The organism is Vibrio sp. Isolate32 (genome assembly GCF_022397955.1).
Classification (GTDB): domain Bacteria; phylum Pseudomonadota; class Gammaproteobacteria; order Enterobacterales; family Vibrionaceae; genus Vibrio.
In genome coordinates this window covers 1-57671 of the sequence record NZ_JAKEUQ010000004.1, presented here as the reverse complement: position 1 = coordinate 57671, position 57671 = coordinate 1, and the positions used below count along the sequence as shown (strand labels likewise).

Below are 57671 nucleotides of genomic sequence, written 5' to 3'. Positions count from 1 at the left end.
ATAAGGTGATGCTTTTGAAGAGACTTGCCCCATAGCAATGGCTAGGTGCTCACGCATGATTTTGCGTGTTTTGTTAAGGCGTCCATACCACCACTTTTCATCTAACATGCGTGAAATGTCATTCAATGCGGTTAGGTCAGTTTGTTTCTTTTTCTTGCGCGGTGGAGTCATACCAAAGTGACAGACAAATTCGGCTAATTCTTCATAGCCGATTACCTCTGGAATTTCGACTTCATCCAGATCACGATTAGCTATACGTGCAGCGATAAGAGGGAATTTAGCCTTAGTAATTTGGCTAATTTTGAATGCCATGTCTTTAACTTCTGACGGCTCAAGCTCTGCCAGTAGTCGACTTTTAACTGGTTTGCGGTTGCGCTCTGCCTTTTCGAAGTCAAAACGCATTTGCTCTTTTTGTGCAAAGTCGCTTTGCTCAGCGTCGCTAAACTCTTCACTAAGCAAAGAAACCTTTTGGGTTGTCGGTAACTTTTTATATTTGCGTAAAACCATCAACGCACGTTCAGCGGCTGGCCCCATACGTTCACGCAAAAATATGTTGGCATCTTTACGACCTTTCTTTTCGAACACTGAAACGTAACGAGTAACAAAGTACTTGGTTAGGTAGTCCGGTAGGTCTTTAATCTTATCTTTCGCCCACTCGAAATCGTTTGGGTTAGCTTCAAATAGCTTACGTTCCAGAACACTAAGATCATCAGGTTCAATAATTGTGTTGTATCGACGCGAAACAAAGCAACCCGCTTCAACCTCAGTTAAAGGGGCTTGCCATGGAAGATCGTATAGGTCGATTTCAGTTGGTTCTATTAGGATGCTCATGCAGCTACATCTTCACTGGTGAGCCACAGCCTTTGCACATAAAATCTTTCTTCTTGATTTCATGTGAGCACTCATTACACACAACTAGGCCAGCAGAAATGATATTGCTCAGACCGTTAGGCAAATTGAAACGGTCACCTTTATCCCAGATAAACCACATGTATTCGCATGAGTCAGAACCACCGCCCACAAAGCGAGGACGTGGAACGATAACAGGCGTTTTTTGAGGGAATCCAATTTCACGCCAAAAAGGTAAGCGTTTTGTTGAGCCTAAATAGTTAACACGTTGCAAGTATGCCATTGTTCCGTCTGGCGCTAATTCACTTAGGCTTTTTCGAATGAACTCTTCTGTTAGAGAAAATGGTGGATTAGTGATGATCACGTCTTGGGTACCGAAATCTGTTGTTAGGTAATCAATACCTTTTTCGATTTCAGCAAATGACTTTTGGCTTTGTGGCAAAGCTATCTTGTCGAAGATTGCGCCAGTGCCGAAGCAAGGTTCTAAAAACTTGTCGGTAGGACGAACGGTTAACTTTGATAGTAATGCGCCGACAACTTCTGGCGGCGTTGGGTACAGCTCACGAGGTTGCACTTTTCCAGTAGTTGAACTCATGCTTCCACCTCTGCCTCTTCTTCAGCTTGTTCACGGGCTTCGATGATCAGCTCTGTCAATTGGCCTTCGATAAATAGAAGTTGCTCAAGTGCATACTTATCTTTTAGGCGGACTTCCTCATCTAATAGCTTACGGTGGACGTTTGATTGGTAATCTGTATTTGCTGGATTCACGTAGACTTTGAACTTATCTACATGCCCTGAGAAATCCGTGAAGACATGAATCACATCCGTATTCGCCATTGCCAACGCATTGATAGCGTTAACGATGTCGAATACTTCTCTATCTGTATTCAATCCACTAAGTAACTTCTGCTTAATTGCCAGTGCTTCGGCAGGTAAATCGACATGACCAATTGAACTAACATTGCGGTTAATCACTTGGTCTATTAGGTTTCGTGCTTCGGTTAGTTTTTCAAATGTATTCATCTTCTATGCTCCTACGCTAAGACGAAAAAAGCCCCCGATTACAGGGGCAAATGGCTGGCTAGGCTATTAAATAACTTTGCTGATATCGGAATGTTTTAGACGGCGAACATCACCCACTTTGCGGTCGAATTTCATCACCATCTCTTTAAGTAGCTGCATTCCAGAACGGACTTTTTGCAACTCAAGGTCATTGAATGAATCAAACTCACGGCTGTAATCTTTTGGTGGCATACCACCTGCAATCAGAATTAAGCCACGGCTACGATCATTCATTTCGTTATACATATCGCGCAGCTTTCTACGCTTTGCACTTTTATCGAAAAGCGACTTACACGCGGCAATGCTATCTGCTGCGCTTGGCGCTCTTCCTTTATGTGGAGAGGGCTGCATTTCTTGTTGTCTAGCTAACTGACTCATGGTGTTCATATCCTCTTAATCGGGCTCAAGCTGGTTAGGCTAAGCCTGGAATAGGTGCACCATTAGCCAGAAAATCTGTGCCAAATTGCATTAGTGGCTGCAGGCCTGTGGTGCGGTGTTCAAGGTCATTAATAAGCAAAACCAGATTACCCAAAGCGGCTTGCGCCTTAGCTAAGGTTTTGCGTTTAGTAGATCGCGGTAAACGCTCTGCGGTGCACATGGCTAACGCATCGCTAGAAAGCTCACCAGAATGTGCGTTTAGCTGAAGAACTCTTTCAAGCAAGTTGAGTTCGTCTTCATCTTTTGGAAGTGGAATGGTTACAACACCATCATTAGTAAATAACGTGTTTACGATTGAGTAGTCACCAGAAACGCGGCTGATTAACGCCAGCTCAACAGGCTTAAGTACATGGGGTTGATTTGGGTTCAGCTTGTTGCGAAGCATCGTGCCGTTAAACTCAAGCTTTCGGGCAATCGCTTCAACATCATGATTGACAACAAAATCACAGCAAGCAGCATCAAAAGCTTGTTGTTTGCGTTCACGTAATAAACACATTGAGTTATTTGCGTCCATAACTAATACTCAAATGAAGAAAAACGGAACGAAAACGAATGAGCAACCAACAATATCGAGCCATAGTGGACATACGTTGGGGTACTTGTCTTCCCATGACTTATTCGTGCCTTGCTGGGTGAGTTTGGTTTTAGGTGAAGTTGCGAAGCTCATACCTTTTGCTCCGCCAACCTTTCCATGTATTTGACCATGTTCACCATAATCAGACCTTTAGAGCCGTCTTTCGGAACAATAGGAATATTGCCAAGGTCTTTTTGGCGATCAAATGAAGAGGAAGACATGCCAGTACGACGCAAAAATTCCTTTTTTGTGCATACAGGCGCATCAATTGCTATTTGAAGTGTTGCCATAAGTGGTATCCTATTCGTTTGAGATTTGTTGATGCTTAATGGTGGAACATGGCAGCATCAATTGAATATGAAATTATAATTGATCGAAAAAACAATCAAATCAAGCTTCAAATTCAATTTAATTGAAAACAGGATTGATAGCGATTGATTTCGAGATCCAGATCTATTTATGACAGGGCTAATGAAATGAGTCGAATTCCAGCTAAGATTCCCCCATTCGAGTACTCAAGTGGTCGAGAATTCACGGATAGACTAAAAATAGTGACAGGTTGTAATAGCTATAACCTGCTCGCCGACCACTACGGAATCCCAAAATCGACCATCCTAACTTGGCATCATCACGATCGAATTGCTCATGAGTTAATTGTTCGAGAACACCTAGCATCCGGTGCATCAGTTAAGTACCTTGCTCTTGGTGAAGGTGAACCGTTTTCTGGTAGCAGCAGTCCGAATGAGAATCTCGCAACATACAAGCTTGAGGCTGGCTTATTAGAGAAATCCGGCAGCATGTCTTTGGACTTGGCGACCCTTGACCGTTTTGGTCTAAAGCCATCAAACACCCAAGTCATTGAAGACGATGCAGGGATTTACTACATCAACAAGGAATCTGTTGACCCAATATCAGGCGATTACTTGATTGATGTAGATGGACGCTTGTCTATCAACTACCTGCAGCGTTTACCAGGTAAGAAATTAGCGATCGCGTTTGACACATCGACCATTGAAGTATCCGAAGAAGATATAAAAGTACTTGGCCGTGTAGCTATGGAAATGAAGAAGAGATAGCACATAACAGATCAAAAATAAGCACCATTCATCATAATTACCACTTAATTAACAAGGCTAAGAACTTGTTTACAAAACCTGTCGTGGCATCGTCATTAAACCAATAGACATTAGTTTACTGTCGATGTGTAGGATGTACGTGGTAAGAAAGAAGAGTTCGATATTCAGCGTCCTGGCATAGGTCACTAGAGTTTGCACCTTGAAAGGCACGGACGTTAAGGATATCGCATTATTAATTAGCTCTGGCTTTTGATGAATGACTACATTTATCTAGTTAAGAATAAAAAACAGACACAATTATGAGCCAAATATTTAAGCCTCAAAAGCACCTAATAAATATCTTAAAAAACACACAAAATCACCACCCTAATTTCACCCTGTTTCTAGGGGCTGGTGCTAGTGTAACTAGTAAAGTTAAACCTGCAGGAGAGCTAATTAAAGAGTGGCGGCAGGCCTATTCTGATATGTACGATTGCGAAAGTGAAAAGCTAGAAGATCAATACTGGTACGGTAAACACCAAGAATACTCTGTGCTCTTTGAAAAATTGTACGATCAGCCAAGCCAACGCAGAGAGTTTATTGAAACGTGTATAGATAACGCTAAACCTTCTTGGGGATATATTTACCTTGTAAACCTTTTAAAAAACAAGCATTTCAATACCATATTTACAACCAACTTTGACGACCTTGTCAATGAAGCCTGCTACACATTTTCAGACAGCCTTAGGCCAATCGTATGCGCTCATGACTCTAGTATAAATAGCGTGCGACTGACATCTGAACGCCCTAAAATCATCAAGCTACATGGTGATTTTCTCTTCGATAACATCAAAAATACTGTGCGAGAATTAGAATCTCTTGAATCTAACATGAGAGAGAAATTCAAGCAGTATGCAAGTGAATTTGGATTAATTGTTGTCGGCTATGCTGGCAATGACCGTTCTGTAATGGATACTCTCAACACACTACTTTTCACAGGGGAACACTTTCCACATGGCGTTTATTGGTGTGTTAGAGAAGATACAAAGTTTGAGGATTTATCCGAACCTCTGAAAGCCCTAAGCCGATTCCCTAATTTCCATCTAGTAAAAATTGATGGCTTTGATGAGTTTTTTGCTCAAATTCATCAAGCGTTAGATTGTGACTTACAGCAAGAAGTATCAGACCCTTATAACGCTTTAGTGAAGAAGCTAAATAAAACGTTTAATAATGACTCGTCTTACGATGCCATAAATGACGCTGACTTATCTCCCGGTCAAACAATAATCCAAAGAGACTACAGTCGTTTAGTTGAGCAATTATCTGAAATAGGTACTGCAACTAAACTCAGAAAGCAGTTATCTGATGCACTAAAAGCATTAGATGAAGATATCCTTGATAAAATTAATACTGCATTTGAAAGTATGGACGACCAAACTTTTAAAACTTCAATGCAAGACTTTTTAGATATTGTTAAAGCAAATGGTGGGCGACCATTAATGCCGGTGCCAAACTACTTGTTGGCTCGTAACTATTTCAAGGAAGAGAAATATAATGAAGCGATAACCTATGCTCTCGATGCTATCAAGGAAGACCAAAATGCTTACCCTACACCTTTAGCTATTGATTCGATGGTAAATCTAAATGATTTCACGCTATTTGATGTACTTATAGATACAATCAAAGGTTTAAAAATCAATGATCGTAGTTTCAGTTCTATTCTAGATAGCGTCGTTGAACTAACTTCTCAAAACATGTTGAATGAGGCTCGCATCACTTTAGATCTGATTCGGTCATTTAATACCAAGGCTGCTCATCGACGCTATATTGTCCTTAATTCAATGCTCATAGAGATTTTGGATAAAGGTGATAAGGTCCATTTCAGTGAAGCTGAAATAGATCGTCTAATTATTGAGTTCCAGTCCTCAGTAGAAAACTCTTCAGATCCATGGGGTTCTCTAGGGCTCGCTATCATTTGTAATCATTTAAATATTGTCGAGGATATTTCATTCATAATTGATAGCACAGATACGGAAGCATTATCACACTTGTTAGATTCAAATATGCCAATCAAGCGCTTGATTTCCGAAGAACTGAGTGCCACAATGAGATCATCTCTTGAAAAACGCAACATAGGAGTAAATAATGAACCCAATTAAACAAACTACTTCTAAGCCGAGAAGCGCAAAGCAAACCAGCCAACTACTTAAAGAGCTGAAAGCTCAACTTAAGAAGTAAGACAAGATTTCATACATTAAAAGCCGCTATTGCGGCTTTTTTTAATTCAATAGAATTATGTCAGTTAGAAAAGTAGAAGACGGCAACAAAAAACCATGGCTTTGTGAGTGTTACCCCCAAGGCCGAAGCGGTGCAAGAAAACGTAAACGCTTCGCGACCAAAGGCGAAGCGGTGGCTTATGAAAAGTTTCTAATGAAAGAGGTTGATGATAAGCCTTGGCTGGGTGACAGAAAGGACTTGCGCACACTTCATGATTTAGTTGAACTTTGGTACAAGCTTCACGGTCAACACCTTAAATCCTCCCAAAAAGTTTACCCTCGTCTTCTCACCATAGTCGAAGAACTCGGCAACCCGTTTGCAATCAAGTTTACGGCAAAAGACTTTGTTCACTGGCGTTCTAGCCGTAAAGCAAAAAACCGATTTGGTAGTGAGACAAACACTGGTAAGTTGATTTCCGCACCCACTAATAATCTCGATCTAAGATGTTTGAGGGCCGTATTTAATGAGCTGACTGCACTTGGTGAGTGGACGCAACCAAACCCACTTGCAACTGTAAAATCGATTCAAGTTGCTGAATCTGAAATGGGCTTTTTCTCAAATCACGATATTAGTACGTTATTCAACAGAATAAAAAAAAGTAAACGAGCCAAAGAGTACGAACTGATATGCAAAATTTGCTTATCGACTGGTGCCCGTATTTCCGAAGCTAACAACCTACGTTTGCCGCAGATTACAAAATACAAGATCACTTTTCTTGATACCAAGAGTAAGAGAAACCGTACTGTGCCGATCACCGAAAAGCTTTATAACGAGTTGATAGAGTTTAAACGAACAGGTGAAAAGGATAAGTTGTTTAAATGCTGTCTTTACGGCATTGGCTATATCGTTAACAAAACATTTCCAAACTTACCGAAAGGACAAAACACTCATGTGTTTCGCCATACCTTTGCCAGTCGGTTTATGGAAGAAGGGGGCAATATTTTAGTATTGCAAAAAATCCTTGGTCATAGTGACATCAAACTGACTATGCGGTACGCACATTTTTCACCAGATCACCTGATTCAAGCTGCCGAGTTAAACCCTATTTCAAGATTAGGTCTGTAGCCACTTTTTAACTAATAATGGCGACAAAGTGGCGACAATTTTTATTGATACTGAAGGCTAATGGGTGGTATTGATTAGACAGTCGAAAAGTAAGGTATTGAAATATATTGAAAAGCCTTTATTTTACTGACTTATAGAAACCACTATCAATTACACTAAGTAGTTTGTGATCTAAGCCCGATTAAGCTGTAGATTAAACGAGTTTCAAAAGCAGTACATAGACAGCACCACTCTTAACGGATGTGGTGCTTTTATTTGGGAATAATTAATTTGAGCAACTAAGAAGGAAAAAACCCCCCTTCTTACAGAAGACACATAGTGTTAGAACTTAATTACAGGTGGGGCTATCTCAACAGGCACGCCGTTTTGAGCAAAGATAACCGCTTTCGCCTTTGAATTAGGCAGTTTTGCGTCTTCAAGCCACCATTTTAATTCCATAGGAATCTGTAATGATTTCTTTGATCCATCGCTCCGAGTTAATGGTTCATGCGCTTCAACAAACACACTTCTATCGGGTTCTAATGACACCTTGATCGGCTCATTAATAATGGTGACCTGCTCGCCACGGCTTACCTGCTCAAAAAGCCACTCAATATCTTTAGGCTCCATTCGGATACAGCCTGAGCTAACACGCAGGCCAATTCCAAAGTCCTTATTGGTGCCATGTATAAGGTAATCCCCAGCTCCATACGCAAGTCGCAGCGCATACTCACCTAAAGGGTTTTCTGGTCCTGCAGAAACGACTTTCGGTAACTCAATGCCTTTCTCTAGATACTCTTTACGGATTGACTTAGGTGGGGTCCAGGTCGGGTTTGGTCTCTTTTGGCTTATCTTGGTAATCATCTCTGGGGTATCACGTCCAATCCTGCCAATACCGACAGGGAATACGTGCACCTGATTTTTCTCTGGCTCGAAGTAGTACAACCTAAGCTCAGCCAAGTTAATCACTATCCCTTTTCTTGGGGTATCAGGAAGAATGAGGCGGCTAGGAATACTTAGCACGTAACCTTTGGGTGGAAGAAAAGGATCAACACCTTTATTTGCCGCCATTAAAGAGAGAAAACCGATATCGTATTGCTTGGCAATGATGGCTAACGTTTCACCTACAGCAACTTCATGCTGCTGTATCCTACCAACAATACGGCTCTCTTTCGAAGGAAGCTCAAAAGTTGCCGCAGAGGCCCACGACGACGCAATTCCAGCAGCAATCAAAGTCCCTTTCACAACAAACCTAGTAGTTCGCTGTACGAGCAAAGCAATCTTACGTGTTTGTGTTTTCATGGAGTAAAAAAGCGTCGAGTTAGCGCAATACAACATACAATTCCTTGGTTTGCCGTCTTTATCAAAGTTTAGATTATCGCTGTTCAAACGTCTCTACAATGTATTGTTACCTCAAACGCCATATGCAATTGCTCTTTCGTTTGAGTGTTTCCTTTACCTGACCTTTAATTTATCCAAACAAAATCGATTGCCCTTACGCTTTCAACAGATTTGGTTATAAATATTAATGAAACGATAATAGCAGACCCATTTTGTGACTAACATCTCATGGAAGCTCGTTTTAACTCGCTAATATTGCCTCAACAAAACGAATTCAATTCAACAGAATCGGTAATTGATTAAATCCTGTTCCTATAATTACCCGTTTAAACTTTGGAGAATGACCATGGCTACACCTCATATTAACGCTCAAGCTGGTGATTTCGCAGAAACTGTACTGATGCCGGGTGACCCACTTCGCGCAAAATACATTGCTGAAACATTCCTTGATGACGTTAAGCAAGTTTGTGACGTTCGCAACATGTTTGGTTACACAGGCACTTACAAAGGTAAGAAAGTTTCTGTAATGGGCCACGGTATGGGTATCCCATCTGCTTGCATCTATACACACGAGCTAATCGCTGAATACGGTGTAAAGAACGTAATTCGCGTAGGTAGCTGTGGTGCAGTACGTGACGACGTTAAACTAATGGACGTTGTTATCGGTATGGGTGCTTCAACAGACTCTAAAGTAAACCGTATTCGTTTCAACAACCACGACTTCGCTGCAATCGCTGATTTCGGTCTTCTAGAAGAAGCAGTAAACCAAGCTCGTGCACAAGAAGTTCCAGTTAAAGTTGGTAATGTGTTCTCTGCAGATCTTTTCTACACTCCAGAAGCTGACATTTTCGAAAAAATGGAAAAGCTAGGCATCCTTGGTGTTGATATGGAAGCGGCAGGTATCTATGGTGTTGCTGCGGACCTTGGTGCTAAAGCACTGACTATCCTAACCGTATCTGACCACATCATCCGTGGTGAGAAACTAAGCTCTGAAGAGCGTCAAAAATCTTTCAACGACATGATGAAAGTTGCTCTAGAGACAGCAATCAACATCTAACGATTTGATAAAATATACATTGAAAAGCGTTACCCCGCAGCCAAGCTCACTTGGCTGCTCAAATAATCCCGAGGGGGAGATCGTGTCTAACGACAAGCTGCCAAAAGATGCGGATGGTTTGCAACTCAACTTTTGTAAAACATTGGCGTGTGACAACTTTGGCTTGAGCGATGCAAAACGGTATGTTTTGCAACACGCTAACCCTAAGCGTCCAGCGATGGTTTGTCGTGAATGTGGAGCTTTCCCCCCCTTACTTAATAACCGTGAAGTGTTAAGCGAACTTCATCGCCTAAGACAACTTCACAGCGATGGACTCCCAGCTTGTTGTAATGATGATTGCGATAACTTTGGCTTATCGGTTCATACTCACAAACATCTTTACCATGCCTTTGGCTACAGTGGCGACAGGCAGCGTTACAGGTGCAAAGATTGCAAATCAACCTTCGTTGATAAATGGTCTGGATCCAATAAAAAACTTCAATTTCAAGAGAACCTCATGGGCCTATTGTTCATGGGTTATTCCGTGCGTGAAATCTGTAGAAAATTAGAAATCAATCCAAAGACTTTCTATGATCATGTTGACCATATCGCTAGCCGTTGCCGTCGTAAATTAGCGATGCTCGATGCTCGATGGGTTAACCATGCGAAAGATTACGAATTCGCTTCTCACTACCAACGTCTACAACCACAAAGCAACAACGGTGTGGTGTGGATAGTGACGGGTGAGGCGCATTCTGGTTATATCCTTTGCCAGCACGTTAACTACTCTCAAAATGAAGAACCATCAGGGAGTGTTGACCATAATCCTTATGATGATGTTTCGCGTTTTGTATCCAAAGAGCACTCTTCAGAGGCTAATCTCGAACTACCTCAGCCCTCTGACAAGCTAAAAGAGCGCATTGATCAGCAGTATCAAGTGATTCTAGCAAGAGGTAACGTTGAGGACCCTATGGGCAACCTCACTGCATTTAGCTACCCTTCAAAAGGTGCACTAATTCGGCCGCCTTATACCTCGTATGCACACTTTCTAAATGTGCTTGGTATGTGTAATGAAAACAAGCATGTCGCCATCTATATGCCACAAGATCCATTACTAAGATCTGCCGCTTTAAGCGTATGTTTGCCGCGTATTCAGAGTCAAAATATCGACCTTATGTATGTAGAGGAAGACTCGGGCTGGCAAGACGATCAAAGTTTTGAAAAGATCGACATCGTTCACATGAGTTGGTGGCGTGATCGCTGGGCTATCGCGAATCAAGGTGATAATCAGAAAGGCATTTGCTACCTAACGGGTAACAATCCAGAACCAAAACAGTGGTTTAACACTGCCTCAATCCAACAAACTAAGTTCTATCAACAGCGCTTTCAACTGTTATTTGATAGCTTCATAAATGAACCTAGACGTAAGCTTCGTCCTGGGGGTATTCTTCCATTACTCGACATTTTTAGAGCTTGGCACAATCTGTGCTACCAAGATAAGCAAGGGCTCACAGCAGCGCAGCGCTTAGGTGTAGCAGAGCAGCCATTGACCCTAAAGCAACTACTTTTATAAAACGGATATCTAGATAATTATTCGGGAACTCATTGATTTTAAAGTGAGAACATGAGGTAATACTCATAATTGGAAAAAATTCGTGTTCCTTTGACGCTCTAGGAAAGATAATTGGTGCTTATCTCAAATTGCACTCTTATAATGATTGTGTTATCAATATGTTCAATAATTATGGATCTAAATCTTGGACAAAAATCAGTACCTTCTTGAAACAGAACTAGAACAACTCAAAACTCGCGCCGACTCTGAACCCTCTGTGATCCTAGAGGTTGCTCAACAATGCCTAGTCAGGTCAGAGCAAGTTTTATTTGAAGAGGGGGCTATACAGTCATTGATGTTAATTGCAAGATGCTGTTGGAACCTAATGGATTACTCGAAAGGTTTGAAATACATCAAAGAAGCCTACAAACGCCAAAGCCGATTAGATACCGACCTTTTTCTTCCCGAAATTCTCCACTTACATGCACTCCAGTTCTGGGGACAAGCCAAGTATTACTCAGCTCAACAGTTCTGGATCAACGCCTTAGAACAATCTGCACTGGTTGATGAAGTCGAGATTCAAATTGAATGTCTCATTGGTCTTGGCAACATTTGGCGAATGACTCATGAATATAAGCTTGCACGTTCTACCCACCAACTAGCCGTTAAAGTGGCTAATAACAGCCGCATCGGTTGGTTAGAAGGCAAGTCAAGAATACTGCTCGCCTGGGATTACTACCTGCTTAACAACTATGTCGAAATGTTGTCGGTGCTCGACGGTGCGGAAGAAGCGTTGAAAGAACATAAAGATAATACTTGGCATGCAGAAATATGGGACTTCCGAGGCCTTGCACTACTTGGCCTTGAGCGTTTAGATGATGCTGAGCGCGCCACAGCCAAAGCGCACAATCTAGCCGTAGAACACAACCTTGTCTGGATGAAAGCGCACTCTTACATCAGTCAAGCTCGATTAGAACTCCTGAGAAAAAGGCCGAAGCAAGCAGCCGAATTACTCAGGCTCGCTGAACACTCTGCCAATGAATTCGATAATGGTGAGTTACTTAACCAAATCTGTTACCAGCAATCTTTGGTTGCAGAAGAAAACCAAGACTTCAAAGCTGCGTTAGTCGCCTTTAAAAAGTACCGTGAATATTCTATCGGTATGCTTAAAGAGCAAACTAATCGTGTCGGTTTAGACAAAGCACGCAGTTCAAAACGCCAACTTGAGCAGAGAGCACGAAAGCTCATTAACCGTATTCGTGGTCAACACGAGTACGATCCTGAAAAGCCCCTCTCTTATGTCGTATCTGAGACCTTTTGGTGGGAGAAACTGGTACTCTTTAAGACAGAACTTAAGCGTTCAAACCACAGCATCATTATGTTCCATCATGTAGATACCGATTACTTAGATGTCTGTACCGAGATTGCTCATACCTTGTGTAACCAAAACGACTTCATAGCAAGGCTCAGTTCAGAGCGTGTTGCGCTTATGCTTTCTGAAAAAGGCGAAGTCGCAGAGCAAACCTTCCAAACTCTCAGCACCATGCTTGATATCTATCCGTGGCATAGAAGAGGATTAAAAGGTTCGAAACCCACTGTCAGCCTCAACGATATTTTGACGTTCCCGTTCACCCTTGAGCAACTAGACGAAGACCAAGCTGAGGTAACAGCGTGATGGAAACTCTACTAAGCAAGATCACAGACGCCGGTTTAGACCCTTCATCGGTATCAGGTGAAGAAGCAATCATATTCTGGAACCATATTCGTCAGCACGTTTCGACTACAAAAACAGAGCAAGCGCATTGCTATATTATCAGCTCTGAATACCGTGCCGAATTACAACAAAATCAAACCAGTATAGAAGAGCTAAGACTTGCTCTTGACCTACTTCATCTTCCTGTGGATATCGAAGACATTCTTACAGTAAAAACAAGCTTAAGTGACCGCTTAGTCGAAATCGGGGATTACACTTCTGCACTGAATGAATTTGTCAGCTCCTCAACCATCGCTGTTCAACACGGCTATATCGATGAATATGTATTGGCAATCTTAGGCATGGGGAACTTATGTGATGCCTATGGTGATCACAACAGAGCCATTCGCTACTATCAAAAAATTGGTAGTATTGACCATGCGATAAGCAGTCGCTCACTCCGCCTCAAGTTCAAACTCCATATGGTGGCAAGCTTGCTCCTGCTCAACCGCGTTACTGCGGCTAGCGATTTACTGAATGAGTGTGAAGAACTGAGTATTTTGGTCAGTGACAAGCTACTCACTGCTCAGATATTACTTTACCAATCGAAGATGCTGCGCGCTAAGAAAAGATACCATGAAGCGCTGCGCAGTCTGTCTAAAGTTCAATATCCAGCTAATAATGCTCAAGCAAGCTGGCTTGCGACCATGACTCGGCTAGAGTTAGCACATTGCCTAAGTGCAATAGGAAAGCAAGACTATGCAAGCATGATCTTATCGAGCACAGACAAGCGTGTGAAAGCAAACTCATCGCCAGTGCTTGCTATGCGATTCTGCGACTCTCTAAGTGATGTATGTATGAATCAAGGGCGTTTTCAAGAAGCCCTGCGCTATGAGAAAAAAGGTTACCGAATTGAAACCGACCTGATGAAGCAGATCCCGATCAGTGAGCTCGGGGCGAGTCAGTTACGCCGTCTGTCACGTTTTGAGTTGCAGCTCAAACTCATCCTCTCTGAACAAGAAAACAGAGAACTGAAAGAGACGACTGAACAACACAAGAATGCAGTTGCTCAACTACAGCAAGATGTTTTCACCGACCCGCTGACAGGGTTACACAACCGTCGCTGGTTAGATGTGAAATTAAAGGATATGTTGCTACATGAAACCTCTTTCGCACTGATGGTTATTGATATCGACCACTTTAAATCTATCAATGATGAGCTGAGCCACTTAGTGGGAGATAAAGCGATCGTCAACGTCTCTCAAGAACTTAGATCGTACTTCAAGTTTAGGGGCGTGTCGTGTGTCAGGTTTGGTGGAGAAGAGTTCTTGGTCATCCTAGAGAACAGCGATCTCGCTAAGGCAGAAATGCATTCTGAAAATTATCGAGAACGCATCTTCCAATTCGGATGGCATGAAATACTTGGAGAACGAGGTTTAACTGTGAGTATCGGTATCACTTTACATCGTGAGGGAGAGAACACTCAACGTACCTTCTACCGTGCAGACAAAGCCTTATACCGAGCCAAAGCCAATGGCCGCAACCAAGTGTGTACTGAATAGTAGAAATAGCAGCAGTGAAAATGGAAAGTCATTCGTATTCTGCCCTCCCCTTCTTAATAATCAGTCGCACTGAACAAAACGACTGATACTGACAAAATTGAACTATTGATAGAAGAAAAGAGAGATCCCTGCTAAAGCGACAAGTGTTCCAATCACACTTTGCTTAGATACCTTCTCCCCTTTAATAGCATAAATAACCAAAATAAAGACCGGGCTGGTCGCTATCAACGTTTGTGCAATCGCAGGGTTAGCATTTTTCAGTGCCACTTGTTGAAGCCATAGAGCGAGAAACGTCCCGACAAAGATTGCCCCTAATAACCACAGTTTATTGAGCTTGGTCATTTTCCATAAATCTCTTTTTATCGATGAATACGGCTTCTTTTCAACGAAAGGGATAATCAGCATTACGGCAAACACACCGACCGTCAGACGAATCAAAGCACCTAACAATGGTGGGATATCACCCGCCACTAACACGTAATGAGAAATAACCACACCAGATGCCTGACAGACACTCGCCACAAGCCCATAACCAATGCCACCCCACTGCGCTTTGTCATTCGATTCACCACTCGCCGATTTTGATGACTGGAAGATAACGAAGGTCACCGCTAGTGTTGTAATCACGACACCGAACCAACCTTGCACTGTCAATACAGCGCCAAGGAACATTAATGCCAGCACACCAGAAAGAGGCGGAGCTAAAGACTCCAGTAACAACGTCTTATTGGCACCGATTCTTTTCAAAGCCGCAAAATAGGCGCTATCTCCAATTGCAATGCCAATCACACCTGAAATTGCCAATATCAAAAAATGGTTGGAACTCAGTTCAAACTCCGGCATCGGGATAAGAGGCATGACGAGCAACATCATCCCAGACGCCACTATTCCCTTAACAATGTTCAATTGCATCGCAGAGAATCGATGTCCAAATTGCCCATAGATCCATGTCGCACACGCCCACACAAGCGCAGCGCCAATGGCCGCCAATTCACCTATATACATCCGTAGTTATCCCTTATGGTTATGCCTGTCATTTAGAGTCTTAACTGTCATCATTTCAGCTGAAGTATCAAAACAGAAAGCCGAAATAGCCTCTTCAAACGCGATGAGATTTCATAAGACTCATCAATGCTTTTATTCGCATTAGAAGCGACAACACATTATTTTCAACTCAGTAAATCATTTTTATAACAATTACTTGGATGATAGCGTAGTATATTTATAACTAATATCTAACATTACAAGGATCTGTTATGTTTTTAGACTACTTTGCACTCGGTCTACTGATTTTCGTAGCATTAGTCATCTTTTACGGCATCATCGTTATTCACGATATTCCCTATGAAATTGCGAAAGAACGTAACCACCCTCATCAGGATGCTATTCACGTGTCAGGCTGGGTGAGCCTATTCACCTTACACACTATTTGGCCCTTCCTTTGGATCTGGGCAACTTTGTGGCGTAAAGATCGTGGTTGGGGCTTCGCAAAATTAGAAGAAGAGCAACACGATATTCATCATCGCGTCGATATTATCATCGATCAAATGAGTACCCTTCAGGAAGAAATCGCGCAGCTCAAACAAGCGGGCACTGAACAAAGCAGCCCAAAGAAAGGTACAAAAAACGTTCAAAATCAGGAGGTTAAGTAATGGATTTACTGCTGATAATGACCTATGCGGCACTATGTATCACCATCTTCAAAGTATTTAATATCCCGCTAAATAAATGGACAGTACCTACTGCCGTTCTTGGTGGTGTCATCATCATAGGCACTTTAATCCTGCTGATGAACTACAACCACCCTTTCACTCAAATTGGCAATCAAGTTTACTCAACAACACCAATCGTTTCAGGCGTTCGAGGTAAAGTTATCGAGGTTCCAGTAGAGGCAAACAAACCTCTTAAGCAAGGAGATATTCTTTTCAAAATCGACCCTATTCCATTCGAAGCTGAAGTGGCAAGATTAGAAGCCAAAGTAAAAGAAGCGAGTCAAGGTGCTCTTGGGATGGAGTCACAAGTATCCGAAGCAGAAGCAGAAAAAATCAAAGCTATCGCAGAAAGAGATAAAGCACAGCGTGAGTTCTCTCGTTACAAGCGTGGCTATGACAGCGGAGCCTTTACTGAGCAACAATTAGATACTCGCAGACAAGCTTATAAGGCATCGGAAGCGGCAGTAAAAGTTGCAGATTCAAATCTACAACAAGCAAAAATCGCCTTAGAGTCTGAAATTGGAGGCGAGAACACCGCAGTTTTAAGCTTATTAGCTGAATTACGCAAAGCTCAGTTTGATTTAGAGCAAACAGTGGTTCGCGCTCCCACAGACGGATACGTTACTCAACTCGCACTGCGCCCTGGCGTTATGGCAGTACCACTACCTTTAGCTCCAGTCATGACTTTTGTTCACACAGAGGAACAATTCTATACCGCAGCGTTCAGACAGAACTCCTTACAACGCCTACAACCTGGTTACGAAGCTGAGTTTCTATTTAGAGCATTACCAGGAAAGGTGTTTAAAGGGCGCATCGAGGAAGTGATCCCAGCCATTGGTGAAAGCCAATTCCAAGCTCGAGGCACACTTCTAGGTACTGACGCACTGCGTACCAGCGGCCGTGTATTTGTTAAACTGACCATCACTGATGATCTGTCTGAGTACCATTTGCCTATGGGTACTGCCGTTGAAGTGGCCGTATATTCTGACAGCTTCACTCACGTATCTATTATGCGCAAAGTGCTTATTCGCATGAAGAGTTGGCAAAACTATCTATACCTAGACCATTAAATCGCCCTCAGTATACGACGCCTCCGCTTAACACATTGTTAAGACGAATGAAAAAACCAGACCCGTTCTGGTTTTTTTGTTGCTTGATTAACCGTAAAATTGCGCTTTTTACGCGATACTTATGTGTTCAGATGGAATTTTAGACATCTAGACACTTACCTTCCCTTATGGAAGGGTTCTACTGTATAATACGCGCCTCATTTTTTATATTTGCCCAAAAAACGCTCCCATTGAGACGCATGTTAATAATGGTGAATATTCGTTCTTTATTTTGCGTTATCTTTCAGTATTCGAGGTTATCTATGAACTTTTCAGCTAAAACAGTGGTTGTTATCGCCATTGGCGCGGCACTATACGGCATTGGTGGTTTACCTATGTTTGGTGTCCCAGTGTTTGCGAACACGACATTGAAACCAGCAATGGCAGTTCTAGCACTTTTTTCTGTTTTGTTCGGCCCTGTTGTTGGCTTCTTAGTTGGCTTTATCGGTCACTGGGTAACGGATTTGTTTGCAGGTTGGGGCGTATGGTTAACTTGGGTATTGGGCTCAGGTATTGTGGGTATGATCATCGGTTTGTTCCCGATGTTAACCAAAAACCGCCTTCAGCAAGGTGAGTTACCTATGAAAGACTTCGCGCTGTTTGTGGTACTTGCCCTTGCCGGTAATGTGGTCGGTTACGGCTGCTCTGCGTTCCTAGACACCATCCTATACGCAGAACCGTTTACTAAAGTCTTCACACAACTGTCTATCATCGCAGCGGGTAACACTGTTCTGATCGCTGTTGTAGGCTTCCTGATCCTCAAATCAGTCGCTAAGCGTAACAAACAAAGCCGCAACCTAACTGAGGCATAAGCGCTAATGACTATAGCATTTTCGAACTTCTCTTTTAGATATGAGTCGCTGGATAAACCGACGCTAAAAAATATCAATCTAAGGATAGAGAAAGGAGAGAAAATCGTCATTATTGGACCAAGTGGTAGTGGTAAATCTACCCTAGGTCAGTGCCTCAATGGTCTAATACCTCATGCAATCAAAGGTGAGGTAACGGGCTATTTAGAGATCAACGGCAAGAATATCTCTGAGTTTTCAATACACGACTATACCGAGCAAGTAGGCACAATATTGCAAGATACTGACAGCCAATTTGTCGGTTTGAGTATTGGCGAAGACATCGCATTCGCGCTGGAAAATCAGTTAGTGTCGAATATTGATATGTACCCTCTGGTTAAGTCGACAGCAAAAATGGTCGACTTAGCAGATATGCTTGATCGCTCGCCACATGATCTATCCGGCGGCCAGAAACAACGCGTGTCATTAGCGGGCATCTTAGTTGATGACGTTGACATCCTGTTGTTTGATGAACCTTTGGCTAGCCTTGACCCGAAGACGGGTAAAGCGACGATCGAAATCATCGACCAGCTTCATAAAGAAACCAACAAGACTATTGTGATCATCGAGCATCGTCTTGAGGATGTTCTACACCGTGATATCGACCGAGTGATCTTGATGGAGCGCGGTGAAATTGTTGCGGACATGACACCCGATGAAATCTTGGCTTCTGAACTACTTGAAACACACGGTATTCGTGAACCTCTTTACTTATCAGCGCTTAAGGCGGCGAAAGCCCCACTAACCAGTGAAGATAAGCTTTCAAACCTCAAAGCTCTAGACTACAAAAGGTTCCGCCCTGCCGTTCAAGCTTGGTTTGCTGAGCGCCCAGCCCCGGTAGCAGAGAAGCAGTACCCACCTTTACTTGAAGTTCATGGTCTAACTTATTCTTATGACGGCGAGAGAAACGCACTTGAAGATGTGAGCTTCCAGATTGGCAAAGGTGAGTTTGTTTCGATTCTGGGCAAAAACGGTTCGGGTAAATCTACCATCACCAAACTCATCATGGGAGTGATCGATGCCGATTCTGGCTCATCATATCTAAATGGTGAAGACTTATCTGAGCTTTCTATCTTCGAAAGAAGCCAGAAAGTCGGCGTAGTGATGCAGAACCCAAACCACATGATTTCACATCATATGATTTTTGACGAGATTGCTTTTGGCCTTCGTAACCGCAACATTGCGGAAGATCTTATCAAAGAAAAAGTAGAGAACGTTCTTGATCTATGTGGGCTGAGCAAGTTCCATCACTGGCCTATCGAAGCACTAAGCTACGGCCAGAAAAAACGTGTAACGATTGCTTCTATCTTAGTGCTGGAGCCCGAGCTTCTTATCTTGGATGAACCGACTGCAGGTCAAGACTACCGTAACTACACATCTATGCTGGCATTCATCCAAAAGCTTAACCGTGATCTAGGTATTACCGTTGTGATCATCTCACACGACATGCACCTCGTTCTAGAGTACACCACACGTTCTATCGTAATCGCAGACAGCAAGTTGATTGCCAATACCGCGATGACGGAAGTATTTAGTCAACCATCGCTTCTAGAGCGTGCAAATCTCTGTACCACCAGTATTTATGAACTCGCGACCATGATGAAAATCGACGACACTAATGCATTTATGCAGTACTTCATCGACTACGAGAGAAGCGCTCAATGAACGCATCAAAAGTAAAATTCGGCATCAATTACATTGATACTAAATCACCGCTGCATGCTCTCAATGGCATCACGAAGTTTGCACTCTTCTTAGCTTGGGTAACAGTCGTATTAACGACTTTCGACCTTAGGTTGATCACGTTACTTATCCTAACGGGGCTATACCTGCTCAAGCTCACCAATGTACCTGTGCACGTGTATAAGCCTTTGCTATTAGGTACGGCGAGTGTATTAAGCCTAAATGCTGTGTTCATGTATCTACTTGCTCCACAGCAAGGAACAGAACTCATCGGCAGCGAAACTTTATTGCTAACATTGCCGGAAAATTACTCATTAAGCCAAGAGACTCTGTTTTACTTAATTACTGTCACTCTCAAGTACATGAGCATGTTTCCGATAGCGTTAATCTTTGTATTCACAACGCATCCGACTGAGTTTGCAGCGAGCCTCAACCGTATCGGCGTTCCGTACAAGATCGCCTACGCGGTAAGCTTAACGCTGCGTTACTTGCCTGAAGTAAAAAAAGACTTCATCAATATCATGTACGCTCAGCAAGCTCGTGGAGTAGAACTATCGAAGAAAGCGCCGCTTATCACACGTATTAAAAATATTGCTAAAGTGTTAGGCCCACTAATTTTCACAAGCCTGGATAGAGCAGATGAAATATCCAATGCCATGGCGTTACGTGGCTTTGGCCGACACAAATCACGCACTTGGTACAGCTACGCACCATTAAAACGTCTCGACTTTATTTGGCTATTTATCATTGTTTTAATTGTGATATTGGCAATCTTAAAACGCATTCTTGAACCAGCTTTGTTTTGGTATCCATTTTAAGCAAAGAGTTAAAATGATACATCGCCCTGTGGGCAGTGTGTCATTTTACACGCTCATTCCTGACTAAAACTTAACCAAAAAAACACAACCATCGCGTTTTGGCGATGTTTTAACCGCTTCCTTGCTTATTTCGTTTGTATATAATTTGGAAGCTCATAACACAAACTTACAGTATGTTGCACTTAATAGGAATTTGTAATGGCGCGAATTACCCAAGTACAGAAACTAGAAAACCAAAAGCACTACGATGAGATCGTACTAAGCCTTTTTTTAGCTGAAGGACATGAAGCATTAACTTATGCAAGGATTGCTCAGGAAATTGGCATTAGTTTAACGACGCTTCAGGGTTACTACCCATCGACTCGTGCTATCCGCTCCGTCTTACACCAACACATGCTGTCGATTGTTATAGAGAGTCTAGACTTCTCCTCTGAGGAAGCCTTTGTTCAATCATGGCAAAACGCTTTAGATAATGAACAATTCCGATACGTGATAAAGTTGATGTTCTTTCACGCGTCTCAGGTTAAAAGCCCTGAAGCGTTCAATATCAGTTCAGATGGTGTATTCCGAGATAAAATGTTTGAGAGCTTTGGAACTGACTCAATTAGGATTATTGAAACCGTGGTAGGACGCTCCATGCTTTATCTTACGAACTTCAAGCAGCACTAAACGAGATGCTCTGAAATAGAAAAAGGGAACCATAAGGTTCCCTTTTTTGTACTATCTACGCTCGCATTGTGTCGGATTACATTACGGGTTCAGCTTGTAAAAAATAGTCGACAATGGCGGTAGACGCAGCTCAATCGAGGTATCCAGCCCCTCACTCTGAACCGTTTCGATTTCGACAACCTCTTTCAGTTCATAACCACTGCCGTTGTATTTGGCATCATCAGTATTGAGTAATAGGCCGTACTTACCTTGTGAAGGAACACCTAAACGGAAATTATCATGCGGTACTGGCGTAAAGTTCGATACCACCAGCACGCGTTCACCTGACTCACTGATACGCTCATGAGCCAAGATGCTCGCCTCTGCAGAATCTTGAAGACGCCATTCAAAGCCTCGTGGGTCGAAGTCCAAATCATGCATCGCAGCTTCATTGAGGTAAAGATGATTGAGATCTTTCGTTAGCTTTTGAACACCTTGGTGACGTTCGTAGTCTAATAAGAACCACTGCAGTTGGTCATCATGGTTCCACTCTGCTGTCTGACCAAACTCGGCCCCCATGAAGTTAAGCTTCTTACCCGGTTGGGCGTACATGTAACCCATGTATGCGCGTAGGTTAGCCGTTTGCTGCCACTCATCACCCGGCATCTTGTTATGGATAGAACCTTTACCATAAACCACCTCATCGTGAGACAGAGACAATACGTAGTTCTCACTGTGTGCGTAAACCAGCGGGAAAGTAATCGTATCGTGGTGATACTTACGGTTGATTGGATCTTCTTGGATGTAAGACAAGCTATCGTGCATCCAACCCATGTTCCACTTAAAGCCAAAGCCTAAGCCGCCCATAAACGTGGGGGCAGAAACACCTGGGAAAGCCGTCGATTCTTCGGCAATCGTCATCGCATTCGGGAAGTGTTTGTACACTTCTTCGTTCATCCACTTAAGGGTTGCAATGGCATCATAGTTTTCGTTGCCGCCGTCTGAGTTCGGAATCCATTGATCATGGCTGCGTGAGTAATCGAGGTAAAGCATCGAAGCGACTGCATCAACACGAATGCCATCAATGTGGAATTGCTCGAACCAGTACAATGCGTTAGAAACTAAGAAGCGACGCACATGCTCTTTACCTAAATCGTAAATGTAAGAGTTCCAATCTTGGTGCCAACCACGACGTGGATCTGGATCATGGAACAATGGCGTACCATCGAAGTTTGCTAGGCCGTGATCATCACTTGGGAAGTGAGCAGGAACCCAATCCAGAACAACACCAAGACCCGATTGGTGACATTGATCGACGAAGTATTTGAAATCATCTGGAGAACCGAAACGGCTAGTCGGTGCAAATAGACCTACTGGCTGATAGCCCCAAGAACCGTAGAATGGGTGCTCTGAAACTGGCATTAGCTCAACGTGTGTGTAGCCAAGATCTGTTAGGTATGGGATCAGCTCTGCCGCAAGCTCGCGATAATTTAAGAATTCACCTTCAGCTCTACGCTTCCAAGAACCCGCGTGCAGTTCATAGAACGAGAGCGCTTCTCTACGCTTTTGCGTTACAGGGCGATTCTGCCATTGAGTATCTTGCCACTGGTAACGAGCGTGATCGTAAGTCACAGATGAGAACGAAGGGTATTGCTCAGAGTAGAAACCCCATGGGTCAGCTTTGTGTGGTAAGCCTTCGCCATTTGGTCCTTTTAATTCAAACTTGTATTGAGCACCTTCTTCCAGTTCAGGAATAAATAGGCCCCACATGCCGTAATCTAGGCGTTGCATTGGGTGGCGACGACCATCCCAAGCGTTGAAGTTACCCACCAAACTTGCCGCGGTTGCATGCGGTGCGTACACCAAGAAACGCGTACCTGAAATTGTCTGACCATCACGCTCTAGCGTGATAAACTGAGCCCCCATGTGATGGTACATATCCTTAGGTGTGTGAAGATCTTCGTAGCTCGCGTACAGATCGTGATACTGGTACGGATCATCGATGATCTGTTCTACGCCAGCCCAATCAATCGCAAGCTTATAGTGAGTGAAACGTAAGTCTCTCTCTTGCTTAAGAATGAAACCACTTTCACCCTCTCGCGCTAACTCAATACGAGGTTCCTTTCCAACTATCAACTCGACTTTATCTGCCCCAGGAATCCACACACGTAATGCGCCTTGCTCAGAAGGCAAGTATGGCCCTAAAAACGCAAATGGATCTGTGAAACAAGCCTGTGATAGTTGGGTATATATTTGTTTTTGCTTTGAAATCGAACTTAGTTCCAAAACGTTTCTCCCTAACCAAACATCCAAAAAAACATAATACAAAAATGCCCGCTATTAGTGCGGGCAATATAACGACGGTTTATTCTACCAGATGAGCATTCATTATTGAGTGACCGAGGTTGTAGTTTCGTACGGCGTAAGCAAAAAACCACCTAATTTCAAGTCACTCAACGTCATTACTTACCTGCTTTTTCTCGAACGTCAGTTAGCTTAGAAGCGATACGATTAACCCCTTCATGAGCAAAGATTTCGTCCAAGTTCATTGATAGTTTACGACGCCAGTTAGGGTACTCATCGACCGTGCCAGGAATGTTTACCGGCTTATCCATCTCTAACCAATCTTCCAGCTGAACACTCAGTAGTGTTGAACCACCAGCAGCTAGGTGCAGTTGAAGAGCTTCAGCAAGGTAAGAATCCATCGGCACTTGGCTCGCATCGCGACCAACACCTTCAGGTAGGAAACCATGCCATGCCACTGAGTCTAAGATACCTTGTTTGCACTCAAGACGGTCATCGAACAGAGTTTCTAGCTGTTCTGCGTCTGGGTATAAACCAATCTCTTGACCCATCTTCAAGTCATCACAGTGCCAGAAGCCACGCAATGTTGGCATATCGTGCGTACACAGTGCCGCCATTGATTGTGATGCATAGTGTTTCGGTGAGATGAAACCACCGTCTTCTTCTGATGTTTCAAAGAAGAACACCTTGTAAGAGTGCACGCCAGCATCTGCTAGGATGTCTACGATCTCATCAGGCACCGTACCTAAATCTTCACCGATAACGCTACATTGGTAACGGTGAGATTCGAGCGCTAGAATCGACAGCAAATCTTGCACTGGGTAGTAGATGTAAGCGCCTTTCGTTGCATCTTCACCTTTTGGAATCCACCACAGGCGAAGCAGTCCCAATACGTGGTCAATACGCAACGCACCACAGTGCTTCATATTTGCACGAAGTAGCTTGATGTAAGCATCGTACCCCGTCGCTTGAAGAACTTCTGGGTTTAGCGGTGGAAGACCCCAGTTTTGACCCAATGGACCAAGAATATCCGGTGGAGCACCGATGCTTGCATCCATCACAAGATTACCTTCATCAGCCCAAGTTTCACTGCCTGAATCCGCAACGCCTACCGCTAGATCTCGGTACAGGCCAACCGCCATGCCTTTTTCTTCTGCCAATGACTGAGCATCGTTGATTTGGCAATCAGCTAGCCATTGTAGGTACATGTAAAGAAGTACTTTATCTAGGTTGTCTTTGATGTACTTTTGAGTCGCTGGGCTGTCGAATGTACGGTATTTCTCCGGGAATACGGGCCATCCCCACATACCAGAATCTTCAGCATGCAATTCACCATGCAGAGCATCAAATGCCGCTTGGTGCATCAGGCCATCACCGCCCTCTTCAACAAACGCTAAGAATGCTTGTGCGCGATCGCTGTTTTTGTCTAGATGACGAGTTTTGAATTCTGTAAATAGCAGAGGCAAGATGCTCATCTTCAGCTCAGACACTTCAGTGTAGTTCACCCAGTGTGCATCACGCACTTTCTGAAGGCGCTGTTGGAACTCTGCGCAGCCTACCGTTTGTTGCGCTTCAGCGCTTAGTGCAAATTCAGGAACTGAGCTCACATCAATGTATAGAATGTTCAACCAACGACGTGAAGACGGGCTGTATGGGCTCGCACCTTCTGGGTTCGCTGGGAATAGAGAGTGAATTGGGTTAAGACCAACGAAGTCACCGCCGCGAGACGCGATATCAGCAACCAACTGCTTCAGGTCACCGAAATCACCAATACCCCAGTTATGCTGAGTTCTTAGCGTGTAAAGCTGAACACTTGGTCCCCAAAGCTTTTTGCCTTCTTCGATTGACGACTGCTTAAAGCACGCTTTAGGCGTAATGATTAGCGTCATTTCATAAGGCTTTTTGCGGCGCTTTCGGCTCACAATTAACTTGTGGTAACCCCATGCCAGATCATTTGGCAATGCAAACACTAAAGGGCCACCCTCGGCACGATCATCACGAACCACTTGAGATTGAAGATAGCCTTCAAGTACCTCTCCTTGCTCGGTCTCTAAACGCCAGCTGAACTCACTCTCACGAGCGCTCACACCTAGATTCAGCGCCACTTCTACTGGCTCACCATCACGCAAGACAAGAACTGGGTCTAGTACATCTTTTTTGTGCTTTCTTTCTGCTGACTTAAGCAGTGCATCATCGCTGCTTGTATCGTAGCCCAATGAAGCCAGTAGAGATGTAATTGTCTCGTCTGATACTTGTGCTTCATCGCCCCACGCACTAACGTAACTGTCGGCAATGTTTGCCATTTCTGCGACTTGTTTTAATACGGTCTGTTCTTTCATCGCTCTCTCCGAAAACATTCTAACGCTTTCAATTTTGTAGGGTTGTTATTTAATCTGTTACTAATCAATTAGCTTGTGACAATCAGTTTGTGAGCATTGCTATCGGTAAAACCATCTGTTTGCTCACAAGCTAATTGAGCCAAGGCAGAGGCTGCCTTGGCTACGTTGAAACTATTAACGGTTAACCGCTTCAAGTTTCCAAATGTTGTTCACGTAATCGCGGATAGAGCGATCCGATGTGAACTTACCAACGAGTGCTGTGTTAAGAATTGCTTTCTTAGCCCAACCTGCTTGGTCTTTGTATTGCGTGCCCATGTCTTCGTGCGCTTTCACGTAAGAGGCGAAGTCAGCAAGACATAGGTAAGGGTCACCACCGTCTAGCAGGCTATCAAACGTTGCACGTAGAAGACCTGGTTGACCTGGAGTGAACTCATCGCCAGTCAGTAGGTCTAGAGATGCTTTCAGTAGTGGGTCTGCATTGTAGTAGTCGTATGGGTTGTAGCCCTGAGCTTTCAGTGCTTGTACGCCATCAACGTCTAGACCGAAGATGTAGATGTTCTCATCACCCACTTCTTCACGAATCTCGACGTTCGCGCCATCCATCGTACCGATAGTTAGCGCGCCGTTTAGAGCCATCTTCATGTTGCCCGTACCTGATGCTTCTTTACCAGCAAGTGAGATTTGCTGAGAAACATCTGCTGCTGGGATGATGATTTCAGCCATGCTTACACGGTAGTCAGGGATGAATACCACTTTAAGCTTATTGCCGATGCGAGGATCGTTGTTGATCTTCTCTGCAATCTTGTTAACTGCGAAGATGATTTCTTTCGCTAGGTGGTAACCCGGTGCTGCTTTCGCTGCGAAGAAACATACGCGAGGCTCACACTCGAAACCAGGTTCGTTAAGAATACGGTGGTACAGAGATAGAATGTGTAGCAAATCTAGGTGCTGACGCTTGTATTCGTGAAGACGCTTGATTTGAACATCAAAGATAGCGTTAGTATCTAGCTCGATACCCATGTTCTCTTGAACCCAATCAGCGAGGCGCTGTTTGTTTTCTTTCTTAACAGCCATGAACTCTTTTTGGAATTTCGCGTCTGTTGCAAACTTAGCGATGCCTTCTAGCTGCTCAAGTTTTGCAGGCCACTCAGTACCGATCTTGCCAGTAATTAGCGCAGATAGACCTGGGTTACAGAACTTCAACCAACGACGTGGCGTGATGCCGTTCGTTACGTTAGTCAGTTTACCTGGGAAGATTTCGTTGAACTCAGGGAACAAGTCTTTCTTAACCAGTTGAGAGTGAAGCGCAGCTACACCGTTTACTTTGTAAGAACCGATCACACATAGGTTTGCCATGCGAACCATACGGTGGAAACCTTCTTGGATGATAGAAAGCTTCGCTTGCTTCTCACCATCACCAGGCCACATCTTGCGAACTTCTTGTAGGAAGCGGTGGTTGATTTCAAAAATAATTTCCATGTGACGTGGAAGAAGACGATTGATCAAAGATTCAGACCAAGTCTCTAGCGCTTCTGGAAGTAGTGTGTGGTTCGTGTAAGCGAACGTGTGAGCACTGATTTCCCATGCTTGATCCCAAGATAGACCTTTCTCGTCAATCAGGATACGCATTAGCTCAGGAATCGCGATCGTTGGGTGTGTATCGTTCAGCTGAATCGTTTCTTGCTTAGGCAGATCTTCTAGAGAGAAACCTGCGACTTCGTGGCGACGTAGAATATCGCGAACCGACGCTGCTGAGTGGAAGTACTGCTGCATTAGACGCAGAGTCTTACCTTTCTCGTGGTTGTCGTTCGGGTAAAGAACTTTAGTGATGTTACCTGCATCGATTAGCGAGTGTTGCGCTTCGAAGTAATCACCGTTGTTAAAGCTTGCTAGTGAGAATGGTGCGATTGCCTGGCATTCCCAAAGACGCAGCGGGTAAACCGTGTTTGATTCGTAACCTACGATAGGTAGATCCCAAGGCATTGCTTTTACTTCCATACCTGGAACCCAAGTACGAACTTCTTTACCGTCGATGAATTCAACGTCTACATGACCGTAAAAACCAATGTGTTGTGCTAGTTCTGGACGAGCTACTTCCCATGGGTAACCTTCAACACCACGCCATGCGTCAGGTGCTTCTTGTTGGCGACCGTCTTGGAAAGACTGTTTGAATAGACCGTACTCGTAGTGAAGACCGTAGCCTACTGTTGGGTATTCTTGAGCGGCACAAGAATCCATGAAACAAGCAGCTAGACGACCAAGACCACCATTACCTAGTGATGGGTCACGTTCTTCTTCTAGAAGGTCAGTTAGGTTTTGACCTAGCTCTTCCATTGCATGAGTGATCTGTTCATACAGACCCATGCTGATCAGGTTGTTACCAGTTAGACGGCCAATCAAAAACTCAAGTGATAGGTAGTTAACGCTCTTCGCGTTCTTAATTTTTTCATCATTTTCAGTTTCTAGCAGATCAAAAGTCGTTAGCTCTGCAAGAGCACGACCCATTGCTAGATACCATGAACGGCTGTCTGCTGTTTCAACGGTTGTTGCGTAGGTTGCAGATAAATGTTTCTTAACACTCTCTTGGAATGACACTTTATCGAAAGTTTTTTGCTGAGTTGGTTTCATTTCAGAAATCTCGCTTTTAATAGTTCTAATTCATCTGTGACATATCGTGCATGGTCACCATAAACTAAACATCCTCCCGCTAACGCAACTGACTAGGAGTAGATGGGAGGGCGTAGGGGGCGTACCGACATAGGGTTAGTGATCTGACTCTCATGTTCTGACTTCGAACAAAAACTTGGAGTGACTAAGATCACAAGCTCCCGTTCGATAACTTAACTTCAATTGATGTGACTTTTATTTAACCAGATTAAAGTCATTGTCAAATCTGATATTCAGATCACAAAAATAATTCCCGGCTCTCATCTTTTGCATAGATTACCGTGTAGGGATGAACAAAGTCACATTCACAAACCAACCCACAACGTGAGCAAAGTCTCAAATAAAGGGCGTAGACACCCAAAAACATGCAGGAGCGCAAGGTTTCTGAGGAGGATCATGGTCGGTGCCGTTTTGCTTCACGTAACATAGGCACAGACTTAAGTAATTAGGCAGATGTGATTGGGCTTACTCCATTACTATTTAAGAATCCCAAAAACATAAGCCACGGAATAGGTGAAAAACTTCGACATGTGGATCCCTTCGAAACTGACTCGTCCCGGCCGCTTACACAATGCAATTCTGCGTCCTAGGGTTCTCGATCTGCTTCAGAATGCAGATTGCTATAAACTCGTACTGTTCCGCTCCCCTGCTGGATACGGCAAGACCACCATGGCTGCCCAGTGGTTGGTAGATAAACCCAACGTGGGTTGGTATAGCATCGATGATAGTGACAACGATGCCTTCCGTTTCATTAACTACCTCCTTCAATCACTCAATAAAGCGACGCAAAACGCCTGCCCTAATGCTCAAAAACTGGCAGAGAAAAGACAATTTTCATCGCTGCACTCTCTATTGAGCGAAGTGTTCGCCGAGATGTCTGAGTTCCATCAGGAATGTTTCCTTGTGTTGGATGACTATCACCTGGTTAACAATGACGACATCCACGAAGCCATGCGCTTTTTCCTTAAGCACATGCCCGACAACCTCACGCTTGTCGTTACTAGTCGTGGCACACCACCGCTTGGTACGGCAAACCTTCGTGTTCGTGACTTAATGATCGAATTAGGCAATGACTCTTTGGCATTCGATACCGAAGAGACCACACGCTTCTTCAATCAACGCGTTGCCGATGGCATCGATGACACAACAGCCGATAGTATTTGTAGTTATGTAGAAGGTTGGCCTTCTGCATTACAACTGATTGCGCTTCAAGCACAGCACCAAAAGCGCACATTAGCGCAGTCTGCGGAGTCGTTCTCTCACTTCAACCATGCTCATTTGTGGGATTACCTGATCGAAGAAGTGTTCGACCTACTAGACAAAGAAACCCGCCAGTTCCTTATGCAGTGCTCAGTACTTGATCACTTTAATGATGAATTGGTGTGCGCACTTACTCAGCGCGAAGATGCGCTCGGTATGATTGAATCTCTCAACCGATTTGGTCTGTTCATCTACCCTCTTGAGGGAGAGAAGAACTGGTATCGATTCCATAATCTATTTGGTGAATTCCTTGCCCATGAGCGTCAAGCTCGCATTCCGCAACAAGAAGCAGAGCTGCACCGCAGTGCGGCAAAAGCGTGGATCAAACAGAAGACACCGCATCAAGCACTGCGTCACGCACAGCGTGCCGATGATCCTGATTTGATTGTTCAGATCCTCAGTGAGCACGGTTGGCAGATGTTCAACCAAGGTGAATTGTCATCACTAGAGATGGCAATTAAGCAGCTCACGACCGATCAGCTCTACAGCGAACCAAAGCTGTCGATGCTACGCGCATGGTTGGCGCAGAGTCAGCACCGCTATGACCAAGTGGGTACCTTGTTAGAAGAGGCAGAAACTCAGTATCAAACACGAAACATCGAGCTAGATACTCAACAACAAGGCCAATTCAACGCCCTACGCGCACAAGTGGCCATTAACAGCAACGAACCAGAGAAGGCACTCGAACTTGCAGAGCTTTCTCTAAGCCAGCTTAATACCACGGTTTACCGAAGCCGCATTGTGGCAACCTCAGTTGTTGGCGAAGTCAATCATGTAATGGGTAACTTAAGCCGTGCTCTACCAATGATGCAACAAACTGAGAAATTGGCTCGCCAGTATCAGGTTTACCATCAGGCACTGTGGGCGATTCTGCAACAGAGTGAAATATTAATAGCCCAGGGCTACGTTCAAGCTGCATTTGAGCTACAAGACAGCGCGTTTAAATTGATCGAAGAGCACCAACTAAAATACGTGCCTCTGCATGAATTCTTACTGCGTGTTAGAGCTCAAATATTCTGGTGTTGGAACCGATTAGATGAAGCTGAAGAGTGTTGCTACAAAGGCTTGGATATCCTTGGTCACCACTCTCCAAGTAAACACCTGCACAGTTATTCAATGCTGGCTCGTATTTCACTGAGTCGTGGAGAGATTGATAAAGCGTCGAAGTTTATTGACCAAATTCAGCACCTATTACGTCAATCAACTTACCATGTAGATTGGACGGCAAATGCTTCTCTCTCATTAATTCTTTTCTGGCAAGTAAAAGGCGATAAAGACGCTATTCGTGGTTGGCTGAGTGTCGCTGTTCGACCGGAATCGGCAAGTAATCACTTCTGTCAACTGCAATGGAGAAACATCGTTCGTGCTCACATCATCCTTGAGCAGTACGAAGAAGCAGAACAAGCGCTGACTTTCCTTAAGAGCGAAGCCCAACGTTCGCACCTGATTACCGACACCAACCGAAACTTGATCGTTGAAGCGGTGTTACGTACACAAATTAACGATGAAGAGAACGCACGTGTATTGCTTGAAAAAGCGCTTCATATGACTAATCAAACTGGTATGGTCGGCAACTTCTTGGTCGACGGTGGTACTATCGGACATCTCTTAGATAAGTTGAGTAGCAAGCCTGGCCTAGGTGATTTAGAACGCCATCGCGCTCAACAGATCATGAAAGATATCTCAACCACCCAACGCAGCCGCTCTGTTCACTTCGATGAAGACTTTGTCGAGAATCTAGTTAATCACCCGAATATTCCTGAACTTGTGCGCACTAGCCCACTCACCCAGCGTGAATGGCAAGTACTTGGTCTAATCTATTCAGGATTCAGTAATGAACAGATCGCTCAAGAACTCGATGTAGCGGGTACCACCATCAAGACTCACATCCGTAACCTTTACCAAAAGCTCAACATTGCTAACCGTAAAGAAGCAATCAGCACTGCAGAGAACTTGCTGCAGTTGATGGGGTACTAAAACGAATTCGAGATTGATTCAAGAAATGCTGAAGCTAGTCGCCGATGGTGGCTAGCTTTTTTTTGCTTGGAGCATTGGGAGAAATAATAGCTCACCAAACGACAGGCAAAAAAATAGCCAACCGCAATAATCGCGATTGGCTCTATATATTTGTGAACAAATCATAAGTTCACTAACAACGTCAGTTGGCTAGGTGACCCTCGGCTTAAAAAGGGTCAATGTAAATTATGCATTTAGCGTGCCAACTTTAAATAAGCCATTTTATAAGCCCTGTAGCGCATAAACGCCTCTAATTCACAATGCGAATTGCAAGGTGCATTTGCATAATGCAACAAAGATGCAATATTGATAGGAAATAAGTTTCACTGTGGCAGTTAATAACAAAACAACAAGCAGTTGTATTTACAATGCAATGCAGATATTCACTTCAACTTATTGCCTTACAATTACCCAGGTAATTAAAGCACCCTAGCAAAGGCATATTCATACTTTTTTTACACTAAAGTTTGTATACTGCACAAAATCATCCTCAACTCTATGAAGCAATGAACTACTTAAGTACTTTTTTCAAAGGCATGGCCATGGGCGCAGCTGACGTTGTCCCAGGCGTTTCAGGCGGCACCATCGCATTCATCACAGGTATCTACGATACACTATTAGAAAGCATTCGTAGAATTAACCCTAGCGTACTTCGTTTATGGAAGCGTGAAGGCTTCAAAGCTGCGTTTAACCACATCAATGGCTTTTTCTTAATTTCTTTGTTCGCAGGCGTATTTACCAGCATTGCGACATTCGCAAAACTGATTTCTTGGTTATTGGTCACTCACCCAGTACCTCTATGGTCATTCTTCTTTGGCCTGATTTTGGTGTCGGTTTTCCATATTCTTAAACAAGTAGAAAAGCGCGATATTATTCGATTCGTGTTTTTACTGCTTGGTGTTGCCTTTGCTTACAGCATTACAGTGCTTAAACCACTGCAAATGGAGCCAACCAGCATCAACATCATAATTGCAGGTGCGATCGCGATCTGTGCGATGATCTTACCTGGCATATCAGGCAGCTTCATTTTGCTGTTAATTGGTATGTACGGCCCTGTACTTGGCGCCGTGAAGGAGTTCCAGATTGACGTGCTTGCCCTGTTCCTTGCGGGCTGTGTGATCGGTCTGCTGACTTTCTCACATGTACTGTCTTGGTTATTGCGTTCATTCCGTGACTTCACGCTTGTGTTCTTAACCGGTTTGATGATTGGTACACTACCTAAGATCTGGCCTTGGAAAGAGACCATCAGCTGGCGCATCAACTCTAAAGGTGAACAAGTGCCTCTCATTCAAGAAAATTTGTCTCCATTTAACTTCGAAGCCGTCACCTCTCAGCCTTCTCAACTGACTTTGGCTGTGATCATGATGTTGGTTGCCATCGCATTAGTTCTTGGCTTAGAAAAGTTCGCCGATCGCAATGCTGACTAACCTCTAACAATCGTGCGGCATTTCGCATGTAGGGTGCTTTGCTTAAATAGCAACGTGCCAGTAAATTGAATCAAAGCGAAGCTACTGGCTTCGCTTTTTTATATCTACCATACGCACAAAATTGCTTTTTGATACAAGCACGTATTGAGTGGTGTGATACCATCGCCGTTCTTATAAAATCAAATGAGAACACGACATGCACCCAGCATTAAAGGTTGCTGCGCTCGGTATTGCGCTAGTCGCTGGCTTTTATGGACCACAGGCAGTCGAGCAATTTAAATCGGTAGTAGAGAACCACTCTCCTGACGTCAACTTAGATGACTACTGCATGCTTTCAACAACTTCGTGCGAGCAAGACGCCGTTGCTATGACCCTTGAGCATGAAACAGCTCAACCTCTAGTCCCAACAAGAATCAAAGTGGTGTGGGAAGGTGCGGCCTCTGAAACCTTGATGCTATCGCTGACCGGTTTAGAGATGGAAATGGGCTCAGCACGTTTCCAATTAAAAAATATTGGTAACAACATCTATGAAGGTGATGTCATTTTACCCGTGTGTACCATGGATCACATGACTTGGCTTGGTGAGCTCACCGATGGTGTTGAAACCGTAAGACCTGCAATAAGGATGGCAAGATGAGTAAGAATTGGTCGCTAGCGCTAGTTGTAGCGTTTGTACTTGGCTTTGGAGTAAAAAGCTATCTCGATGGTCAAACAGAGGATCAAGAGCAACACGCTGAAAAGCAACAATTCTCCGAAACAACACTTTTTGGAAAAGACAAACAACCAATAAAACTCTTTGACGAAACCGATGACAGAATTCGTATCGTTTACTTTGGCTTCACACGCTGTCCTGACGTTTGTCCAACGTCATTAGCGATGCTAGCTGGAGCACTCAACCAAATCTCTGATGAATCGAAAGCTAAGATTCGCCCGATGTTTGTTTCTCTTGATCCAGAGCGCGATGCCGCGGAAGCGTCATACGAATACGCGCAGTACTTCAACCCAATGATTGAAGGTATGAGTGGTCCATTGGATGTAACCACGAATCTGGCACATAAATACGGTGTTATTTTCAGAAAGACACAGCTTGAAGGTTCAGAGCTAGAATACACGCTTGACCACAGCTCATATTTCTACTTTTTAAAGCCCAACGGTACCTTGATTACTAAAGTACCGCACACGTTGACGCCTGCGCCAATTGTTGAAGCGATCAACACATTGACGCGCTAGTGTGCTAAGTCACTCTAGAAACAGCGTGTACACAAATAAAGAACTCAACTAATAGAGTTCGAAACGTAAAGTCAGGTCCCAGACCAAAATATAAAACAATAAGGACAACAACATGAAGTTAAAAGCACTTGCTCTAGCAGGCTTATTGCTCACTCCTCTTGCTCACGCAAAAAGCGACATCATGGTTCATGACGCCTACGCTCGTGCGACACCGCCAACAGCAGTGAACAGTGCAGTGTTTACGACCCTGATGAACCATAGTGAAAAAGATCGCGCTATTGTTTCTGCGACAACACCAGCAGCAGGTAAGGTAGAGCTTCATGATGTTATCGTTGAAGGTGATGTGATGAAAATGCGTCAGGTTCAACAGATCACAATCCCAGCAAATGGTGAAGTGGTATTGAAGCCTGGTAGCCTACATATCATGTTGTTTGATCTCGCAAGCAGCCTGAAAGAAGGTGAGCAAATCGAAATGACACTGACTTTCGCGAATGGCGAAACACAAACTTTCGAAACACCCGTTAAGAAAGTAATGAGTGGCATGAAAAAGATGAATCACGATCATCACTAATTCTAGAAACTGATACTCAACGAGTCTTATTAAGAGTCGCAACACACATCGGTAAAAAATTAGACAAATTAAGTCACGATGACTTCTCGCCATCGTGGCTTTTTGTTAAACTGCGCTAGCTTTCTGTGCAAAGCGTGACCACATTAATAACCAAGGAGAAGAGAAGATGATTGTAATGAAAACACTAAAACTGGCAGTAAAAGTAACGCGTTAATTTTGTTTGGTTAAACCAACTTTAATCTCGAACTACCAACATTAAGCCACAAGCTGGCTACAGCACACTTTTACCCGGTTTACACTTGATCGCACATGATCAAAGCATGCTCACTACGCATGAATCAATCCGGGGTCCTATCTATTTGAATGCGACCCAAACTCTAACGCATTTTTGACGTCTCGACGCTTTTTGGGCTTTAACGCTTCTGGTCTCACCAATAATGAGAGATCTCAGAAGAAGTAAATACTCTCGTAAGAAAAGAAAGCTCGCACGTCTGGGTAAATAGACATGAATTCACAAACTGCATTTTCTCATCCAATGTCACTTCAACAACTTGGATGGCAACCTGTATTTCAACAACAACTGACATTTGAAGATTACGATCATTCAGTGATCGCCCGTATCACCGCGCACCATCGCAGTGGCTACACATTGGCGTCTGAACAGGGCGAAATCACTCTACCCATTCATCACAACCAACCTGCAATGACCGTTGGCGACTGGGTAATATTGAACTCTAAACTGCAGTTCGATCGCTTACTGGAACGCCAATCGCTCTTTAGCCGAAAAGCTGCGGGCAGTCGTGTTGCTGAACAATATATTTCAGCCAATATCGACACAGTGTTTATCGTGGTTTCATTGAACAACGACTTTAATCTGAGTCGCATTGAACGCTACCTGGCACTTGCTAATGAAGCACAAGTTGAAGCGGTTATCGTCCTGAATAAGAAAGACTTGTGTGACGACTACGAAGACAAAGTACAACAGGTTCAAAGCTTAGACCCGATGCTCATGATCGAAGCGGTCAACAGCCTAGATCAAGACTCAACCCAAGTGCTGTCACCTTGGTGTAAAACCGGCAAGACCATCGCGCTAATGGGCTCTTCTGGTGTGGGCAAGTCGACGTTGGTTAACTCATTGCTAGGTGAAGCATCGCAGGCAACAGGTGGTATTCGCCTTGACGACAGTAAAGGCCGTCATACAACTACATCACGATCGCTCCACTTGCTCGTATCAGGTGGCTTGCTACTCGACACTCCAGGAATGCGAGAGCTACAACTTGCAGACTGCGCTGAAGGCGTGAGTGAAACTTTTTCAGACGTAGAAGAGTTAGCAATGCACTGCCGCTTCTCTGATTGTCATCATGAATCAGAACCGGGATGTAAGGTAAGGGCTGCGATTGAGAGTGGTGAACTGTCTGAGAGGCGATTTACTAACTATCAAAAGCTACTGAGAGAACAAGCAAGAAATGGGGCTTCTCTTGCAGAGCAACGCGCTAACAATAAGCAGCTTTCCAAAATGTATCGAAACGTACAGTCAGAAAGCCGCAACATTAAGAAAGGTTCTGCTTAAACAGTTGGCACATGGCCGCGAGTTAAGTTCATAGCTCATCGTTTAACTGAAAACGTCCAGCCCCATGGTGTTGATCGCGTGGGGCTTTTTGTTTCAATTAGATAAGAAAGCGACTATCTACGCACACAATGTTCTTACCAATCGCCATTTACATCTTCAAGTTGGTAGTATGTTAGCTCTATCAAATATGAATTTGCAGATTTATAACTCAATCAAAGCACATTTATTTAACATTTATCCCTAAAAACACCACTTAGCGCAAACAATCGCACTAAAAGTAAACTATTCCTAGACACCCGCTACGATCCCGCTAATATGACCGCCCATTCCACTAGTGTATAGTCGGAATCGTTACAACTTTATAAAAGATACATCACTATAATAAATTAACAATTGCAGGTATTTTATGCAAAATCACAACATGCTCGCCCGCATCGCTCGTGGGAATCTTGTCCTACAGATCCTTGCTGGTATTGTTTTCGGTGTCGTTCTCGCCATGGTTTCTCCTTCAGCAGCTCAAGACGCAGGCCTTTTAGGTAGTCTGTTTGTTGGCGCTCTGAAAGCTGTTGCCCCAATTTTAGTATTCATTCTTGTTGCAGCTTCTATCGCAAACCAAAAGAAAGGTCAGCATACTCATATGCGTCCAATCATCGTGCTTTACTTGATTGGTACCTTCTCTGCAGCACTAACAGCAGTAGTATTGAGCTTCATGTTCCCAACCACTTTGACACTGGTTGCAGGCGCAGAAGGTGCTAACCCTCCTCAAGGTATTGCTGAAGTTCTTCATACGCTTCTATTCAAACTTGTAGACAACCCGGTAAGCGCGCTAATGAACGCAAACTACATCGGTATTCTTGCTTGGGCTATCGGTCTTGGTCTTGCATTGCACCACGCATCTGCAACAACAAAAGCGGTTTTCGAAGATCTAAGCCACAGTGTTTCACACATTGTTCGCTTCATCATTCGTCTAGCGCCATTTGGTATCTTCGGTCTAGTTTCAGCGACTTTTGCGACCACTGGTTTTGAGGCGCTAGCAAGCTATGGTCAACTTCTAGCGGTACTGCTAGGTTCAATGCTAATCATTGCTCTAGTGGTTAACCCACTGCTTGTTTTCGTTAAAACAAAACAGAACCCATACCCTCTGGTATTCCAATGTATTCGTGAATCAGGTGTAACGGCATTCTTCACTCGTTCAAGTGCTGCGAATATCCCAGTAAACATGAACCTTTGTAAGAAACTAAACCTAGACGAAGACACTTACTCTGTATCTATCCCACTGGGTGCAACCATCAACATGGCAGGCGCTGCAATCACTATCACTGTGTTAACGCTGGCTGCTGTACACACCATGGGTATTGAGATTGATATCTTCACTGCAATCCTACTAAGCCTTGTTGCTGCGGTATCGGCATGTGGTGCATCTGGTGTTGCAGGTGGCTCACTGCTACTTATCCCTCTTGCATGTGGTCTATTCGGTATCTCAAACGATGTAGCAATGCAGGTGGTAGCGGTAGGTTTCATCATCGGTGTGATTCAAGACTCTGCTGAAACGGCGCTTAACAGCTCAACAGACGTAGTATTCACAGCTGCTGTATGTAAAGCTGAGCAGAATAAAGCTTAATAAGCCTTTATTCGCTCTCAAGCCAAAAGCTATATAAAGAAAAAGGGAAGCATCTGCTTCCCTTTTTTGTTGTCTCAATATCATTATAACCACTCAAGCAGTAATCAACTTATCACTATGGATAACGTGTTCCTTAGATAATCCAGTGAACAGCACTAATTAGCTTCTGCTCCAATTAGACTGACTAAAGTCTAGAGGGTCAATAGTCGGGTTAGCTTGCTTCTCTGTTGGTGCTTGCTCTCTATTCAGTTGCTCTGTACTCGGTTGTTGGCTGTAATCGTTATTCGCTTCTTGTGCATTCGATACCGGTATTTCTCGATGGCTGGTCTCTATATTTAAAGACTCACCCTCTTCATCAGATGCTTCTTTCACTTTCTTTGGAATCGGTATATTGCGTTTGTAGAGCTTGTTGAGCGCTTTGATTATAGAGTGCTTAGTAATTGCTTGTTGGATAAGTTTCGTCATTATCGGTTTAGTCAGCGCTTGTAAGCCTACAACCGCATCGACACCCAGCTCACCACCTACTTTATCTCTCAGCGACTTAGCTTCTGAGTAGCCAAAGTGAGCAGATAGAAATAGCCAGATATAAGCAATCGCATTGCCGTGTTCACCATGGTCGATCCATGCTTCACCCGCTCTAAACATCGCCTCTGCACTGTTCTTTTCTGCTGCTGTCTCAAACCAGTACACAGCCTCACTATGGTTAAGCTCTACGCCAACACCATTTAAGTAACTCATACCCAGTTTGATCTTGCCGTCTAGGTTGTTTTTCTCTGCCGCTTTGCGATACCAATCAACCGAGCTTTCTGCAGAGTAGTCCGGGTTTTCTTTGTCTAGGCACCAGTCACCCATGAATAGCATCGCTTCAGTATTACCACCAGCGGCAGATTCTTCAATATAGGTGTAACCCTTGGGAATGTTCTTTACGGTCCCGCGGCCATGAACCAGCGCTTTGCCCATCTCAAATTTCGCCGACATATCGTTATCTAAGGCTGAGATAGCAAGCTGCCAAAAGTTAGCTTGTTCTCTTAAGATCAAGTCTTCTTTTCGCTTCAAGCTTAAGCGCACAATACCGTACATGCCGTTGACGTTATCCAAATGTGCCGCTTTATCGTACCAATATAACGCTTCCTTGATATTGTTACGCTCCGCTTCTTTCGCCAAAAATAGAATCGATGGGACATGCCCGGTTTCTGCTTTAAAGTGGCGCTCTTTTTGTTCTTGGATACGTGCTTTTTCAATCGCCTTTCGGTAAGCGACAGCACGCGCTTTACGTTCTTGTTCCAAGCGCTGTTTTCTCAGTGATAAAGAAATCAGCCACACGGCAACAAGTATTAACGAAAGAGCAGTCGCACCAATTGCGATTCCCATTGTACTCATAAAATGTTTAACCTAATTCGGTTTCTTTCTACCCTATATCGGCCACAAGCAGCCTATATTGAGTACTTAATTTCTGGGGCAATTAGCCCTGCTGGTGACAGGAGACGTAGTCTTTACACACTCTGCCTTAAACTTGATTCAGTATCTCAGGAATACATAACGATAAGAAGTCTGCAAAGACTAATCCGTACGCAACCCACAAATCGTGTGATCTTGCTTCAATAAGGATGTTATCTCAAGTTTACCTTTCATCAAACGAGGCTAAACCGCTCACCAAAAACTGATGATTCAAAGCCTGTACCTGAAAGCAGCAGTGATGCATACCTCGCACCAAATATGACAACGTCACATAATACATGAAATATCAAGGCCTATGAAGCGGTCCTGATCGTCGATCAGGAAGTAAAAGTTGATGGCTACGTTCTGGGTACAAAAGCTCACCCAAGTGGTAAAGAGGTGATTCACAATCACTAACTTCGATTCAAGACGCACTCTTTGTGGGAAAAGAGCCGCTCACGCCAGCTATAACTGAACTTTACATTGTAAATTAGTGAGCGCTAGAAAAGTAAAAAGAAGCCAGTTCGTGTGACGTTCTGGCTTCTTTTTTGATTTGATATAGCAGAGAAACCGTTAATCTTGCTGCATCTTCTCCCAAATCGTCGGCGACCCAATATAATCTTGCACTGAGGTGATGAACTCTTTTACTAGCTTGGTCTGCTTACGGTGTGGGTAGACGGCGTATATAGCAGTATCCGCTGTTGAAATGGCGTAATCAGGAAGCAGTGTCACTAAGCCCAACTCTTTCATGGAGGCGTACAGATTTGATTGATCAAGAAAGCCATAACCTAAGCCATCTTTCACACAAGACACCATAGTACGAACATCACTCACCTTGTAGTTACCACGAATCGTCAGGCTCTGGAAAGTGTTGCCATGCGGCTCTTCACTGATTCGAAGATGATCAACGGTCATATCACCGTTGGTATAAATCACGGCAGGCAAAGCTAGCAAATCTTGTGGTGTTTTAGGTTCACCTTGCTGCTCAACAAAGTCATTTGAGGCGACCAGCATGAAATTGCTATCAGCTATCTTCTTCGCAATCAAATTCGATTCCACCAGCTTGCTAAAGCGAAACGCGATATCAAACTGCCCGGCAATGATGTTGGCGATCTTATCGTCCAAGGAAAGTACGATCTGAACATCCGGGTACTTTCTCATAAACTGAGTGATGATAGGTTGCAGGTATTGCTGACCAAAATAGATCGGTGAGGTAATTCGTAGCACACCTTTAGGCTCAGACTGGTACGAATCAGCGATACCTTGAATCTGATTGATGGTGTCTTTCAACACGTAGGTTTGCGCGAGAATATCTTCCCCTGCCGACGTCAAAGAAAACGAACGAGTAGAACGGTTGAGTAGCTGAACACCCAAGTCTTGCTCAAGCTTTTTGATCTGTTTAGAAAGTGAGGAATTGTCCATGTCGTGCAAAGTTGCCGCTTTGGTAAACGACCCTTGTTGAACCACATCTAAGAACAATAACAACTGATTGGTATTGGGCACTGCGCCGCTCCTAATTTTAAGCTCGATTAACGTTCATCTTTAGGGGTGTCCATCACCACCATGGTTGTGATGGATTGAACCTGAGCACACTCCCCTAGCACATCGGCATGAAACTTCTTATAGCTCGGTAAGTCTTTAGTCTCTACTCTCAACAAGTACTCGTTGGCACCGGTGATGTTATGACACTCAACCACCTCTTTCTCCATAGCGACGTGCTCTTCAAACTCCAATTGAGCAGATTTTTTGTGGCTTGATAAACCGATCGAAACGTAGGCGATAAAACCCACGCCCATTAAGCTGTTATCTAGAATCGCACGATAACCTTGAATGATGCCCTTGCGTTCAAGATCTTGTACACGCCTTAACGTCGCTGAAGCCGACAAGCCAATTCGCTCTGAGAGCTCAATGTTGGAGATTCTGCCGTCCAACTTAAGCTCTTGCAATATCCTTTCGTCAAATCTATCCATAAGTACTTATTATTGTGCATTTAGTGATAATAGAGGAAATAAAAGCACATAATTGCCTCACTTTCCACCTACTATGTTTCTCAACACGTGAAAGTCATGACCGGTCAGTCACTTCGTTCATTTTATTGCTGGAGAACCATTATGCCTTTAGAACAACTTAGCGCACTTGCTTTGTTTGCCTTTGTCTCGACCTTCACGCCAGGTCCAAATAACATCATGCTTATGACATCAGGTGCCAATGTTGGCTTTGCCCGTACCATTCCCCACATGCTTGGCATTGCTCTGGGGTTTGCAGCTATGTTGCTATTGGTTGGCTTTGGTTTAATGGGGATTTTCAACGCCTATCCAGTGACTCACCAAGTATTGAAATACCTGAGCCTTGCGTACTTGGTGTACCTCGCTATTAAAATAGCAAAGAGTGGAAAAGCGAAAAGCACTGAAGCTTATAAACCGATGACCTTCATTGGCGCGGCAAGTTTTCAATGGGTTAACCCGAAAGGTTGGTCAATGGCACTGACAGCCATTTCTGTTTATAGCAGTGGCAGTTCATGGTGGGAGCTTGTGATCATCGCCGCGATATTCACGCTAGCTAACCTGCCATCCGTGACTTTCTGGACGGCAGCAGGCAAGCAACTACAACACTGGCTAACAACGCCAGTCCGCATCAAAAGCTTTAACTATGGTATGGCTGGCTTGCTGTTAGCATCAACCATTCCGATGCTCTAATCGAATAACTTCTATATTTTAACGGTTGGTACTCCACTGCTAACCGTTATTCTGGTTATAAATAACCAGCAAGCTCACTAACCCAACGGCCAAACATCGCCTGTCCGCTCGGCGTTAACGTCCAGACAAACGCCGCGACATTGATGACCACTGTTAACCAATAAATCGCTCTGAACGGCTGTTTTTGTGTTTTATGACGTAGCTTATCTTGTGCGATCAAAGCCCCTAACCAACCACCAGCTACCGAAAAGATGTGCAGGGTTTTCTCTGGCACGCGCCAATTACCATTAATCGCGGCTCGCTTGTCTTTTGCGTACACAAAAAACGTCACGACACCGATAGCTAAATACCACGCCAACAGCGCTTTGGAACTTTCCGCAAACAACGCAGACACCGCCACCAGAACCAAATAAGTGATAGCGATTTGAATAGATGAAGACAACATCAACTCCTTTTGGGTAACAGCTCACATACTGTGGCAATTACGCCCTGTAGATTTTGATAAGGATGAGTAAGGCGTATTGTAATTCGGTTAGCCTGCAAAAAATAAACAAGCCCTTTCATCCCTACATAACATGATGGAAGTTAAAGGAATTATAAATATGTACAACCAAAAGTACGCCATCTACCAAGTTTTTACGCGTTTATTTGGCAATAAAAACACCCAACATGTCCCGTGGGGCACCATTGAGCAAAATGGCGTTGGTAAATTCAGTGATTTTACAGACAAAGCGCTGTCTGAAATTCGTGAACTTGGAATGACTCACATTTGGTACACCGGAGTTCTTCACCACGCGTTAATCAATGACTACAAACACATTGGTATTTCAGACGATCACCCAAGCGTAGTAAAAGGACGTGCGGGCTCTCCTTATGCCGTAAAAGATTACTACTCAGTTAACCCTGATCTCGCTGATAATCCCGAGCACAGACTAGAGGAGTTTGAGACGCTAATTAAAAGAAGCCACGACCACGGCTTAAAGGTGATCATCGATATCGTCCCTAATCATGTTGCACGTCATTACAAAGGGTTAAACAACCCCGACGGCGTAAGTGACTTTGGCGATCACGATGACACAACCCTCGAATACCACCGAGACAATAACTTCTACTACATCCCTAACAGCACTTTTGAACTGCCAAATATCGAGCCCGACTTTACCCCGCTTGGTGGTGAACAACACCTAGCCCTACACTCTCCGTTTATCGAAATGCCCGCTAAATGGACAGGTAATGGCTCACGCCTAGCTAAACCCAACTTCGACGATTGGTATGAAACCGTGAAGATCAATTATGGCATACGCCCTGACGGTTCAAAGGACTTCCCTGAATTACCGAGTGACTATGCTCAACGTGATTACCGAGATCACTTCGATTTCTGGAAATCTATCGATGTGCCTAACTCTTGGGTTAAGTTCAGAGACATCGCCTTGTTCTGGTTAGATAAAGGCATCGATGGGTTTCGTTACGATATGGCTGAAATGGTGCCTGTTGAGTTTTGGAGCTATCTCAACTCATCAATAAAGATGCAAAAACCCAATGCCTTTCTAATGGCAGAGGTGTATCAGCCAGACTTATACCGCGACTACATCCACTTAGGAAAAATGGACTATCTATACGACAAAGTGGACCTATACGATGGACTCAAAGCCGTTATGCAGGGCAAAACTTCAACAGCCATCATTCCCGAGATTCAACATCAAATAATGGACATAGAGCACCACATGCTGCACTTCTTGGATAACCATGATGAACAGCGTATCGCGTCTCCTGAATTTGTAGGTGACCCAAATATTGCCAAACCTGCAATGCTCGTCAGCGCCTTATTGAGCAGCTCACCGACTATGGTTTATTTTGGGCAAGAGGTAGGTGAACCTGGGGCAGAAAATGCAGGTTTTGGGCAACCCTCTCGTACATCCATCTTCGATTTCGTCGGTGTTCCACAGCATCAAAAATGGATGAACCACGGGGCATTCGATGGCGGGCAATTAAACGATAGCGAAAAGCAGCTGCGTCACTTCTACCAGAAGGTGATGAACTTTTCTCTCGAGCACTCTTCAATGACAGGACATTACCGAGACTTACACCAAAGCAATAATTTGAGTGATTCGGTTTACGCATTTCTACGCTATGACGACCAAGAGCTAATAATAGTTGCTGCGAACTTCAGCCAGCACGCTACAGAGCGTGTTTGTTTGGTTATTCCACGTGATGTAATCCAAGCAATCAAAATTGTGGATGGCAGTTACTTGCTTAATGAACATATCGAATCTATTCAGCAACAAGAATTACACGTAAAGGAAGGAATTGGAGGCTTCAATATTGAATTAAAGCCGCTGGCATCGTTGGTTTGGGTATTACCATTAAATAATTAACACCCTTGACGATATTATATAGAAAGAGAATAAAGACCAATTGACAATTAACTTAATTTACACATTAAATTAATAGCTAAACATTTCGATATCTTCCTCACATTTATAAGGATGAGCTCTCATCCTTATTCTCTACGCCTAGTTACTACGCCCTATCCTATTGATATTAAAAAATGAGTTCTTGGTCCAAGTAAATCTACATAAACCAAGTACAAATCGTGATATCGACACTAGGTTTCTTATTTTTACTTATTAAAAATAACTTTACATATAGACATCACAAATAGTTGACCGCCGTTAAGACTAGGATATTCATCTTCATAAAAAGTGAAATATGGATATCGAAACGTGAACAATATAAATATTAATCAATGTTTAACTCTACGAAATACCTCTAACAAAACAAAGAAAATAAACTTCAAGAAATCGACCTTAACCAAAGCGATTTTACCCCTTTTCACCGCTACTTTAATCGCAGGTTGTGGTAGTGATAATAACAGCGACAGCGGTACCGACACTGGCAGCAGTGGTCTATACCCTGCAGCAGAAAACGAAGTGGTTATCTACTACAAACGTGATGTTGCCGCAGTAAGCACTTCTGAATCGACTTACGACGGCTGGGGACTGCATCTGTGGAATGGTGAAGGCTGTACCAGTACCGATTTAGTCGGCATGGGGTTAAGTGAGACTGGTACCGATTGGAACAGCCCTTACGAATACGACGGCATTAGCGATACTTACGGCGCCTACTATGTATTAAAGGTGGATCCCGATGCCGCTGACCCACATAGGTGTATGAACTTCATCTTACACAATGGTGATGAAAAAGCCTTTGGTAGCGCGAACTCAAAAGTTGAGCTAGATAAGCTCGGTGAATCTCAAGGTGTGTTTGGTTTCCATGGCAGCAGCGAGTTGTACTACCAGCCTATCTCAGAACGACCAGTGAATATTGATGGTCAAAAAGCACATTGGCTTGATGCTACGACCATAGGTTGGGAAGCGGCCAGCAATGCAGACTCTTTAAAACTCTTCTATGCATTGGATAACAGCATCTCAATGAATGATGACAAAGAGATCATTGGTGGTACTGCGATTGAACTAGTAAAAGATGGCGAACTATCCTCGGAACTCAAAGCACGTTTCCGTCACTTAGCCAGCTTACCTGCGGTCGCGATTGACGTGGATAACCGTACGCTACGCACCATTTTAAAATCTCAGATCGTCGTCGTAGCTTACAATGCCGATGGCGATGTTATCTCTTCAACTGAGGTTCAAAAGCCTGGCGTGCTTGATGCGGTGTTTGCTAGCGAAGATGCAGGTAATGCCACCAGTGAACCATTAGGGGCGATAGTAGATGGTGACTCTGCAACCTTTAAACTTTGGGCTCCAACAGCGCAAGATGTAGAGCTCGTTCTTTACAGTGAAGATCTACAAAGCTCACAAGTCATACCGATGACAGAGAATACTGAAACGGGGATTTGGGCGACAGAAGCGGTGTCAAACGCAGTGAACCAATACTACCGTTACCAAGTGAAGGTTTACCACCCAACCACCGGCAAAATAGAGAATCGCCTTGTGACAGACCCTTACTCTCTCAGCTTGTCAAAGAACTCAGCATACTCTCAAGTCATTGACCTTGATGATGCATCCTTGATGCCTGATGGCTGGACTGGCTACGTTCGTCCTACTGTCGAGAAAGACGAAGACCACGTTCTCTACGAATCACACCTGCGTGATTTTAGTTTCAGCGACAAGCTAGGTACTGCAAGCCTGAACGGAAAATACCTTGCTCTCACAGAAGCAGAGCGTGAGTCAGTCAAACACCTGCAAGCTTTGCAAGATGCGGGCTTAACGACGCTGCATATCTTACCGGCATTTGATATCGCTACCGTTGATGAAGATAAAGCGAGCCGTGTCGATATCACCGACACCGTTGGCAAACTGTGTGATGTAAAACCCGCCGCAGCCTTATGTGGTAATGAAGATGAAAACCGAACGATTGAGGATGTACTCGACGGCTATGACCCTTCAACAGGCGACGCACAAGCGTTAATGAACGACTTACGAATGCTCGACAGCTTCAACTGGGGTTACGACCCATTCCATTACACCGTGCCTGAGGGAAGCTACGCGACGGATCCAAACGGATCTAAGCGTATTCTAGAATTCCGTCAAATGGTTAAGGCCACGCACGACATGGATCTCAAGCTGATCATGGACGTGGTATACAACCACACCAACGCATCTGGTGTGAATGATAAATCCGTACTGGATAAGATTGTCCCTGGGTACTACCACCGACTTAATGTGAATACTGGCGGCGTGGAAAACTCAACCTGTTGTGACAACACTGCGACGGAAAACCTAATGATGGGCAAGTTAATGGTCGACTCGCTCAAGGTGTGGGCGGACGATTACAAAATCGACGGTTTCCGTTTTGACTTAATGGGCCACCAGCCAAAAGATGTGATGGTCGAAGCACTGGAAGAAGTGCGTAAAATTGACCCGAACACTCTGTTCTACGGGGAAGGCTGGGACTTTGGTGAAGTCGCCAACAACGCTCGCTTCGACCAAGCAAACCAAATCAACATGGCAGGTACAGAGATTGGCACATTCTCAGATCGTTTGCGTGATGCAGTTCGTGGGGGTAGTCCGTTCGATGGCGGTGTTGACTCAGAAGGAAATCATCCGCTTCGCTTTAATCAAGGCTTCGGTAACGCAGCTATCGCCAATGAAGAAACCAAGACAGATCAAGACTCCATCAACGGTCGCTTACACAACCAAGATCTTGTTCGCTTAGGGATGGCAGGTAACCTCGCTGAATACGTACTGATTGATTACAAAGGCGATACCAAACTGGGTAAAAACGTCGACTACAATGGCGCACCTGCGGGTTACACCAAGATGCCTTCAGAGAACATCTCTTACGTATCAAAACACGACAGCCAAACACTTTGGGACAACAACGCATACAAAATCGCAACTGGCACTAGTTCGGCAGAACGCGCTCGTATGCAGTCGGTATCTCTCTCTACCGTGATGTTGGGCCAAGGCATACCATTCATCCACATGGGTTCGGAACTGCTGCGCTCGAAGTCTATGCAGCGTGACTCTTACGACTCTGGTGACTGGTACAACCGTGTTTTCTTCGATGGATCTGACAGCAACTGGAATGTCGGCTTGCCTCGTGAGGACAAAGACGGAGCAAACTGGGATCTGATCAAAACCATCATTGCTGATCCAACGGCCAAACCAGACGCAGACGACATCGAGTTAACTAAGCAGCAATTCCTAGAGCTATTAAAGATCCGTAGCTCAAGTGAGCTTTTCCGCTTAGATACAGCTGACGAAGTCATGAAGCGAGTCGATTTCCGTAACGTTGGCGAAGACCAAGTCGAAGGCCTAATCGTGATGTCTATCGATGATGGTGTATCAGCAGGCGAAGACCTTGACCCAGCGAACGATGCGATTGTCGCAGTTGTAAACTCAACCAATGAATCTCAATCGTTCAAAATCACAGGAGCGACAGGTTTTACTCTTCATGACGTTCAACAAAACTCAGCCGATGACATAGTGAAAGGCGCAAGCTTTGCTAATGAATCATTCACAGTTCCAGTCCTAACGACAGCTGTGTTTGTACAAGCACAAAGCGATGCGCAAGGTACTGGTTTGCCGGTTGATAACTCAGACAAGGATGTATCTAGCATTCCTCCATACGGTCAAACAACCGTATACGTGCGTGGTGATATGAATGGTTGGAACCCTGTGGATGATTGGGCGATGAGCTTTGTTGCTAATGGGGTTTATTCTGTAACAGGCAACTTAGAAGCGGGTAGCTATGGCTTCAAGTTTGCGGATGCTGATTGGAAAACTCCTAACTTTGGTTGCGATTCTGTAGAGCTTGCAAGCGGGTCAATCGATATTGGCACAGGTGGTAACTGCCAACTAAACGTAACTGAAGCTGGAACCTACACATTCACCTTGAATGCGATTCACGAGCTGGATGACGACGTAGATGGTCCAGTTATTTCGGTCACTAAGGAGTAAGTCTGAAAGGATCAAAGTTAAGTAACAGATAGTAAAACCAGCGAAAGCTAGCCTTTGGGAGACGTCTGTCTCCCTTTTTTGTGCCCCCAATAAACACCAACCTAAAAATGCCTTCCCTACTATCCGTGAGCCATATTCAACTTTTTATGATCAACTAACGTCTTGCGTTCTAGGTAGAACAGTTCTTCTTCATCAGCACTACAAAATGCAACCCGAATAACCGTAAGTCGCTATATTTGAATTAAGTATATTAAGTAGAGAAAAGAGAGGCTCTGTGAGGACAAAGCTATTTACTCCATAGAATATTACGCCACTAAGGACCGTATTTAATAAAATCGACGGCTCACGAGATTCGACAGCATTCATAAACTCGCTTGTTTCGAGCTAATTGATTTTAACCAATGTGAATATTTCATTTATAGCTGACAATAAAAAAGGACCCTATTAGGGTCCCTTCTCTTAAACCAGACTTTGTAGTTGTATCAGTTACTTTTTATTGACTGCTTTTACAAAGACTTCTTGTGCGCCTTCAATGCCTAGTGCTTTCGCTTCGTCTAATAGACCCAAAGCTTTTGGAATATTGTCTGCTTCGACAGCGGCTTTGATCGCATTGTGGTAGTAAGTTTGTGTCTCTGGTTGAATTGTTTCAACCTTCGCTGCTGCCGCTGGCTTAGCGTTAGATTCACTGCTTGAACCGAACGAGAAGAAACCAACTCGATCAATAGCGACTTCGATTTTACCAACGTTTGAGTTTGGAACTGGAATATCTTCTACTTCTGGTAAGTAGTTACCACGGCCTTCCGCGTCTAAACGAGCAGGGTGAATAACATCAGTAAAACCATCAAGGTCTTCTTGTTCTGTGTAGATAACTAAGTAAACAGACTCAGCGGTTGTCGGAGGGTAAAAATCGTTTTCTGCGACAAGGCGGTTGCCCAAATGCAGCCTAGGCTTCGCGTATTCGAAGCTATCTTTACCGTAACGCTCTAACTCACGACCATTTTTATCATAAATAACCGCATTAGGAACAAACGCAGTGTCGCCGATCATACTTGTGATCTTAATAGAATATTCACCACGATCCGCTGGTAGCTCGATCGCTACTACAGGGCTGTTTATACCCTGATAGTTCAAAATTTGGCTGTCTGGTGTTATATCGAAAATTGCCGAGCTTGGAAGCTTCAACGGGGCAAATTGAAGACCAGCAAGAGAGTTAACTTGTTCAGCTTGTGCCACTTGCACTTGCTCTACAACTTGTGCAGATTGACAACCGGCCAACACAACACAGCCACTCAACATTAGAGCTTTAAAATACATAACTCTTCCTTCTTGTTATTTTTTTAAGAAATTTACTAACTTTAATTACCACAAAGAAAACTATTCACCTAGGGCACGATCACCTTAATCGTACATTCCTTAAAAAAATAGCCGACGCGAGCCGGCTATGAATTAGGACAGTTTAGGGTTGGTTAAGCTAAGTGTTTACCACCAAGCTTCAGCTTGGATACCGAATACATACTCTGTATCGTCGCCGTTGAATGCATCTTTGTTTTCAGTATCTAGGATGTAAGAGCCGTAAACGCGGATTTCAGGACGAGCCCAGAAGCTGTCACCCATAGCCCAAGCTTGAGCTACTGTGAATTTAGCGTTACCGAAGTCTTCTTTCGCTAGACCACCATCAGCAATACGCTCACCAGCGTTGTAGCCAGCTTCAAATACTGTGCGCATTGTGTCGTTCCACTTGTACATTGGACGAACTACAGCAGAGTACTGGTCGATGTCAAAAGTTTTGCCTGTCGCTTTATTAGAGTCGTCACCGTCGCCACCAATTTGACCACCGATATCGCTACCTGCTAGGTAAGCTAGTTGGTGACCCATTTCCCAAGATTCGCCAAGGTTCATTACACCCCAGTTAATTAGACGGAAACCAGATGCTTCGTTGAATGCTTCAGTACCACGTGCGTAGTAAGAACCAGAACCCCAGAAGTTTGCAGCTTGTACGCCGTAACCGTTAGTACCGTACTGAAGTACTGTTTGGTGGAAACCGTTGCTCGTTCCTTGATGTACAATTGCAGAAGCTAGTAGGCCGTCGTCAGCAGACTCGCTTGCGTCATTTGAATCAGTTGCGAAATTGTATGCCAATGCTAATTCTAGAGATGCATCTTGCCATAGGTCGATATTCGCTAGACGAGCATCAAAGATGTAGCCAGTTGAATCATCAGTCGCGCCATCTTGGATTAGTGCAACAGATAGCTTTTGGTCACCGATTGAGATGTTTTCAACACCACCACCAGTACCAGATGTGTTTAGGAAGTAGAAGTCAGTGATATGGATATCTTTACGTTGGTAGTATGTTTTACCAGCCCAAAGAGTCGCTTCTTGGTCGAAAGATAGAACGCCTTTCGCTTTAACTGCGAACTGAGCAACGTTAAAATCAGAATCTTCCCAACCATTTGCGCCTGGTGCACCAGAAGCAATCATTGACTCAACGCGCCACGTTTGCTCACCAGTTTTTAGTTCTTCAGCCAAGCCAAACTCAGAATAGTTGTCATTTTCGTTACCTAAACGACCAATACCCGTTTTATTAACTGAGATATCACCATTACCGTTGCCGCTGATACCAGTACCAGCGCGCATGTAACCATTAAAGTCAACAGCGAACGCAGAGCCAGCAGCTAGCGTAGTCGCCACTGCAGCAGCAATCAAACTTACTTTTTTCATTCTTAACTCCATTAAGGACGATTTATTTTAGATTTTTATATTTTGCTCTCTTGCGACAACCAAAGGCAGTTATGGCGGACGTAAGATAGAGAGGTTTAGGGTTTCCCCTGATTCGTTTCAACGGAGCCAATATTAAGAGGGGATGACAAGTTTGACTTCCTCCACCCCCAACTAAATTAAGGGGGACTAGAGGGGAGTAGAAAATAAACAGAATGGTGTTTTAAAGAGGTGGATCACTTAATCTAGGAGGAGTAGACAGCACGAAGATCTAATTATTCAGCATAAGTGAGATCTACTTCAAATATATAATTTGAACTTCATCGATCAATTATTTTTTTACCGTAATTAATCTGTGAAGATGCTTGACCTTACTGTGACAAAGCCTTTTACTAATAGCTCACTGATGTTGATAAACGAACAAGAAATCAAGCAATGACTAGAACGCTCGCTCGCCCTTACCCGCTAGGCGCAACGCTAGGTAACACTGGCTGCAACTTCTCTATTTATTCTCCTGACTGTCAATCTCTCTCACTCGCTCTTTTTAATGAGAACGATGAATTCACAACTTATAAATTGGACAAAGAATACGCTGATATTCGATATGTATTTATCGAAGGTATTAAGGCGGGGCAAAAATACGGTTTTATTGCAGAAACAGATAATGGTCCAATATTACTTTCTGACCCTTATGCTAAAGCGATAAGCGAGCCGCTCCACTACATCACACCTTATAGTAATGAGAAAAGCTTTGCGATGGCCAAGTGCGTCGTTATTGATGATGCCTTCGATTGGCAAGATGTCGAAAAGCCACGAATTAGCCGTGAAGAGACCGTTATATTTGAAACGCATGTTAAAGGCCTATCTCAAATTCACCCTGAAGTCGCAAGTAATATTAAAGGCCGTTACCTGGGGTTAGTGAGCCCAGAGATGCTTACATTCTATAAGCAACAAAACATCAACTCTCTACAGCTTTTACCTGTTACGGCCTGCATGCACGAGCCTCACCTGCTTGATATGGATAAAGTGAACTATTGGGGCTACAACCCTTATTTATTCATGGTACCAGACCCTCGCTATGCAGAAAAAGACGCCGTCAAAGAGCTCAAAACAGCTATTCGTGAGCTACACCGCAATGGAATCGAGGTGATCTTAGATGTGGTGTACAACCACACAGCAGAAGGTGGCGAAGGCGGGACAACCTTCAACCTAAAAGCGTTAGATGGCCGCACGTATATCAAGCACGGCTGTCATTACGCAAACTTCACCGGTTGTGGGAATACAGTCGACCTCACCCACCAGCCAGCACTCAACTTAGTTATGGACACGCTTCGTTACTGGGTAAGCGAATTCCAAGTCGACGGCTTCCGTTTTGACTTGGCAGCTACATTGGGACGCGAAGGGGATAACTACAACCCTGAAGCTGCTTTCTTTAAAGCTGTGGCTCAGGATCCAATGCTTAAAGAGACCAAATTAATCGCGGAACCATGGGATATCGGCCCAAATGGCTACCAAGTAGGTAATTTCCCGTTTGGTTGGAACGAATGTAACGACAAACTGAGAGACATTACACGTAGTTTCTGGCGTGGTGACCAAGGCTACCTTAAAGAGTTTGCTACACGCCTAATGGGCTCTCGTGATATCTACAGTGCGGCGCACTGGCCTTACAAGCTCACCGTTAACTACATCACTTACCATGATGGCTTCACCATGCAAGACCTTGTCTCGTACAAGCATAAGCACAATGAAGAAAATGGAGAAAGTAACCGTGATGGACATGGTGACAACCGCTCTGAAAACTACGGCGTAGAGGGTGAAACCGAAAATCTGTTGGTTATCGCGACTCGTGAAAAGCAGAAACGCAACTTCATGGCGAGCCTGCTGTTTGCTTTCGGTATTCCACACATTCTAACGGCAGACGTGTTATCCCATACTCAAAAAGGTAACAATAACGCTTACTGCCAAGATAGTGAGACGAGTTGGCTAAACTGGGAAGATTCAGAGCGTAAGACCTACTTCAAAACTTGGCTATCTGAGATGATCGCCGCACGCCAGAAATACATGGTGCCTTTTATCAAAGCGTTCAGTGGCGAGAAACGCAACTCTAACCGTATCTTCTGGAGCCGTGTTGATGGCACGCTGATGGAGCATGATGATTGGAACCGCTTAAGTTCAGTAGCACTGCACCTTGGTATAGGTAAAGATGGCGACGAACTGATTTACCTCATCAACCAAACCAACGTCCCAGCGCGTTTCAGCTTACCCAATGATCGTGAACAAAACTGGGTGACGATATGTGATACCAACCTGAGAAATGTCAAACCAGATCACGCGGAAGGGGAAATGTTGCTCTCACCGACATCCATGGCTATTTTGCACTACTCACCAAACAAAACTGAGTTAAGTAAAAGTTAAGCCCACCCAATAAAAAAGCAAAAACCATAAAAGCCAGTTATATTTTTAACTGGTTTTTTGTTAGCTGAATATCACAAAACTCATTCTTTTATATGGAATCATTTGCATTGATGTGATGGCTAAAACTGTTTAGTATGGTCATACTCTAAAAATGAATCTATCACGTCTTTGGATATCATGGCTTTACCTAAAACACTTATTCGGCTTTTCAAACCATACATAATCTTATTAACCGGAGGAATGCTTTACCTCGCAGCAGCTCAATTAGAAAAAGTAGAGAGCGCAGCAACCAACCAATCAGCATCAAACATTCGTATCGCAAGCGCGACTATCCGTTCCAACATCGAGGCCGCATTCGGCAAACTCTATTTCTTAGAAACCAGTCTAGGCTTACCCAACGCTACTGACTATAGCGACCAAAAGTTTCGTGAACTCAGTGATAATATCCTAAAAAGAACACCAAACTTCTCCGATATCATCCGATACCAACCTAACTCCCAACATTACGTCTCCACCCGTGGACTTCCTCTTTCCAATGAACAAATCGCCACAATACAATGGCACTCAATAGACGGTGTTGTTGAAGATTTCTATATCTCTTCCGTTTACCAAAAAGCAGGTGGGCGATGGGTTTTCGCGGTTAAACACACTGCCGAAAAGCTCAACGAAGAAATCTGGATTGAGTTTGATTTACTGCATACCACACAAGGTTTAAGAGATTTAAAAACGCTAAATAATGGCTATGTATTTGTTGTAGATAAAGCAACTGAACGACTCGTTTTCCATCCAGATCCAAAACGAATTGGCTCGAAGTCCATTAGCTATCATGCGGGTATTAGCCACCAACTTTCACAAGGGCAATTGGCCGGAAAGCACGAGTACTACTATCAAGATAACTTCAAAATATCGGTATTTGATGCAGACAACAGCTTGAATTGGGTGTTTATTGCGGGCACCGATCGTCATGATATCCTAACCAGTTCACATCAATTTACCTTAACTGGCGTGGTGTTAGGCTCACTACTGCTACTGTGGATTGGGGCAAACTATCTTGCTTACCGTTTGAACGTATCTCTGTCTCAGCTCAATAAAGTAGAGGGCCTTGCGAGCTTTAAACGCAAGCTGAAGTCTATTTTGGATAACTTTACCTACCATAAAGGTATTCAGTTCTGCCTATATCAACCAGAGAACCACTCATTCAGTACGCTTGATTATCATGGGAACAAATCAACGGTGCATTGTGACAAAGCGCTCTCAGAACGTTTTGTCGAAAATGCTATGGTTTATCGAAACGGTAAAGACGCTGATCCACTCGCCCGTAAACTCAAAATAGACCAGAGCCACTATTGCCTCCCTTTATACTCACGTCAGCAGTTAATTGCGGTGTTATATGTGAATGCGAACTTACCTATTAGCCAGAATATCTTGCGTATGATCAGAGATTACACGGAAGTCTCACTGTCTAACTTACTGCTTCAGCACCAGTTGAATAGCAAAGATCTGATGACGCAACTAGATAATAAGAGTAGCTTCAATCTTGCATTGGAAAACTACGCCAACCAATCAGAAACCTATATCGCTCTACTCGATATCGATAATTTTGATCACTTAAACCGAGCTTATGGTGAAACCGTGGGTGACAAGATGATCAAGCAGACAGCAGAAGCACTGCGCTCATACTTTCCGAAGCCTAAAGGACTATGTCTTGCTCGTGTTGGAGGTAAAGAGTTCGCGGTATTATTCAAAGCAAACGACGCAAACGACGCAAAGTTCCAACTAGACCAGTGCCGAATTGGCGTAGCAGAAAAAACGATTGTGACGCCAGACATCAGCCTCTCTGTAGGCGTGAGTGTCGGTTTTTCACACATAGAGGGAGAGCCAGATACAGCCCTAGCACTTGCGGAGCAAGCAAAACTTATCGCTCAACAACTTGGAAAAAATCGAGTTGAAGGCCATATCAGGGCAGTTGCAAAGGCTTCGTAAGTTGCCCTAATAAATCCCTTACTCGGATACCGATGAAAACAAAGCACCTAGGGTTCACGCTCTCGGTGCTTTTGTTTTTATAGAAAGTCATTACAATGCGCGTTCAACTCGACAACCTCACCTTTCCAACGATACGAACCTTATGAAGCTAAGTAACCGACTGCAAACTCTCCACTCCCTTGTCAGTAATGACTACCAACACATTTGGGACTGTTGCTGTGATCATGGCTTCTTGGGTGTTCAACTGTTGACGGATAACAAAGCCCCTCACATTCACTTTGTCGATATTGTTCCATCTCTAATGAACGAGCTAGAGAGCAAACTGGTGCGTTACTTTCCCCAAAGCGAGATGGCACAACAAAAAGTCACTAGCCAATGGCAAGTCTACTGCATGGACGTCTCTGCAATCCCATTGGAACAACACACGGGCAAGCATCTCGTCATCATTGCAGGAGTCGGTGGCGATCTAACGCAGAAGCTTGTGGACGCTATTCATCGTCAACATCCAGACAAAACGATCGATTTCTTGCTCTGCCCTGTGCATCAGCAATTTGAGCTAAGAAGCCACTTAAAATCGCTCAAGTTCGGTCTGATTGATGAGGTGTTGATTGAAGAGAATCGCCGCTACTACGAGATTTTGTTGGTCAGCAATAACCGAGGCGAAAGAGAAGACACTTCGACAATAAGCGAGATTTCAAACGTCGGTGATAAGATATGGACTCCAAACAACAATGAGCAGATTAAGGTATCTCGGCAGTACAAAGCTAAAACACTGCAGCACTACTTGCGTATCCATCAAGGGCAGGAGAAACAAGGTAAACCTAGCCAAGTGATGCATATTATTGATGCCTACCAAGCGGTTCAACCATAGTAAGTACTAACTATATTGTTGAAAATTAAGAAAGTCGAATCAATAAAAAAGGTTCATCGCGGATTAGCGGGAACTAAAAACAAAAAAAACGGTAGTAAGTGATAGGGTTTAGTCGCCAAACAAAAATCATACACAAACTACCGTTTCCATGCCGAATCATACTTTCCTATCTTCATTCTGGGAAGGCTTTAAAATAGTAAAGTCTCACCAGACAGCATCACTTATTACCCTGACTCTTAAACCTAACTCTGAGGCGAAATGCCCTTGTGGTCTTGAGGCCGAGGCTATCCATGAGTATCATCATTTATCTATCGATAATAATCGTGCTGAACGCGCCATTAAACCGCTGGCCATTGGCAGAAAAAATTGGCTCTTCTCGAACACACCAAATGGTGCTGATGCGAGCGCGATGCTTTACAGCATCGTCGAGACAGCGAAAGCCAACGGCCTTATCCTCTACGACTACATGGTCAAGTGCATGAAAGAGCTCGCGAAAGCTGAGCCTGATATCGATGCGCTCCTACCTTGGAACTTCAAACATTAACAACACCGCCCCGTGGGTTCATGGGGCGCATACTATAGAACAACTACTGCCTCTTCTTCCTATTAAGCATATCTCCCAGTTAACGAGCGTTCATTGGCACACCATTAAAGAGATAGATAAGCGCCGACTTCAACAAGTAGTACCGCCAGTGAAATGGGAAGAGCTAAGGCAACTCGTCATGGACGAGTTCGCGATCTTTAAAGGACATCGATATGCCACGGTCATCGCTGACGCAAAGACTCACCAAGTCATTTGGATAGGATTAGGTCGTAGCCGCAAAGA

General features: G+C 44.0%; 44 protein-coding genes and 2 pseudogenes (1 of these 46 running past the window's edge). 28 read left to right on the top strand and 18 right to left on the bottom strand.

Going from position 1 to position 57671, the window contains the following annotated elements:
- The 7 genes from L1D11_RS04550 to L1D11_RS04520 all read right to left on the bottom strand — a co-directional run.
- Positions 1-831, bottom strand: the start of a protein-coding gene (locus L1D11_RS04550; RefSeq protein ID WP_239862070.1) for a replication endonuclease. It extends 1710 nt beyond the left edge of the window; 831 of the gene's 2541 nt are visible here — the first part of the coding sequence; its start codon is at positions 829-831; its stop codon lies off the left edge, out of view.
- A gap of 4 nt (positions 832-835) precedes the next feature.
- Complete coding sequence (locus L1D11_RS04545) at positions 836-1444, bottom strand: class I SAM-dependent methyltransferase (RefSeq protein ID WP_239862068.1); 609 nt, start codon at positions 1442-1444, stop codon at positions 836-838.
- Positions 1441-1872: a hypothetical protein gene (locus L1D11_RS04540; RefSeq protein WP_239862066.1), complete on the bottom strand. Its 432-nt coding sequence runs from the start codon at positions 1870-1872 to the stop codon at positions 1441-1443. The genes L1D11_RS04545 and L1D11_RS04540 overlap by 4 nt, the downstream gene beginning before the upstream one ends.
- 66 nt (positions 1873-1938) lie before the next feature.
- Complete coding sequence (locus tag L1D11_RS04535) at positions 1939-2289, bottom strand: hypothetical protein (protein WP_239862065.1); 351 nt, start codon at positions 2287-2289, stop codon at positions 1939-1941.
- Positions 2290-2323: 34 nt separating this feature from the next.
- On the bottom strand, positions 2324-2863 hold the full coding sequence (locus L1D11_RS04530) for a phage regulatory CII family protein (RefSeq protein WP_239862063.1): 540 nt from the start codon (positions 2861-2863) through the stop codon (positions 2324-2326).
- Positions 2864-2872: 9 nt separating this feature from the next.
- On the bottom strand, positions 2873-3016 hold the full coding sequence (locus L1D11_RS04525) for a hypothetical protein (RefSeq protein WP_239862061.1): 144 nt from the start codon (positions 3014-3016) through the stop codon (positions 2873-2875).
- The gene (locus tag L1D11_RS04520; RefSeq protein ID WP_239862059.1) at positions 3013-3213 is read right to left on the bottom strand and encodes a hypothetical protein; all 201 of its coding nucleotides are present in this window, start codon (positions 3211-3213) and stop codon (positions 3013-3015) included. The genes L1D11_RS04525 and L1D11_RS04520 overlap by 4 nt, the downstream gene beginning before the upstream one ends.
- A gap of 186 nt (positions 3214-3399) precedes the next feature.
- Between L1D11_RS04520 and L1D11_RS04515 the strand changes: the two genes are divergently transcribed.
- From L1D11_RS04515 to L1D11_RS04505, 3 genes are all read left to right on the top strand, one after another.
- Positions 3400-3999 carry a phage repressor protein CI gene (locus L1D11_RS04515; RefSeq protein ID WP_239862057.1) on the top strand — a complete coding sequence of 200 codons (600 nt, stop codon included), beginning with the start codon at positions 3400-3402 and terminating at the stop codon, positions 3997-3999.
- 299 nt (positions 4000-4298) lie between these two features.
- Positions 4299-6137, top strand: coding sequence for an SIR2 family protein (locus L1D11_RS04510; protein WP_239862055.1), 1839 nt, complete (start codon positions 4299-4301; stop codon positions 6135-6137).
- Positions 6138-6273: 136 nt separating this feature from the next.
- The gene (locus L1D11_RS04505; protein ID WP_239862053.1) at positions 6274-7320 is read left to right on the top strand and encodes a tyrosine-type recombinase/integrase; all 1047 of its coding nucleotides are present in this window, start codon (positions 6274-6276) and stop codon (positions 7318-7320) included.
- A 321-nt stretch (positions 7321-7641) separates the two neighbouring features.
- Here L1D11_RS04505 and L1D11_RS04500 read toward each other — a convergent pair whose 3' ends face one another.
- Positions 7642-8637: a L,D-transpeptidase family protein gene (locus L1D11_RS04500; RefSeq protein ID WP_239834243.1), complete on the bottom strand. Its 996-nt coding sequence runs from the start codon at positions 8635-8637 to the stop codon at positions 7642-7644.
- A 349-nt stretch (positions 8638-8986) separates the two neighbouring features.
- Between L1D11_RS04500 and deoD the strand changes: the two genes are divergently transcribed.
- The 4 genes from deoD to L1D11_RS04480 all read left to right on the top strand — a co-directional run bounded on the left by deoD (position 8987) and on the right by L1D11_RS04480 (position 14483).
- A complete protein-coding gene (deoD, locus tag L1D11_RS04495) occupies positions 8987-9697 on the top strand; it encodes a purine-nucleoside phosphorylase (protein WP_239834244.1) in 711 nt (236 codons plus the stop codon).
- Positions 9698-9779: 82 nt separating this feature from the next.
- The gene (locus L1D11_RS04490; protein WP_239834245.1) at positions 9780-11249 is read left to right on the top strand and encodes a lactate dehydrogenase; all 1470 of its coding nucleotides are present in this window, start codon (positions 9780-9782) and stop codon (positions 11247-11249) included.
- A 184-nt stretch (positions 11250-11433) separates the two neighbouring features.
- Complete coding sequence (locus tag L1D11_RS04485; protein WP_239834246.1) at positions 11434-12903, top strand: hypothetical protein; 1470 nt, start codon at positions 11434-11436, stop codon at positions 12901-12903.
- Entirely contained in the window at positions 12903-14483 is a 1581-nt protein-coding gene (locus L1D11_RS04480; RefSeq protein WP_239834247.1) for a GGDEF domain-containing protein, read from the top strand. Before L1D11_RS04485 ends, L1D11_RS04480 begins: the two co-directional genes overlap by 1 nt.
- Before the next feature lie 102 nt (positions 14484-14585).
- Here L1D11_RS04480 and L1D11_RS04475 read toward each other — a convergent pair whose 3' ends face one another.
- On the bottom strand, positions 14586-15488 hold the full coding sequence (locus tag L1D11_RS04475) for a DMT family transporter (RefSeq protein WP_239834248.1): 903 nt from the start codon (positions 15486-15488) through the stop codon (positions 14586-14588).
- A gap of 251 nt (positions 15489-15739) precedes the next feature.
- On the opposite strand from L1D11_RS04475, the gene L1D11_RS04470 reads away from it, so the two are divergent.
- The 6 genes from L1D11_RS04470 (at position 15740) to L1D11_RS04445 (ending at position 21322) form a co-directional block, all read left to right on the top strand.
- Entirely contained in the window at positions 15740-16135 is a 396-nt protein-coding gene (locus tag L1D11_RS04470; RefSeq protein WP_239833059.1) for a DUF3302 domain-containing protein, read from the top strand.
- Entirely contained in the window at positions 16135-17265 is a 1131-nt protein-coding gene (locus L1D11_RS04465) for an HlyD family secretion protein (protein WP_239833060.1), read from the top strand. Before L1D11_RS04470 ends, L1D11_RS04465 begins: the two co-directional genes overlap by 1 nt.
- A 302-nt stretch (positions 17266-17567) precedes the next feature.
- Positions 17568-18116: an ECF-type riboflavin transporter substrate-binding protein gene (locus tag L1D11_RS04460; RefSeq protein WP_239833061.1), complete on the top strand. Its 549-nt coding sequence runs from the start codon at positions 17568-17570 to the stop codon at positions 18114-18116.
- A 6-nt stretch (positions 18117-18122) separates the two neighbouring features.
- Complete coding sequence (locus tag L1D11_RS04455; protein ID WP_239833062.1) at positions 18123-19817, top strand: ABC transporter ATP-binding protein; 1695 nt, start codon at positions 18123-18125, stop codon at positions 19815-19817.
- The gene (locus tag L1D11_RS04450; protein WP_239833063.1) at positions 19814-20653 is read left to right on the top strand and encodes an energy-coupling factor transporter transmembrane component T; all 840 of its coding nucleotides are present in this window, start codon (positions 19814-19816) and stop codon (positions 20651-20653) included. Before L1D11_RS04455 ends, L1D11_RS04450 begins: the two co-directional genes overlap by 4 nt.
- A gap of 198 nt (positions 20654-20851) precedes the next feature.
- Positions 20852-21322, top strand: coding sequence for a TetR/AcrR family transcriptional regulator (locus tag L1D11_RS04445; protein WP_239833064.1), 471 nt, complete (start codon positions 20852-20854; stop codon positions 21320-21322).
- A gap of 81 nt (positions 21323-21403) precedes the next feature.
- Here L1D11_RS04445 and glgB read toward each other — a convergent pair whose 3' ends face one another.
- From glgB to L1D11_RS04430, 3 genes are all read right to left on the bottom strand, one after another.
- A complete protein-coding gene (gene glgB, locus L1D11_RS04440; RefSeq protein ID WP_239833065.1) occupies positions 21404-23587 on the bottom strand; it encodes a 1,4-alpha-glucan branching protein GlgB in 2184 nt (727 codons plus the stop codon).
- A gap of 176 nt (positions 23588-23763) precedes the next feature.
- Complete coding sequence (gene malQ / locus L1D11_RS04435) at positions 23764-25944, bottom strand: 4-alpha-glucanotransferase (protein WP_239833066.1); 2181 nt, start codon at positions 25942-25944, stop codon at positions 23764-23766.
- A gap of 174 nt (positions 25945-26118) precedes the next feature.
- Positions 26119-28572 carry a glycogen/starch/alpha-glucan phosphorylase gene (locus L1D11_RS04430; RefSeq protein ID WP_239833067.1) on the bottom strand — a complete coding sequence of 818 codons (2454 nt, stop codon included), beginning with the start codon at positions 28570-28572 and terminating at the stop codon, positions 26119-26121.
- 567 nt (positions 28573-29139) lie between these two features.
- Between L1D11_RS04430 and malT the strand changes: the two genes are divergently transcribed.
- From malT to sstT, 7 genes are all read left to right on the top strand, one after another.
- The gene (gene malT / locus L1D11_RS04425) at positions 29140-31848 is read left to right on the top strand and encodes an HTH-type transcriptional regulator MalT (protein WP_239833078.1); all 2709 of its coding nucleotides are present in this window, start codon (positions 29140-29142) and stop codon (positions 31846-31848) included.
- A 545-nt stretch (positions 31849-32393) separates the two neighbouring features.
- The gene (locus L1D11_RS04420) at positions 32394-33314 is read left to right on the top strand and encodes a DUF368 domain-containing protein (RefSeq protein ID WP_239833068.1); all 921 of its coding nucleotides are present in this window, start codon (positions 32394-32396) and stop codon (positions 33312-33314) included.
- A gap of 196 nt (positions 33315-33510) precedes the next feature.
- Positions 33511-33951: a hypothetical protein gene (locus L1D11_RS04415; RefSeq protein WP_239833069.1), complete on the top strand. Its 441-nt coding sequence runs from the start codon at positions 33511-33513 to the stop codon at positions 33949-33951.
- Positions 33948-34544 carry an SCO family protein gene (locus L1D11_RS04410; protein ID WP_239833070.1) on the top strand — a complete coding sequence of 199 codons (597 nt, stop codon included), beginning with the start codon at positions 33948-33950 and terminating at the stop codon, positions 34542-34544. The genes L1D11_RS04415 and L1D11_RS04410 overlap by 4 nt, the downstream gene beginning before the upstream one ends.
- Before the next feature lie 112 nt (positions 34545-34656).
- Positions 34657-35115: a copper chaperone PCu(A)C gene (locus L1D11_RS04405; protein WP_239833071.1), complete on the top strand. Its 459-nt coding sequence runs from the start codon at positions 34657-34659 to the stop codon at positions 35113-35115.
- Positions 35116-35620: 505 nt separating this feature from the next.
- Positions 35621-36685 (top strand): ribosome small subunit-dependent GTPase A, encoded by a 1065-nt coding sequence (gene rsgA, locus L1D11_RS04400; protein WP_239862051.1) that lies wholly within the window; start codon positions 35621-35623, stop codon positions 36683-36685.
- Between the two features lie 406 nt (positions 36686-37091).
- The gene (sstT, locus tag L1D11_RS04395; RefSeq protein ID WP_116871261.1) at positions 37092-38306 is read left to right on the top strand and encodes a serine/threonine transporter SstT; all 1215 of its coding nucleotides are present in this window, start codon (positions 37092-37094) and stop codon (positions 38304-38306) included.
- A gap of 159 nt (positions 38307-38465) precedes the next feature.
- Here sstT and L1D11_RS04390 read toward each other — a convergent pair whose 3' ends face one another.
- The 3 genes from L1D11_RS04390 to L1D11_RS04380 form a co-directional block, all read right to left on the bottom strand.
- Complete coding sequence (locus tag L1D11_RS04390; protein WP_239833079.1) at positions 38466-39677, bottom strand: tetratricopeptide repeat protein; 1212 nt, start codon at positions 39675-39677, stop codon at positions 38466-38468.
- Positions 39678-40316: 639 nt separating this feature from the next.
- The gene (locus L1D11_RS04385) at positions 40317-41246 is read right to left on the bottom strand and encodes a LysR family transcriptional regulator (protein WP_239833073.1); all 930 of its coding nucleotides are present in this window, start codon (positions 41244-41246) and stop codon (positions 40317-40319) included.
- Between the two features lie 26 nt (positions 41247-41272).
- Positions 41273-41713, bottom strand: coding sequence for an Lrp/AsnC family transcriptional regulator (locus L1D11_RS04380; RefSeq protein ID WP_239833074.1), 441 nt, complete (start codon positions 41711-41713; stop codon positions 41273-41275).
- Between the two features lie 141 nt (positions 41714-41854).
- Here L1D11_RS04380 and L1D11_RS04375 point away from each other — a divergent pair, with 141 nt between their 5' ends.
- Positions 41855-42439: a LysE family translocator gene (locus L1D11_RS04375; protein ID WP_239833075.1), complete on the top strand. Its 585-nt coding sequence runs from the start codon at positions 41855-41857 to the stop codon at positions 42437-42439.
- A gap of 55 nt (positions 42440-42494) precedes the next feature.
- Here L1D11_RS04375 and L1D11_RS04370 read toward each other — a convergent pair whose 3' ends face one another.
- Entirely contained in the window at positions 42495-42884 is a 390-nt protein-coding gene (locus L1D11_RS04370; RefSeq protein ID WP_239833076.1) for a DUF1294 domain-containing protein, read from the bottom strand.
- Between the two features lie 157 nt (positions 42885-43041).
- Here L1D11_RS04370 and L1D11_RS04365 point away from each other — a divergent pair, with 157 nt between their 5' ends.
- Together L1D11_RS04365 and pulA are read left to right on the top strand one after the other, a co-directional pair.
- On the top strand, positions 43042-44814 hold the full coding sequence (locus L1D11_RS04365) for an alpha-amylase family glycosyl hydrolase (protein WP_239833077.1): 1773 nt from the start codon (positions 43042-43044) through the stop codon (positions 44812-44814).
- A gap of 348 nt (positions 44815-45162) precedes the next feature.
- Positions 45163-48861, top strand: coding sequence for a pullulanase-type alpha-1,6-glucosidase (gene pulA, locus L1D11_RS04360; RefSeq protein WP_239834228.1), 3699 nt, complete (start codon positions 45163-45165; stop codon positions 48859-48861).
- Positions 48862-49347: 486 nt separating this feature from the next.
- Here the strand turns inward: pulA and L1D11_RS04355 are convergent, their stop codons facing one another.
- Both L1D11_RS04355 and lamB read right to left on the bottom strand, forming a co-directional pair.
- A complete protein-coding gene (locus tag L1D11_RS04355; protein WP_239834229.1) occupies positions 49348-50175 on the bottom strand; it encodes a MalM family protein in 828 nt (275 codons plus the stop codon).
- A 165-nt stretch (positions 50176-50340) separates the two neighbouring features.
- Complete coding sequence (lamB, locus tag L1D11_RS04350) at positions 50341-51579, bottom strand: maltoporin LamB (protein WP_239834230.1); 1239 nt, start codon at positions 51577-51579, stop codon at positions 50341-50343.
- 432 nt (positions 51580-52011) lie between these two features.
- Between lamB and glgX the strand changes: the two genes are divergently transcribed.
- The 5 genes and pseudogenes from glgX to L1D11_RS04325 form a co-directional block, all read left to right on the top strand.
- A complete protein-coding gene (glgX, locus tag L1D11_RS04345; RefSeq protein WP_239834231.1) occupies positions 52012-53991 on the top strand; it encodes a glycogen debranching protein GlgX in 1980 nt (659 codons plus the stop codon).
- A gap of 240 nt (positions 53992-54231) precedes the next feature.
- Complete coding sequence (locus tag L1D11_RS04340; protein WP_239834232.1) at positions 54232-55974, top strand: diguanylate cyclase; 1743 nt, start codon at positions 54232-54234, stop codon at positions 55972-55974.
- 142 nt (positions 55975-56116) lie between these two features.
- Entirely contained in the window at positions 56117-56845 is a 729-nt protein-coding gene (locus L1D11_RS04335; RefSeq protein ID WP_239834233.1) for a tRNA (adenine(22)-N(1))-methyltransferase TrmK, read from the top strand.
- Between the two features lie 301 nt (positions 56846-57146).
- Positions 57147-57389: pseudogene (locus L1D11_RS04330) on the top strand (transposase); the annotation flags it as partial.
- Positions 57390-57423: 34 nt separating this feature from the next.
- A pseudogene (locus L1D11_RS04325) lies at positions 57424-57671 on the top strand (ISL3 family transposase); the annotation flags it as partial.

Coding starts and splice junctions, on each gene's coding strand:
- L1D11_RS04545 (WP_239862068.1), bottom strand. CDS start 1,444: ATGAGTTCAACTACTGGAAAAGTGCAACCTCGTGAGCTGTACCCAACG.
- L1D11_RS04540 (WP_239862066.1), bottom strand. CDS start 1,872: ATGAATACATTTGAAAAACTAACCGAAGCACGAAACCTAATAGACCAA.
- L1D11_RS04535 (WP_239862065.1), bottom strand. CDS start 2,289: ATGAGTCAGTTAGCTAGACAACAAGAAATGCAGCCCTCTCCACATAAA.
- L1D11_RS04530 (WP_239862063.1), bottom strand. CDS start 2,863: ATGGACGCAAATAACTCAATGTGTTTATTACGTGAACGCAAACAACAA.
- L1D11_RS04525 (WP_239862061.1), bottom strand. CDS start 3,016: ATGAGCTTCGCAACTTCACCTAAAACCAAACTCACCCAGCAAGGCACG.
- L1D11_RS04520 (WP_239862059.1), bottom strand. CDS start 3,213: ATGGCAACACTTCAAATAGCAATTGATGCGCCTGTATGCACAAAAAAG.
- L1D11_RS04515 (WP_239862057.1), top strand. CDS start 3,400: ATGAGTCGAATTCCAGCTAAGATTCCCCCATTCGAGTACTCAAGTGGT.
- L1D11_RS04510 (WP_239862055.1), top strand. CDS start 4,299: ATGAGCCAAATATTTAAGCCTCAAAAGCACCTAATAAATATCTTAAAA.
- L1D11_RS04505 (WP_239862053.1), top strand. CDS start 6,274: ATGTCAGTTAGAAAAGTAGAAGACGGCAACAAAAAACCATGGCTTTGT.
- L1D11_RS04500 (WP_239834243.1), bottom strand. CDS start 8,637: ATGTTGTATTGCGCTAACTCGACGCTTTTTTACTCCATGAAAACACAA.
- deoD (WP_239834244.1), top strand. CDS start 8,987: ATGGCTACACCTCATATTAACGCTCAAGCTGGTGATTTCGCAGAAACT.
- L1D11_RS04480 (WP_239834247.1), top strand. CDS start 12,903: ATGGAAACTCTACTAAGCAAGATCACAGACGCCGGTTTAGACCCTTCA.
- L1D11_RS04475 (WP_239834248.1), bottom strand. CDS start 15,488: ATGTATATAGGTGAATTGGCGGCCATTGGCGCTGCGCTTGTGTGGGCG.
- L1D11_RS04470 (WP_239833059.1), top strand. CDS start 15,740: ATGTTTTTAGACTACTTTGCACTCGGTCTACTGATTTTCGTAGCATTA.
- L1D11_RS04465 (WP_239833060.1), top strand. CDS start 16,135: ATGGATTTACTGCTGATAATGACCTATGCGGCACTATGTATCACCATC.
- L1D11_RS04460 (WP_239833061.1), top strand. CDS start 17,568: ATGAACTTTTCAGCTAAAACAGTGGTTGTTATCGCCATTGGCGCGGCA.
- L1D11_RS04455 (WP_239833062.1), top strand. CDS start 18,123: ATGACTATAGCATTTTCGAACTTCTCTTTTAGATATGAGTCGCTGGAT.
- L1D11_RS04450 (WP_239833063.1), top strand. CDS start 19,814: ATGAACGCATCAAAAGTAAAATTCGGCATCAATTACATTGATACTAAA.
- L1D11_RS04445 (WP_239833064.1), top strand. CDS start 20,852: ATGGCGCGAATTACCCAAGTACAGAAACTAGAAAACCAAAAGCACTAC.
- malQ (WP_239833066.1), bottom strand. CDS start 25,944: ATGAAAGAACAGACCGTATTAAAACAAGTCGCAGAAATGGCAAACATT.
- L1D11_RS04430 (WP_239833067.1), bottom strand. CDS start 28,572: ATGAAACCAACTCAGCAAAAAACTTTCGATAAAGTGTCATTCCAAGAG.
- malT (WP_239833078.1), top strand. CDS start 29,140: ATGTGGATCCCTTCGAAACTGACTCGTCCCGGCCGCTTACACAATGCA.
- L1D11_RS04420 (WP_239833068.1), top strand. CDS start 32,394: ATGAACTACTTAAGTACTTTTTTCAAAGGCATGGCCATGGGCGCAGCT.
- L1D11_RS04415 (WP_239833069.1), top strand. CDS start 33,511: ATGCACCCAGCATTAAAGGTTGCTGCGCTCGGTATTGCGCTAGTCGCT.
- L1D11_RS04410 (WP_239833070.1), top strand. CDS start 33,948: ATGAGTAAGAATTGGTCGCTAGCGCTAGTTGTAGCGTTTGTACTTGGC.
- L1D11_RS04405 (WP_239833071.1), top strand. CDS start 34,657: ATGAAGTTAAAAGCACTTGCTCTAGCAGGCTTATTGCTCACTCCTCTT.
- rsgA (WP_239862051.1), top strand. CDS start 35,621: ATGAATTCACAAACTGCATTTTCTCATCCAATGTCACTTCAACAACTT.
- sstT (WP_116871261.1), top strand. CDS start 37,092: ATGCAAAATCACAACATGCTCGCCCGCATCGCTCGTGGGAATCTTGTC.
- L1D11_RS04390 (WP_239833079.1), bottom strand. CDS start 39,677: ATGGGAATCGCAATTGGTGCGACTGCTCTTTCGTTAATACTTGTTGCC.
- L1D11_RS04380 (WP_239833074.1), bottom strand. CDS start 41,713: ATGGATAGATTTGACGAAAGGATATTGCAAGAGCTTAAGTTGGACGGC.
- L1D11_RS04375 (WP_239833075.1), top strand. CDS start 41,855: ATGCCTTTAGAACAACTTAGCGCACTTGCTTTGTTTGCCTTTGTCTCG.
- L1D11_RS04370 (WP_239833076.1), bottom strand. CDS start 42,884: ATGTTGTCTTCATCTATTCAAATCGCTATCACTTATTTGGTTCTGGTG.
- L1D11_RS04365 (WP_239833077.1), top strand. CDS start 43,042: ATGTACAACCAAAAGTACGCCATCTACCAAGTTTTTACGCGTTTATTT.
- L1D11_RS04355 (WP_239834229.1), bottom strand. CDS start 50,175: ATGTATTTTAAAGCTCTAATGTTGAGTGGCTGTGTTGTGTTGGCCGGT.
- lamB (WP_239834230.1), bottom strand. CDS start 51,579: ATGAAAAAAGTAAGTTTGATTGCTGCTGCAGTGGCGACTACGCTAGCT.
- glgX (WP_239834231.1), top strand. CDS start 52,012: ATGACTAGAACGCTCGCTCGCCCTTACCCGCTAGGCGCAACGCTAGGT.
- L1D11_RS04340 (WP_239834232.1), top strand. CDS start 54,232: ATGCTTTACCTCGCAGCAGCTCAATTAGAAAAAGTAGAGAGCGCAGCA.
- L1D11_RS04335 (WP_239834233.1), top strand. CDS start 56,117: ATGAAGCTAAGTAACCGACTGCAAACTCTCCACTCCCTTGTCAGTAAT.